At 53.8% G+C, this 57,671-nt stretch carries 46 protein-coding genes (1 of these 46 running past the window's edge); 19 read left to right on the forward strand and 27 right to left on the reverse strand.

Translation table 11 applies throughout. The annotated features are described in order from the left end of the window. From M2305_RS00005 to M2305_RS00055, 11 genes are all read right to left on the reverse strand, one after another. On the reverse strand, positions 1-1,059 hold a 1,059-nt coding region (locus M2305_RS00005), incomplete at its 3' end, for an AMP-binding protein (RefSeq protein ID WP_264648158.1). Continuing rightward, complete coding sequence (locus tag M2305_RS00010) at positions 1,056-7,409, reverse strand: type I polyketide synthase (protein ID WP_264648159.1); 6,354 nt, start codon at positions 7,407-7,409, stop codon at positions 1,056-1,058. The genes M2305_RS00005 and M2305_RS00010, both read right to left, overlap by 4 nt. A gap of 59 nt (positions 7,410-7,468) precedes the next feature. Continuing rightward, the gene (locus M2305_RS00015; RefSeq protein WP_264648160.1) at positions 7,469-8,920 is read right to left on the reverse strand and encodes an AMP-binding protein; all 1,452 of its coding nucleotides are present in this window, start codon (positions 8,918-8,920) and stop codon (positions 7,469-7,471) included. Between the two features lie 117 nt (positions 8,921-9,037). Further along, complete coding sequence (locus M2305_RS00020; protein WP_264648161.1) at positions 9,038-11,218, reverse strand: Hint domain-containing protein; 2,181 nt, start codon at positions 11,216-11,218, stop codon at positions 9,038-9,040. A gap of 562 nt (positions 11,219-11,780) precedes the next feature. Beyond that, positions 11,781-12,812: a ribosome small subunit-dependent GTPase A gene (rsgA, locus tag M2305_RS00025; protein ID WP_264648162.1), complete on the reverse strand. Its 1,032-nt coding sequence runs from the start codon at positions 12,810-12,812 to the stop codon at positions 11,781-11,783. A 183-nt stretch (positions 12,813-12,995) separates the two neighbouring features. Next, positions 12,996-13,808, reverse strand: coding sequence for an ABC transporter permease (locus tag M2305_RS00030; RefSeq protein ID WP_264648163.1), 813 nt, complete (start codon positions 13,806-13,808; stop codon positions 12,996-12,998). A gap of 24 nt (positions 13,809-13,832) precedes the next feature. Further along, the gene (locus M2305_RS00035; RefSeq protein ID WP_264648164.1) at positions 13,833-14,645 is read right to left on the reverse strand and encodes an ABC transporter ATP-binding protein; all 813 of its coding nucleotides are present in this window, start codon (positions 14,643-14,645) and stop codon (positions 13,833-13,835) included. 71 nt (positions 14,646-14,716) lie between these two features. Then, complete coding sequence (locus M2305_RS00040; protein WP_099212803.1) at positions 14,717-15,424, reverse strand: M24 family metallopeptidase; 708 nt, start codon at positions 15,422-15,424, stop codon at positions 14,717-14,719. Positions 15,425-15,427: 3 nt separating this feature from the next. Further along, positions 15,428-16,426 (reverse strand): ABC transporter substrate-binding protein, encoded by a 999-nt coding sequence (locus M2305_RS00045; RefSeq protein ID WP_264648165.1) that lies wholly within the window; start codon positions 16,424-16,426, stop codon positions 15,428-15,430. A 20-nt stretch (positions 16,427-16,446) separates the two neighbouring features. Beyond that, positions 16,447-17,169, reverse strand: a complete 723-nt coding sequence (locus M2305_RS00050; protein ID WP_264648166.1) for a phosphoribosyltransferase — start codon at positions 17,167-17,169, stop codon at positions 16,447-16,449. Further along, positions 17,166-17,738 (reverse strand): type I phosphoribosyltransferase, encoded by a 573-nt coding sequence (locus M2305_RS00055; RefSeq protein WP_264648167.1) that lies wholly within the window; start codon positions 17,736-17,738, stop codon positions 17,166-17,168. Before M2305_RS00055 ends, M2305_RS00050 begins: the two co-directional genes overlap by 4 nt. Positions 17,739-18,111: 373 nt before the next feature. Between M2305_RS00055 and M2305_RS00060 the strand changes: the two genes are divergently transcribed. After that, positions 18,112-19,137, forward strand: a complete 1,026-nt coding sequence (locus M2305_RS00060; protein ID WP_264648168.1) for a LacI family DNA-binding transcriptional regulator — start codon at positions 18,112-18,114, stop codon at positions 19,135-19,137. A gap of 358 nt (positions 19,138-19,495) precedes the next feature. Here M2305_RS00060 and M2305_RS00065 read toward each other — a convergent pair whose 3' ends face one another. Beyond that, positions 19,496-20,575 (reverse strand): IS5 family transposase, encoded by a 1,080-nt coding sequence (locus M2305_RS00065; protein ID WP_015075063.1) that lies wholly within the window; start codon positions 20,573-20,575, stop codon positions 19,496-19,498. Between the two features lie 395 nt (positions 20,576-20,970). Between M2305_RS00065 and M2305_RS00070 the strand changes: the two genes are divergently transcribed. Next, positions 20,971-23,079 (forward strand): TonB-dependent receptor, encoded by a 2,109-nt coding sequence (locus M2305_RS00070; RefSeq protein ID WP_264648169.1) that lies wholly within the window; start codon positions 20,971-20,973, stop codon positions 23,077-23,079. A 245-nt stretch (positions 23,080-23,324) separates the two neighbouring features. Further along, entirely contained in the window at positions 23,325-25,028 is a 1,704-nt protein-coding gene (locus M2305_RS00075) for a Na+/H+ antiporter (protein ID WP_211496163.1), read from the forward strand. A gap of 94 nt (positions 25,029-25,122) precedes the next feature. Here M2305_RS00075 and M2305_RS00085 read toward each other — a convergent pair whose 3' ends face one another. From M2305_RS00085 to M2305_RS00095, 3 genes are all read right to left on the reverse strand, one after another. Further along, complete coding sequence (locus tag M2305_RS00085) at positions 25,123-26,187, reverse strand: bifunctional transcriptional activator/DNA repair enzyme AdaA (RefSeq protein WP_276556443.1); 1,065 nt, start codon at positions 26,185-26,187, stop codon at positions 25,123-25,125. A gap of 161 nt (positions 26,188-26,348) precedes the next feature. Continuing rightward, positions 26,349-27,470 (reverse strand): metallophosphoesterase, encoded by a 1,122-nt coding sequence (locus M2305_RS00090; RefSeq protein WP_264648170.1) that lies wholly within the window; start codon positions 27,468-27,470, stop codon positions 26,349-26,351. A 130-nt stretch (positions 27,471-27,600) separates the two neighbouring features. After that, a complete protein-coding gene (locus M2305_RS00095; RefSeq protein WP_264648171.1) occupies positions 27,601-28,581 on the reverse strand; it encodes an SDR family NAD(P)-dependent oxidoreductase in 981 nt (326 codons plus the stop codon). A 104-nt stretch (positions 28,582-28,685) separates the two neighbouring features. Between M2305_RS00095 and M2305_RS00100 the strand changes: the two genes are divergently transcribed. After that, positions 28,686-29,261 carry a TetR/AcrR family transcriptional regulator gene (locus M2305_RS00100; protein WP_264648172.1) on the forward strand — a complete coding sequence of 192 codons (576 nt, stop codon included), beginning with the start codon at positions 28,686-28,688 and terminating at the stop codon, positions 29,259-29,261. Positions 29,262-29,449: 188 nt separating this feature from the next. Here M2305_RS00100 and M2305_RS00105 read toward each other — a convergent pair whose 3' ends face one another. After that, a complete protein-coding gene (locus M2305_RS00105; protein ID WP_264648173.1) occupies positions 29,450-31,870 on the reverse strand; it encodes a membrane-bound PQQ-dependent dehydrogenase, glucose/quinate/shikimate family in 2,421 nt (806 codons plus the stop codon). Positions 31,871-32,541: 671 nt separating this feature from the next. Beyond that, positions 32,542-33,423: a LysR family transcriptional regulator gene (locus M2305_RS00110; RefSeq protein WP_264648174.1), complete on the reverse strand. Its 882-nt coding sequence runs from the start codon at positions 33,421-33,423 to the stop codon at positions 32,542-32,544. A 122-nt stretch (positions 33,424-33,545) separates the two neighbouring features. On the opposite strand from M2305_RS00110, the gene M2305_RS00115 reads away from it, so the two are divergent. From M2305_RS00115 to M2305_RS00155, 9 genes are all read left to right on the forward strand, one after another. After that, complete coding sequence (locus M2305_RS00115; protein ID WP_211500924.1) at positions 33,546-34,397, forward strand: transporter substrate-binding domain-containing protein; 852 nt, start codon at positions 33,546-33,548, stop codon at positions 34,395-34,397. Continuing rightward, positions 34,390-34,785 (forward strand): (2Fe-2S)-binding protein, encoded by a 396-nt coding sequence (locus M2305_RS00120; protein ID WP_338085664.1) that lies wholly within the window; start codon positions 34,390-34,392, stop codon positions 34,783-34,785. The genes M2305_RS00115 and M2305_RS00120 overlap by 8 nt, the downstream gene beginning before the upstream one ends. Further along, on the forward strand, positions 34,782-36,293 hold the full coding sequence (locus M2305_RS00125; RefSeq protein ID WP_264648175.1) for an FAD/NAD(P)-dependent oxidoreductase: 1,512 nt from the start codon (positions 34,782-34,784) through the stop codon (positions 36,291-36,293). Before M2305_RS00120 ends, M2305_RS00125 begins: the two co-directional genes overlap by 4 nt. Next, a complete protein-coding gene (locus M2305_RS00130; protein WP_264648176.1) occupies positions 36,277-37,422 on the forward strand; it encodes an NAD(P)/FAD-dependent oxidoreductase in 1,146 nt (381 codons plus the stop codon). Before M2305_RS00125 ends, M2305_RS00130 begins: the two co-directional genes overlap by 17 nt. Beyond that, a complete protein-coding gene (locus M2305_RS00135; RefSeq protein WP_264648177.1) occupies positions 37,419-38,132 on the forward strand; it encodes an ABC transporter permease in 714 nt (237 codons plus the stop codon). Before M2305_RS00130 ends, M2305_RS00135 begins: the two co-directional genes overlap by 4 nt. 1 nt (position 38,133) lies before the next feature. After that, entirely contained in the window at positions 38,134-38,817 is a 684-nt protein-coding gene (locus tag M2305_RS00140; protein ID WP_264648178.1) for an ABC transporter permease, read from the forward strand. A 30-nt stretch (positions 38,818-38,847) separates the two neighbouring features. Continuing rightward, positions 38,848-39,654, forward strand: coding sequence for an ATP-binding cassette domain-containing protein (locus M2305_RS00145; protein ID WP_264648179.1), 807 nt, complete (start codon positions 38,848-38,850; stop codon positions 39,652-39,654). Between the two features lie 63 nt (positions 39,655-39,717). Further along, positions 39,718-40,641, forward strand: a complete 924-nt coding sequence (rocF, locus tag M2305_RS00150) for an arginase (protein WP_264648180.1) — start codon at positions 39,718-39,720, stop codon at positions 40,639-40,641. A 1-nt stretch (position 40,642) separates the two neighbouring features. Continuing rightward, positions 40,643-41,713, forward strand: coding sequence for an ornithine cyclodeaminase (locus tag M2305_RS00155; RefSeq protein ID WP_099212784.1), 1,071 nt, complete (start codon positions 40,643-40,645; stop codon positions 41,711-41,713). Between the two features lie 42 nt (positions 41,714-41,755). On the opposite strand, the gene ureG is transcribed toward M2305_RS00155, so the two are convergent. The 10 genes from ureG to M2305_RS00205 form a co-directional block, all read right to left on the reverse strand. After that, positions 41,756-42,370: an urease accessory protein UreG gene (gene ureG / locus M2305_RS00160; protein ID WP_264648181.1), complete on the reverse strand. Its 615-nt coding sequence runs from the start codon at positions 42,368-42,370 to the stop codon at positions 41,756-41,758. Further along, on the reverse strand, positions 42,367-43,053 hold the full coding sequence (locus tag M2305_RS00165; RefSeq protein ID WP_264649908.1) for an urease accessory protein UreF: 687 nt from the start codon (positions 43,051-43,053) through the stop codon (positions 42,367-42,369). The genes ureG and M2305_RS00165 overlap by 4 nt, the downstream gene beginning before the upstream one ends. Continuing rightward, complete coding sequence (locus tag M2305_RS00170; protein WP_264648182.1) at positions 43,046-43,540, reverse strand: urease accessory protein UreE; 495 nt, start codon at positions 43,538-43,540, stop codon at positions 43,046-43,048. The genes M2305_RS00165 and M2305_RS00170 overlap by 8 nt, the downstream gene beginning before the upstream one ends. After that, a complete protein-coding gene (ureC, locus tag M2305_RS00175) occupies positions 43,540-45,246 on the reverse strand; it encodes an urease subunit alpha (protein ID WP_264648183.1) in 1,707 nt (568 codons plus the stop codon). Before ureC ends, M2305_RS00170 begins: the two co-directional genes overlap by 1 nt. After that, positions 45,243-45,587 carry an urease subunit beta gene (locus M2305_RS00180; RefSeq protein WP_211510436.1) on the reverse strand — a complete coding sequence of 115 codons (345 nt, stop codon included), beginning with the start codon at positions 45,585-45,587 and terminating at the stop codon, positions 45,243-45,245. Before M2305_RS00180 ends, ureC begins: the two co-directional genes overlap by 4 nt. Beyond that, positions 45,571-45,873, reverse strand: coding sequence for an urease subunit gamma (locus tag M2305_RS00185; protein ID WP_211510435.1), 303 nt, complete (start codon positions 45,871-45,873; stop codon positions 45,571-45,573). The genes M2305_RS00180 and M2305_RS00185 overlap by 17 nt, the downstream gene beginning before the upstream one ends. A 25-nt stretch (positions 45,874-45,898) precedes the next feature. Continuing rightward, positions 45,899-46,726: an urease accessory protein UreD gene (locus tag M2305_RS00190; protein ID WP_211500936.1), complete on the reverse strand. Its 828-nt coding sequence runs from the start codon at positions 46,724-46,726 to the stop codon at positions 45,899-45,901. 51 nt (positions 46,727-46,777) lie between these two features. Then, entirely contained in the window at positions 46,778-47,707 is a 930-nt protein-coding gene (locus tag M2305_RS00195; protein WP_264648184.1) for a HoxN/HupN/NixA family nickel/cobalt transporter, read from the reverse strand. Positions 47,708-47,878: 171 nt separating this feature from the next. Continuing rightward, positions 47,879-50,314, reverse strand: coding sequence for a TonB-dependent receptor plug domain-containing protein (locus M2305_RS00200; RefSeq protein ID WP_264648185.1), 2,436 nt, complete (start codon positions 50,312-50,314; stop codon positions 47,879-47,881). Positions 50,315-50,667: 353 nt separating this feature from the next. After that, positions 50,668-53,262, reverse strand: a complete 2,595-nt coding sequence (locus tag M2305_RS00205; RefSeq protein WP_264648186.1) for a TonB-dependent receptor plug domain-containing protein — start codon at positions 53,260-53,262, stop codon at positions 50,668-50,670. A 193-nt stretch (positions 53,263-53,455) separates the two neighbouring features. On the opposite strand from M2305_RS00205, the gene M2305_RS00210 reads away from it, so the two are divergent. The 6 genes from M2305_RS00210 to M2305_RS00235 form a co-directional block, all read left to right on the forward strand. Next, positions 53,456-54,571: a pyridoxal phosphate-dependent aminotransferase gene (locus M2305_RS00210; protein ID WP_264648187.1), complete on the forward strand. Its 1,116-nt coding sequence runs from the start codon at positions 53,456-53,458 to the stop codon at positions 54,569-54,571. Positions 54,572-54,882: 311 nt separating this feature from the next. Continuing rightward, a complete protein-coding gene (locus M2305_RS00215; protein WP_215766337.1) occupies positions 54,883-55,458 on the forward strand; it encodes a TetR/AcrR family transcriptional regulator in 576 nt (191 codons plus the stop codon). 1 nt (position 55,459) lies between these two features. After that, complete coding sequence (locus M2305_RS00220) at positions 55,460-55,786, forward strand: DMT family transporter (RefSeq protein WP_211496137.1); 327 nt, start codon at positions 55,460-55,462, stop codon at positions 55,784-55,786. 308 nt (positions 55,787-56,094) lie between these two features. Next, positions 56,095-56,430 (forward strand): hypothetical protein, encoded by a 336-nt coding sequence (locus M2305_RS00225; RefSeq protein WP_456306132.1) that lies wholly within the window; start codon positions 56,095-56,097, stop codon positions 56,428-56,430. Positions 56,431-56,574: 144 nt separating this feature from the next. Next, entirely contained in the window at positions 56,575-56,907 is a 333-nt protein-coding gene (locus M2305_RS00230; protein WP_264648188.1) for an efflux RND transporter periplasmic adaptor subunit, read from the forward strand. After that, on the forward strand, positions 56,907-57,671 hold the start of the coding sequence (locus M2305_RS00235; RefSeq protein ID WP_264648189.1) for an efflux RND transporter permease subunit. The gene runs 2,277 nt beyond the window's last position; the window shows 765 of its 3,042 coding nt (coding positions 1-765); its start codon is at positions 56,907-56,909; the stop codon falls past the right edge of the window. Before M2305_RS00230 ends, M2305_RS00235 begins: the two co-directional genes overlap by 1 nt.

The following is a 57,671-nucleotide window of genomic DNA, read 5'->3' on the forward strand; positions in this document are numbered from 1 at the left end:
TTGCCCACGCTCACTGGCCGTGACCAGCAAGGTCGCTTCTGCAAGGCCATAACATGCAAAGAACGCACGTTCATCAAAGCCGGATGACGCAAAACGTTCTGTAAATGACTGCATTGTCTCTGCGCGGATATATTCTGCCCCGTTGAACGCTACTTCCCAGCAGGACAGATCCAGCGATGCAACGTCTTCAGGGGCGATAGACCGCACACACATTCCGTATGCGAAATTCGGGCCGCCGGAGAGCGTCGCCCTGTAACGACTGATAGCCCGCAACCACCGTATTGGTTTTTCAGCAACAACTTCTGGCGGCAACAAAATACAACGCCCTCCAGTTGCCAGTGTCATGAGGGCGCCCCCGATCATTCCCATGTCATGAGAGAGAGGAAGCCAGTTAACGCCGCAATCGCCCTGCCGATACCCAAAGGCCTCTGCCTGACGGAACAGATTATGCGCGATATTGCGATGCGTGAGCAGAACACCGCGTGGTGTCCGTGTGGAGCCCGACGTGTACTGAATAAGCGCAAAATCCGTTGGTAAAGGATGTGCCACACTCTCGTGCTTTGCAGACGGGCGGATCTTGTCTGTCGGGATCCACAGAAACCGCGAACCATCGACCTTGTCGGGGCAAACTTTCTGAAATTCGGTGAGAATGCTGCGATTGCCGATAACCGCCGCAGCCTCAACGTCATCTCTCAGCGCGACAAACCGGTCCCGCGCGCCAAACGCTTTGGGATACACGCCTGAAACCGGTACCAGCCCCGCGCACAGACACCCAAGAAGCCCCCGAATATAATCAAGGCTGCTTTCATACAGCAAAAGCACTCGAGCACCGGGCTCAAGCATTCGCTTCAGCCATACAGCCAATGCCGTAGCCTGCGCAGCAAGCTCAGACGCCGTTACAGTATCCGTTTCGTTTTCGCCGTCTCCGAGCAGAGTATAGACTTTGAGGTCCGGCGTTCTGGCGGCATGGAAGAACAGCGCATCAACGATCGTGCTCCGCTGCCAATCCAGAATTTCCTGTCCATCAGCGGCAAGAACCGTGGCAAAGGACTGTGTCATGGGAGTTGCGCCGTCTGGCCGATCTTGACCCTGTTCAAAAGAAACTGGGACATTTTCCGGATACTTTCATCACGCGCGAGAACAAGGATGGAGACTTCGACACCAAATTCTACCCGCAGAGCCGTTTGAAGTTCAACGCCAGCCAAAGAGTCGATCCCAAGTTCGGACAAGCGTGCGCGGTCATCAATGCTTGTCGGCTCCAGATGCAATGTCTGGGCAATCAGAACCTTCACCTGCTCTACAACATAAGGAAGACGTTCATCTTCCGGCAATGCCGAGAGCGTGGCGAGCCGCTCACTGGTCGCTCCATTACTGGCATCCGCCAGACGAACAAGTGAAAAGCGGGCCAGCGCCTTTGCGCCGGGAACAATCTGCGTCCATTTCTTCCAGTCAATCTCAACACAGGCAACTTCCGGCAACTCTAGCGCAAGCATTTCCGGCAAGTGGTCCAACGCATCATGAGCTGTCATTCCCTTAAGACCGGCGGCCTCTAAAGCCCGGGCTGCAGTCTCGTTGCGGCTTAGCATGCCCACATCTGCAATCGCTCCCCAATCAACCGCGAGAGCTGCCTCTCCATCCTTCCAGCGATTAGCCGCTACCGCACCCAGAACGGCATTGGCGGCGATATAAGCACTCTGGCCGACGTTCCCCAGCACCGTAGTGACAGACGAAAACAGCACGAAATAATCCAGGTCCATCCCTTGAACCAAACGGTCAAGGATGATTGCGCCCTGGGCTTTTGCCTCAAGAACCCGGCCAATCCGCTCTTCGTCCAGATTTTGGACAAGCGCGTCGTCCAAAATTCCAGCACAATGAAAAATGCCAAGAATTGGTGGGAGATTACTCGTAAAGGCAATTTCCTCGAAGACATCCTGCATAGCCTCTTCGTGCGAGACATCGACCTGGATGGTATGAATGTGCACGCCTGCGGCACGCCGGATTGCCAATTGCTCGCTCACCCCGGTTTCCTCCGGTGTTCTGCGACCCAGCAGAACCAAGTTACGAGCGCCCTGTTCAATCAGCCATTCAGCGGTTGCCCAGCCAAAGCCACTCAGGCCGCCTGTAATAAGATATGTTTTTCCATCCGACACCTGCGGCTGCGGCCTCGGCAAGGGCGAGGCTTTAAGGTCGTCCAGATCGGAGTAATCAATAACAACCTTGCCCATATGCTTGGCAGACGCCAGCAGGCGGAACGCTCCGGCAGCATCACGCGCAGGAAAGCTTTCCAACGGCAAGGGCTGCACGTCTCCGCTTTTGGATAGCGCGGCCACATCTGACAGGAGGGACCGCATCAGCGCGGGCCGCTCCAGCATCATCCGATCAAGGTCGAGTGAGAAGAAAGACAGGTTTTCATTGAACGGAGCGAGGGGCAATCCGCGTTTTTCAATGATGTCCTTTTTTCCGATTTCGACAAATCGGCCATAGGGAGCCACGATGGACAAGCTGTGCGTCTGCCCCTCTCCGGGCAAGGAGTTCAGAACGACATCAACACCGCGCCCCTGCGTGACGTCTCGGATCCCTTCTGCAAATTCCAGCGAACGGGAATCCCAAACTCCCTCGCATCCGAGTTCTTTAAGATACTGCCGTTTTTCCGGGCTTCCCGCAGTTGCAAAAATCCGGGCTCCCACCCGTTTCGCCAACTGGATCGCCGCCAGACCAACGCCCCCAGTCCCGGAATGGATCAGGACTGTTTCACCTTTTTCGAGATGAGCGAGACGGCACAGACCATAATACGCCGTGATGAACGCCACAGGCAGCGTGGCGGCCTCAAGTGGGGACCCAAGTCCTTCAATGGGAAGCGCAAAAATGCTTTCTGCGTCAGCAGTAAAATGAGACGCAAAACACCCCGGCCAGGAGACGAGATATCGTTCGCCCGGCGCAAAATCCGTTACGCCCTCGCCGATAGCAATCACCTCCGCAGAGGCTTCCATGCCAAGGCTTTCGCCATGGAACGTATCATCCACAACAATTTGCGGAATAAGGCCGGTCGCTTTCAGGATATCCTTGAAGTTCAGTGCTGCGGCGAGCGTTCGAAACAGAACCTGACCTGGTTGCAGAGGATCTGCGACAAACCGCTCATGATGCAGCCGATCCAGCGAACCATTCGACGCACTCACAAGACGGACCCCGACAAGCCGTCCATCCGCCGTTTCGTTGGGATGATAAAGCGTCGGAACAGGTTCTGGCTTCGTTTCCGACGGGGTTAGACGCCCGACAGCCCGCAGACCAGGGCGCAGAACGATATCGTCCTCCGCATCCTGCTGAACAATTTCCGCACAGAGCTGCTGTAACGTGGCTTCGTCAACCATTCGACCGATATCGACGATGCGAAGCGCAAGATCCGGCCGCTCTGATGCGACCCCTCGTGCAAAACCCCGGATAGCGGCCTGCCCTGTATCCAGATCATCACTTTGAAGCGCTTCCGCAGAAACTGCCCCGCGCGTGACGATCAGGCATTTCGGCGCAGCTTCACCGTCTTCCGAAACCCTGATCGCCCTGACGAGACGCAAGATCTCTGCAATGCCCTGTTTTCCGGTTGCGTCTTCGATAGGTGAGCACAGATAAAGGATTGCATCATTCGTTTGAGCCAGCGCCTCTGCCAGGGCCGCCTGATCCACATCATCAATCTTCAGGGTATCAACCATAATCCCCTGGCCAGCAGAAACCTGACTGAACTGCTCCAGTAGAGGTCCATCACGCCCCAGAACTAGTGCTGTTAGAGGCTCCGCAAAATGCGGAAGCAACTCCGTCTGAACCCACGCCGGGCGATAGAAACGACGGACATTATCCGACCCCATACCTGCAGCGACCAGCTTTCGAATAGCCCGCGCCTTGAAGCCGAGGATTTCCGCAACAGGTTCACCCGCTTCTGTAAAGAGCCGGATATCGCCCTCAATGCCGGTTTCGGAACGACGTGTTAGAGCCGCATGAGCCAGAAGGACTTTATGGTGTCCTCCACGATAGACGACCTGCCGCGCGCCTGTCGGAACGAAAACTCGTTCTTCCGCAGCGCTGTATCCGGCACCGATCAATGCCTGGAAAGCACCATCAAGCAGTGCCGGATGAAGAAAATACTTTGCGATGCTCTCAGCATCTGCGAACTCCAGACGCGCGAAGGCAATACCTTCACCGGCCTTCAGCTCTTTGATCGTCTGAAAAGCCGGGCCATACGAGAAGCCATGCTCTGCAAGTCTCGCGTAGAACGTTTCTGGCAGAATTTCGTGTTTGAGATCGGCTTGTAAGCTCTCAGGAGCCACCGGGTCTGCTGCCCATGGCACACTTGCCAAAACACGGAGCTTAGCGTGCTGAATCCACTCTTCTTCACCATCGTCGCCGTGAGACGATGATACCGTCAGAACGCGCGTTTCTTCATCAAATGCCCATTCGACAACAGGCGGCGTGAGGCTATCCAGAAGGAGGGCCTGACCGATTTCCAGATCTTCAAGAATTGCGGCATCAGAGCGTTCGATCTGGCGATGTATAGCCAGACCGCCTTCAATATAGCCCGCAGCAGGAAACAGGCAAATCCCGTCCACTTTATGATCGGGCAACCACGGCATGTAGTTGCGATTGATATCCGCAAGCCAACCCGGCCGGGATGCGCTGACTGGAATACCGAGAACCGGATGAACGGTTCCGTCCAGCCGATCCTTGCGCGAAACTTCAGTCTCAGACCAGAACCGGCTGCGAGACCACGCATAATGAGGAAGGTCCGTCCGATGCCCTCCCGTCAGCAGAGACCAATCCAACGGCACGGCAGCCATGTAGAGTTTGGCGATACTGCGCGCTATGGCTGTATCTTCCGCGTCTTTGCGGCTCAGGCTGGCAATGACGGCAACGTCCCCATCAACCTGCTGCGCTGTTTCCCTTATCAAACCACCGAGCACCGGGTGTGCACCAATCTCAAGGAAAACCCGGTGCCCGTCGCCCATTAAGTTCTGAATAGCATCATGGAACAGGACGGGCTGCCGTGCATTTCCGTACCAGTATTCCGCATCATGAAGAGCATCGTCAGCCCAGCGCGTACCCGTTACTGTTGAATAGAGCGGAATGTTCGGGTTTTTCGGAGCGAGCGCGGCAAGCGGGTTTAGAAGATCATCTCGGATCTCTTCCATCAGGATACTGTGATAGGGGACTTCAACTCTGAGAAGGCGATTGAACGTGCCATCCTGATCACATCGCGCAGCAAGCTCTTTAAGTGCGGCCTCTTCACCCGCAAGCGTCGCAGACTTCGCGCTATTAAGAGCGGCGACTGATACCCGGTCTTCATAGCCTGGAAGTAGTTTTTCGGCAGCCTGTCTGCCAGACATCCCAATCGCGAGCATCGCGCCGCGTCCGGCCAGACGCGCCTGTTGCTGGCTCCGATGAAAGATAACAGTTACAGCGTCTTCAAGAGACAGGGCGCCAGCGATGTAACTCGCGGCGACCTCACCCACGCTATGGCCAATGATCGCCGCGGGTACCACGCCATGAAAACGGAAGAGCTCGGCAAGAACAACCTGAACCATAAAGATGGCCGGCTGGGCGACAACCGTTTCATCAATGCGGGAATGTTCCGCAGGCTTCAAGATTTCATCCAGAATGGACCATCCTGCAAGTGCAGAAAACAGGTTATCGATCTGCTGAATAGTGCTGGAAACAGGTTCAGGGGCCTGCCTGAGAATATGCTGCCCCATACCCTTCCACTGGGAGCCCATTCCTGAGAACACAAAGACGGGGTGCTGCATCTCACCATTTCGACGCCGCCCCACCGTGACCGCTGGTGAAGATTGCCCTTCAGAAAGCGCTTTCAAGCCTGCAATCAGCTCTTCCCGATCCCGGCCGGACACGACGGCCTGCATTGGGAGGCGCGTCCGGTAGGTTGCTGCAGAAAAACAGACATTGGCTACGGACGGAGCCGCAGAAGATGCCAGAAGACTTGCATACGATCGCGCAAGTGTTTTCAAAGATGCGTCTACGAGCGCATTCACAGGCAGCAGGAAACACCCAGATGGCATCCTAACGATCTCTGCCAGCCTTTTCTGAGGCTGGTCAGCTTCCGTCGGTGCCCTGAGAAGCGCAACTGCGTTTGTTCCGCCATACCCAAACGAATTGACGCCTGCATAGACCATTCCGGCCTCAGCCTTCAGCGGGGTGAGAGTGTCTTGAGCGACTTTCAAATGCAGATCCGCGAACGGGATTGCAGGATTAACCTGTGTGAGGTTCGCCTGCGGCGGGATAGCGCCATGTTTCAGGCAAAGGAGCGCCTTTATAAGCCCGGTAACACCGGCCGCGGCTTCCAGATGTCCTAGATTGGCTTTGATGGACCCAACAATTAGGGGACTGTCTGAGGCACGCTTGTGACCAATTGCCGTTCCCAACGCACGCGCTTCAATAGGGTCGCCAACTGGTGTGCCGGTACCATGTGCTTCTACATATCCAATCGTGGCGAGATCGATGTGCGCCTTTTGAGCCACCTCTTCGATAAGCGTACGTTGAGCATCTTCACTGGGCATCGTTAATGACAGTGTACGACCGTCCTGATTGACGCCCGTTCCGGCGATCACACCGTGAATAACGTCTCCATCCCGCTTTGCATCCGCAAGTCGCTTGAGCAGGACAATGCCAGCACCTTCCCCGCGGCCATAGCCATCCGCATCAGCAGAGAAGCTTTTGCAGCGCCCATCAGCCGCCAGAAAGTGCCCTTTGGACATGGTGATGGAAGCTGGTGGAGCAACCATGATGTTGACGCCACCGGCCACGACGACATCAGTTTCCCCATTCAGCAGGCTGATACGGGCCTGATGAATGGCCACCAATGATGATGAGCATGCCGTATCGATAGACATGCATGGTCCCTGAAGACCAAGGTTATGCGAAATACGTGCGGCAAGCATCGTGGCTGACGCTGCGGTTGCGGCAAAATGATCCGTGATCAGGGGCCGGTTAAGAGGAGAACCGCAAGCAACGAGCCAATCCAGAGAAAACGTGCCGATGAAGACACCGGTGCGAGTTCCTGCCAGAGTGGCAGGAAGAATTCCGGCATTTTCCATCGCCTCCCAGACGACTTCCAAAAGAAGCCGCTGCTGAGGATCCATGAGGGTGGCTTCACGCGGCGAAATACCGAAAAACAACGGGTCCATTTCATCGATCTTCTGATCAATGAATGAGCCACGTCGCATATAGGTCTTGTTGGGGGTTTCGTATTCGGGATCGTAAAAACGCTTGATACCCCACCGATCGGCCGGAACATCGGATGTGGCGTCGCCTTGTTCACACAGAAAGCGCCAGAGGGCCTCGGTTGTCTCTATTCTCCCGGGAAGGCGACATCCGATCCCGACAACTGCCACTTCATGTCCGTAATCGATCATTTAAAACCCGCTTTTTGTCTTCTAATCTGTATGGAACGGAGCATATGAAATATTATTGTTCAGGAGGGTTTGACTGCCTTTTGTAAAGCCACTCTGTCAGGCTGGCCGTTCTCGGTCCGGGGAAGAGCATCAATCCACACAGCCGCCGCATCCGGCAGATTGGGAAAGTCCTGCCGCATCCATTTTGAAAGCAGCTCCAGGTTAAAATCATCTTCTGTAATGAGAGCGACCCATGGCGTTGGAAGTCCCTGATCATCAGGGACAACAAACATCGCACCATCCTTGACACCGGCACATGCCAGAAGGCGCGCGTCCAACCTCTCCAGATCGAACTTATCCCCGCCAAAACTGATTAGATCGTCGGCGCGGCCCCGCAGGTGCAATGTTCCATTGGCGTCCACAAAACCGGTATCACCAGGGTAGAACCATCCGTCCCGAAATTGTACTGCAGTCGCAACCGGGTCCAGATCGTATCCGCCGATAACCCCGGTGCCGCTGACACGAATGCGCCCCACCTCACCAGCAGAAACACGGTGATGATTTTCGTCCACGATCTCCAGTCCAACCCAGGGAAGTGGCTTTCCGACCTCATCATCGCTGGACTGAGCGTCCGTCGAAACAATGGTAATCACTCCACATTCATCAGCGCCGTAAACAACCTGAACGTTCGGGGTGAGCTTTTGCCGGATGGAGGCACAAAGCGCTCTTGGTAACTTCCCTCCCGCAACCGTCAGAAACAGATTGTCCAAGGGACTCATGCCGGGTGGTAGCTGAGAGAGTATGCCCTCCACATGACGAGGAGAAACAACGGCAACTGTCGGAATATCCTGGCTGAAGACGAGCCCTAACTCGGACCCCGTCATCATTTGCAAACGCGTCCCGGCTACCAGGGCAGAGAGAATGATGAGAAAGCCGCTAGAAGTCTCCGCCCCCAGCGTCGGTAAGACGCGCAGGTTTTCAGGACGATGGGTGTGGGACAACACATCCTGAAACAGCAGGTGATAAACCGCAGTTTCCACATATCGCGATGTCAGGGCGATACGACGCGCATCCTGGCTTGTCCCGCCGGCTACAGAGAAACGCACGACGTCGTCAGGCTGAACTGTGATGGTTTCAGCACATTCTGCCCCTGTCTGAGAGACATGCTCAAACCAGGCGTCGTTCAGTACCAGAACCTGTTGCTCGAGACCTTCCACAGGCTCATCAAGCAATATGATGTCCGGAGACAGAATTTTCACAGAGCGGTGGAAGTTCGCATCCACATATCCCGGCAACGAGGCCGAGGGTATTCCGAGCCGGGCCAAAGCAAGAATGAAAACCCAGTGTCTGTATGGATGTACACATCCAATGGCCACAACTGACGGGAGAAGATCCCGAAGTTGAAAAAGTGCGTTGGCAACTCGGCTGACATCGTGGGAAAGCTGATCGAAGCTTGCCTCTCCCTCAAACCAGCTCATCGCAATTGAGGCCGGATGTCCGGCTGCATATTTCAGGGCCAGACGTTCAAACATATTGCGTCAACCTATTCCTCGGAACTCTATGAAAATCCTGCAAATAGAAAGAAGGAAGTAACATGCGTTCCTGAAACGCACGTTACTTCCATTTCGTTCAACTTTCTAAGCAGTTTTTCAGGATGCGATGACAGCTACGTTGTCAGTCTCATCTTCAAGCAGGTATGGCCCTGCATTCTTCACTTCAATTGTCAGAACAGCGATCGAAAGATCCTGACGCGCAGGAAGCTTCAGAACAGCGTTGCCATTCGTCCACCGAACGCCGCCCTCTTCGCGGTTGTTCCAACCCGACAGTTCGTCCTCCGTGATGTGTGCAGTCAGGCTCTTCTGACCGTTACCTGCCCAGAGGCTGATACCCCCAACCAGAACACCAAGGTAACGACGGTCATCAACTACCGGACCAAAGACATCGGCCGGACGAGATGCACGGGACATGATACGGACTTCGTCAACGCCAGCAGGAAGCATGAAAACAAAGTCGCCGTTTTCTGCACGACGTGCCGCGTTAATCCGATGACCCGCAGGCGTCACAAGATGCAGGTTGGCATCTTCGGTTAGAACAACGGGCTTCCGCTGGTCTGGAATGGACATTTCTACAGCGCGCTCTTCAAGTGCAAGGTAGATTGGCTCAACCAGATCACGCGTCACTGCCAGCGGTGCCGCTGCATCAACACTCCACTCACGAACCGGACCGCTGACAAGACGGACAACACCACCCTGCTGGCCAAATTCACGACGGTTTCCAGTATCCAGATAGCTTTCGCTAAGGGCACCGTTGGACCACAGAATGGAATGATTTTCCGTCTCGACGTGGAAGTACTCGTAGTTCGTCATTGTCAGATCGTAGAAAACGCTACGACCGTTAACGAGCATACGTGCCGGGACGAAGCGCCCTTCGAAATACAGGCAATGTTCGGGTGTAACCACGAGGTCCTGATGAGGCACGCCAGAAGAGATGGCATCCTTGAGGATACGGACAGGATATCCAGCCTGATCAACCGGCAGATCCGTACGAACCTGCGCCGTACGATGACCAACCCAAGTGATAGGCTCGATGACTTCACGACCAGCCACATATGTGATGGCGCGGTCACCAATCTGAAGGTCCTCGACGCGCTTTTCGCCATCTTCTGTAAGGATCAGCGTCCCGGCGCAGAAGCAAACGAACGTTGCAATCGTGCTGCCATCGGTGTCACGGCCAAGCACGAAATAGTCGGTGCTCTTGAATGTGCCACCAAACGTTGTCTGCCAGGTGGAACCACCTTCGGAAATCGTAAGGGTGTTACCGTCAAGCTTAACAGTGCCGCCCGAAGCGTAGGTCAGCGTATCGACATCGATAACGGCACCCTGAGCCACCTGTGTTCCAGACAGGACAGCGCCAGCAACAACTGTGAGCGAGCCGCCGGACGAGACTGTGACGTTGTAAGACGTTGCACCGGAAGCAACAGATTCCTTGCCGCCGCTGAGCACTGTGCCGCCAGAAATGACACCACCAGACAGCACGCTCTCCGTACCGCCAGACGATACAGTCACGCTGGATGCAGTTGCGCCACTTGAGACAGTAAGCTTGCCCCCGGCGCTCACGACCGCACCGCGAAGAATAGCGGCAGCATTCAACTGAACCACACCACCAGAAATGTTTGTCGCACTGATGGTAGCGCCACCGCTCGCAACCGTCGTACCACCAGAGGCAACAGTCGTCCCGCTGGTGATAGCACCACTATACAGGTTCTGAACGCCACCACTGTTGACGGTGTTGCTGATCGTGAGGCCACCAGCAGAAACATACTGACTGCCCTGGATCAGGGATCCCCGGTCAGTACCACCACTCGTGATGATTTCCTGTGCCCCAGCATGCAAGGTGCCAGCCGAGACAATGCCAGGCCCACTTAGATTTGTCAGTCCCTTGGACGTCAGGATCGCAGAAGCAGACGTGTTGAGCGACTGGTCGCCAACAAAAACTGCGCCACCTGCTGCTACATTATAATTCGTAACGGTTCCACCGTTAAAGGCCAGAACTGCGGCAGAGTTTCCAACCGTTGCGCCAGTAATGGTCCCGCCGGAAGCAAGCAGAGCGCCCGCGGACGTCGCAGAGAGATTTGTTCCGACGTCGCCAGTTTGAGCTATAATAGCTCCATACTGCGCCGCAGTAGAACCAGAAAGCGTATTGTTTATTAGAAAATAGGATTCATTAACGGTCACATCTCCAAAAATATCTGTCGATGTAGAGCCCGATATTGTCCCACCATTAGCAAGTGAGTACTGCCGAGTACTATTATACGTTGTTCCGCCAGCCATGCTTAATTCCTCCATCACTAGAAGCGTTAAGCATTTATTAACGAATTATAAATTGTTAATCCGTGCTCAGCGCCGGAATCGAACATAAGGTAGGACGTTAATTTTAATCAATAGGAATCATTGACGATGTTGATATAAAAAAAACCAAATAACTATCGATTAACGATATCGGTTATCGTTCCGCGAATTTCGGCGTAAATTAATCGTCATACGGTATGGGTCAAGATAAAATTCTCGGCATCATTCTCAATTTCTTCCACACTCATGCAGCATATTGATCAATATCAAATTAGCTGAGAATTCGACATCAGAGCCATTACAATGCGACATGCGCGCAGCCGCACAGCACGAGCCGATGCTGCGCGGCTTGCTCTTTATGATTGCTTTAAGGGTACTGTTGCGAAGTAGAGAGGCAAACTATAGGTCGTTTACCTATCGAGCAGATAGACGCACATCGCTTTAAAACGGCTTCAACGAGCATGCATCTCGTTTCACTCGTAAATTATTCGTAAATCTCTTCCAACGCTGGAAACTGTGGCGCTCTTATGTATACGCCCACAGTTCAGTCGTGACGCTTCGCTTTCCGGGCTTCTCTATTAAGACGCAACTGTTCTCGCCGCTCCGCTCTTCGTCCCGCTGGATTTTTCTGCTCCTGCAGCAGGATTTCATGCTTCATCTTGAGCCAGTTATTCCAGCGCCGCTCATCAAGCTTCCCATCTTCACGAGCCTTCCGGACCGCACAACCGGGCTCGGCTTCATGTTTGCAGTCCCGGAAACGGCATTGCTGAGCAATCTCCTCGACTTCAGCATTAAATTCCCCGAATGCGGCGGCGAGCCCCTCCGCGGCATTCACCATGCCTAGTTCACGCATTCCTGGCGTGTCGATCAGCAGGCCACCCGAAGGCAGGCTCACCATCTCCCTGTGGGTCGTCGTATGCCTGCCCTGCCCGTCATACTCGGAGACAGCCCCCGTTGCAGCATGGTCGGTTTTCATTAGGGCGTTGAGGAGGGTCGATTTTCCTGCCCCGGAACTTCCCACCATGACGCCAGTGCGATGCCCATCGAGATATGCCGAAATCTCACTCAGCCCCGTCCCCTCAAGAGAAGATACGATCCTGAGATCAACCCCAGGGGCGCAAGTCTGGGCAGCATTGGCGACTTGCTCAATATCCTCACACAGATCAGCCTTGGTCAGGACGATGACAGGCTTTGCGCCGCTTTCTCTTGTGAGCGCCAGATACCGTTCCAGACGGGACAGGTTGAAATCTGCCCCAGTTGTCATAACCAGGAATGCGACATCAATATTGGCTGCGATGACCTGCGATTGCGTCCGCTTCCCGACTTCTTTACGGACAAAACAGGTCGTGCGCGGCAGAACAGCCTGAATGGTGCCACGTCGTTCGTAAAACCTCGGATGGCACACCACCCAGTCCCCAATGGCTGGCCGATCCAATGGATCCGACGTATGCAGAAGCTTCCCTGCAGTATCAGCCTGAATCAGACCACTTTCAGTAATGACACCAAGAAGGCCTCGTTGCTGCGCAACGACACGCCCAGGAATCAGCTCGCTTCCGGAGTAAGGCTGGAAGGCCAACGCAGTTTCAGCGCTCCACCCATAAGATGTCAGTACGGTCAGGGATCTTGTCTTTCGTTCAGGCTTGGGTCTCTGCCTGCTTTATAAGCACTGTCCCAGCGTTTTGGTATGCTCCTTTATTGGGGCACTGGGTAGTCCTTTAAGCAGCAAGTCCTGTAGCCCCAACAAAAAGTACCCTGCCCCTCAAAGGTGTGGGGCACGCCGCCAAGGTGATGTCGCTCTGTGCCGCCATGGCATGGCGCCGTATTCCAGCAGCAGCAGCATTGCGAAAGAGCCAATGCCAATCAACGTCATCAGAAGCATGGCACCATAAACCCCGACAGAATTCATCTGCGCGTTCGCCGCCAGCAAGTATGTTCCCAGTCCCATTTTGGAAGATGCTGTCCACTCCCCGATCACCGCCCCCGTTACAGCGTAAGAAGCGCCGATCTTAAGGCCGGAAAAAAGCGGTCCCAGACAGGCTGGCAGGCGGATGTAGAGAAATGTACGAAGGGGCGTCGCGCCAAGCAAACGAGCGAGATTGATCTGGTCACGATCTATATGCGCCAGCCCGTCCATCATATTGACTACGACCGGAAAGAAGACGATCCAGGCCACAATAATAAGCTTTGGCGTCATACCGAAGCCGAAGATGATTACGAGCGGCGCTGCGATACCCACAATCGGAATGGCTTGGGATGTAACAAGTGCCGGATATAGCAAGCGCCCCAGCCCCGGCAACTGTGACATCACGACGGCCAGGAGCACACCAACTGCTGCGCCGACAAGATAGCCTGCCAGCGTTTCCTTGAAAGTCTGCCACAACAGTCCGCGTATCATGACTTCATTCTGGAACAAGGCACTTATCGTGGCGACGGGAGACGGAATGACAAAAGCAGGCACATGGAACACGGAAACAACGGCCTGCCACAGCCCCAAAAGCATGAGCATGGCCACAGACCAAAAACCCATGGATTTGACCACAGGATGAATAAAAATCGACCGGATCAGGCTCATTCCAAAATTCATTTCTGATAAGGCTCAACGATAAAGGAGATCAAGCGCTTCCGCTTTTAGCGACATGAATGTGCTGGACGTCATGCATGAAACATCTCGAGGGCGCTCCAGATCAACGTTGAGAATACGACCGATCCGTCCCGGCCGTGGCAGCAACACGACGATCCGATCTGCGAGGAAGATCGCCTCATCCACATCATGAGTGACAAACATGATTGTACGTCCTGTTTCAGCCCAGACCTGTAGCAACCATTGCTGCATACTCAGTCGCGTCTGACTGTCCAGTGCGCCAAATGGCTCATCCAGCAACATAAGATCCCGGCCAGCCGTAATGGTCCGCATAAGTGCAATACGCTGGCGCATCCCTCCTGAGAGGGTCGCGGGATAATTGTTCAGATCGCTACCAAGACCATAATGCGTGGCAAGCGCCGTAGCCCGAAGCCGGTCATCCTGAGTGGCACCGCGGGTCAGAGATGCCCCAAGAACAATGTTATCCAGCGCTGTCAGCCACGGAAGGAGCAGGTCCTTCTGCAGCATATAACCCACATTACCCGGCTTTCCGACGATATCTTCTCCATCAAGCCTGATGCTGCCCTTAGTGATAGGCAACAAGCCGGACACCGCATTAAACAGCGTGCTTTTTCCGCAGCCAGATGCTCCCAGAACGCATACAAACTCTCCCGGTGCGATATCGAGGCTGACATTGTCCAGCACGAGATTATCATCGAATGCATGCGACACCCCATCAATAGAAAGCTTGACGGCACGACCTGGAGTATTCCCGTTCGTACCGGTATGCGCCTGCGAAAAGAGTGCTTCGGAGGTATTGGGCATCATGAGGTCTTTCTGTTGAAGGCGCATCCAATGCGTGCCTCAGTCAAGCCCGGCACGGTGATCGTGTATGACCGTCAGACCATTTTAACTAAGCCATGATCGAAGTAATAAATTTCCTCATATTTTACGGCCAGAGAGCTACCAACCTTCGCGATATGAGGCTCGAATGTGAAATAGTTCACATCCCCAAGAAGGCGTTCATTTCTCTTCTCCATAATAATGAAATCATCGGTAGAAGCAGCGATGCTGTGACCATACGCATCGAGCAAATCGAGGTTTTCATACCCGTTTTCAGAAACCAATGCCGACATCTTCTGATGTACATCCCCGAATGTCATGTCTGGCTGAACAGTCTTTATGAAGACGCCATGAAGATAGGCTTCAAAATCCATGGCCTCCCCCTCTTCCTCGCCGGCTTCAGCGGCGGACACGATAATCCCGTTACGTAGGAAATAGGTTCGTGCGCTATCTCCGAAGTAATCATCAATGCGAGGGCCCACATCAATCGTAATGGTTTCGTTTTCGCCAAACAGCTTCGGAGACGGAACATAACTGCTATCAAAAACAGACAGCCGAAGCCGCTCTCCCGCCAATACAAAAGCGGGCGTATTGCCCCAAAAATCGGTTGCTCCGTGTGCAAGCATGAGGTCATGGCATGCCTTGTGCACACTCACCTCAGATGCACCGGGCACGATATGGGCTGTAATATCGGTCAACACTGCACGAGCAATGTCCTGTGCAGCAGTATAGTGACTCAGATCTGAGGGAAGTGATGCAGTCATGATCTACCTCGGCAGAAAATCGTTGGTGTAGTAAGTGGCCAGCGGACGAACTTTTGAAATCAGACCAATGCGATGCATTTCACTCGCAAGCTCTGACCAGGACTGCGATGCCTGGCTCAAAGCAGTGTCACCATTTCCAAAATAAGGGACAGCCGCCGCCCAGCCAGCTTTATCGTAGAGCGGACTATCCACTTCCGGATAAATTTTGCTGAAGAGGGCTGCCGCCTCGGTCGGGTGAGCGGTCGCCCAGAGAAGACCTTCACGCGTCGCAGCCAGCCAGGCTTTGGCATCCCCACCATGCAGTTTCAGCCACTGAGGCGTTGCCGTGAAGGACCAGATGGGAATGTCTGGCACCCCTGTGACATTCGGACATGCCAGACTAGGCATTTGTCCGTCTTGCGCTGTGGACGCCGCGATCGCAAAGGACGCCGCATTGGTGGCAAGATCCAGACGGCCAGAAAGTAGTAATGGCAGGTCTTCAAACTGTGTAATGATCTGCTGGACATTCTCCGTATTTTTCACACCACTTTTCTCAAACAGCAGATGCATCATCACCGCCGTCCATGAGTCGGTAAAAATTCCTATTTTCTTACCTTCAAGGGTGCGGAGATCTATGGGCTCGCCCGGTCTGCCGACAACGCACCAGCTATTATGCTGATCGTAATTGGCAATGGAGACCAGCGGCAGTGAAACCTCTGCCGCAAAAACCACATCCGTCCGCGCTTCCATGCCGATTTCGGCCTGCTCTGTTGCGAGCATACGCGCCGTAGTCTGAGCATCTGGAGGCAAAACAATGGATACATCCAGTCCATATCGTCGATAAATGCCCTGCTCCTGAGCAACGACGATAGGAATTAGAAGAAAGCCCTGTACCGGCCAAAAATAAACCAAGCGGACATGATGCAGACTATCTGAAGCACGCGCTTTGTGGGGCAAGCACGCCAGCAAGAAACATGCTGAGACACCAGCAGCAGCCCACTTGCGCCAGAGCCGCCCGTTCACAGAACTTGCCTTATTCTGTGTCATCCGTTCAGGGAAGAAGGACGGTCATTTGTACACGTCCCTTCGATAGGGGTCCAACCGTGCCCCGCCAGACGAAACATGGGGATATGCCCTATCGCCTGAACCAGCGCGGGAAGATCCGGCCCGATTTCGCTCAAAGCCCTGTACCAGGCCCATCCTTCGGTCAGAGGCGCCACAACGCCAACTATATCTGCTCCCGCCTTGCGTAGAAGCCTGATGGCCGCCCCTGCGGTCTGACCCGTGTTAATGACGTCATCCACAATAACAACACGCCGCCCTTGCACGCGTTCTACAAGCGCGGGGTCAAGATAAAGCCGCTTGTTGTGAAGTGGGCTGGTTGAAGAAACCAGTGGCTCAGAAAGTTCTTCATCGTACCAGAACTTGCACGAATGCCCGAGTGCCACATAATCGTCCAAGCCAATATTCTGAGCTACAGGACGCGCATAAGCCAGTCCCATCGTCGGCACCCCTACGATGACTTCAGGGGCAAGATCATGAACCAGATCAGTCAGCAGGCGAATGATCTCATGCTCGACAGTAAAGCTTGTCTGATTAGACATAAGGAGCGCAATTGCCATTTCTCCACCTGGAAGCGCTCGCAGGGGCAGCTGAAGCACCGAACCGTCCCTTAGCGGAACAGAGTAGCTCTCGGAATATATCGTCGCTTCCTCTAAAGATGACCTGGGGAACCAGCGAGCGTGATAGGGCTTCACTTGCGTCATGAGTGTGCCCCTGAATGGCTTTCGGCACCACTTCCAATGCGACAAAAGCCAGGTGGAAAATGCTGCGAGACCTGAGCAAAACAGGCTTCGTCAAGCATTCCAAGATTGACGTGCATGACGCGCGAGCGAACGCCCCGCCCATCATCATGCAGATCCGTCGCCAAAAGCGTTTTAACCTTCAGCCCCGTATGCTGCGCAATGAAATCCCGGCCTTTGTTCTCAGTCTTTTCGCCGATCGTAAAAATTTCAAGGACCTCGGCCCCGGTGGTGGTGATGGCCTGAATGAGCGAAACCAGTGTTCCTCCAGTACTAATCAGGTCGTCGATCAGAATAATACGGTCCGTGGCGCGAACACCGTTCAGGTACAGATCCGTTGACCCTTCTGCGAGATACTCGTTACTCAATGGGACTTTAACTTCCCCAGGAGCACCTGAAGGCGTCCAGCGTGCAAGGGTGCGCGGGAGACGATACTGCCGCAGAATATCCGCAGTGATCATAGCGCCTCTATCTTCCTCCCCCACACCCAGCGTCGCATCGTCTGCGTGCGCTATATGGAGACGAGAAAGCAAACAGATAGCATCCGCCAGCTCAGGCGAAAGCGGAGGAATATTATCCGTTACAGAGGTTGGGAAAAAAGAAAAAGTCTTTCCTCCCTTCCCCGATACAACATTGGTACCCCGGTCATGAAAATCTTCCACCACCAACCGAATGGCATCCACAACCGCACTACTCTTAATTGGAGCGCCAGGGATGTGGGCGGTGAAAGCCATATATGACACGGGACCTCACTTTGTCAGTAAACCGGTTTACAATAACTAACTTTCGGATCATATCATTGTCAATAAGCAACATAACGATTCCGATCTGGAGTTGCATACCCTCATTTCCTTGAGATGCAGCTCTAAATCGTACCAACCCCATGCCTGACAAGTTGAGCTTCAGATGAGTAAAGGCCCTACAATCAGTGACGTCGCCACTTTAGCTAGCCTCTCGAAAGGCGCCGTTTCTCGCTATCTGAACAACAAACTCGTGCTGCCTGCCGAAACTGCGGCGCGACTGGAGGCAGCCATTCAAACCCTTGGCTTCCGTAGAAACCACTTTGCGCAACGCTTAAGCCAAGGGAAAAGCGAAACAATCGGGCTAGTTGTGCCTGAAATTTCAGATCAGTTTTTTGCCGAACTTGCCGAAGGTGCTGAACTCGAAGCCGCATCAGCCAACTATGGCCTGATTCTGGGAATTGGCCGCAATGACGTATTGCGCGAGATTGATTTTCTTCGATGGCTCGACACTCACATGGTTGATGGTCTGCTCTTCGTTTCAAACCGACCGGATGACGGGCAACTCCGAGATCACCTTAATCGCTACCGGAATATTGTTATTCTGGATGAAGATATTCCCGGCAGCCATGCAAGCAAGGTCTTCTGTGACAACGTGCAGGGCGCACTCTACGGCGTCAGACATCTTATCAGCACAGGGCATCGACTTATTGCTCACGTGAGCGGCCCATCTGCTTTGATGAGCGCGGGTGAACGCCTTTCGGGTTACAGGCAGGCTCTAGAGGAAGCAAACCTCTCATTTGACCCTGCTCTTGTCCTGAATGGCCTTTATAGCCGTGATTATGGTCGCCAGGCGGCGGTAGCGTTATCTGCCATGCACCCCAGGCCTGATGCAGTCTTTGCTGGCAGTGACTATATTGCGATTGGCCTGATCGAAGGATTTCTTGACCTAGGCCTTACCGTTCCTGGTGATCTGTCCATTCTTGGATTTGATGATATCGCTCCGGCTGACATGGTCACACCGCGCCTGACGACTATTCGACAGAATGCACAGACCATGGGACGCGAAGGTGTACGCCAATTGCTGGCAACCATGGGTAACCCAGCACGTCCCGCCATGGAAATCAGAACACCGATCGCACTGGTGCGGCGTGGCTCCGTCAGACACAGGGGGAGAAATCCACCTATATAAGTAAATATTACTGAATATAAAAATTCCACAATAAGATAAATTACTAATTGTTAGTATTTTATTTCTAACTGCAACATTCAAGAACATAATTTGAAATTTCAAATTTAAAAATACCGTTTTATTTTAAAAACCAATTTAGGTTACGTTTCCGTTATGGATTAAACCCGCATTATCGCTCGGTCGAAATCCATAATGATAAGAAACAAAAGCAACTTGGTTCCACATGGAGGGATCGAAGAACCGTTGGTTGATGCGCCTGGCTCGTGATTTCAGGCTTTTGGCGATTTGATTGACGGTTTTTGGGGGAGCTTTTGATCTGCGTTTTGAGCAGATCGGGGACTGCTCTCCCGCTGGATGACTATGCGCTCGCGTTCAATCTTTCGAGGAAGAGGAAGCGGCGCATGTTGTAGACGATATTGGCCAGCCCGATCCTCATGGTGGCCCGGGTGATACCGACAGTTCGGATGAACAATCCCGTCTGTGATTTCTGGTCGGCAAAGACGTGCTCGACGCGCGATCGGATCACGGACTTTCCAGCATTCGATTTCTGGATATGTCGGGGCATAGGCTTGAGATGCGGCTTTTTTCTGTGAACCTTTGAGACAAAACCCTCTTTGTCCATGAAGTCCTCATTCGCTTTCGAGCGATAAGCTGTATCAGCCCAAACGCTTGAGGCCGTATTGGTTTTATCTAACAGCCCCTCTCTCAATCGCGCACCATCACTGGCGGCGGCATCCGTCGTCTTCCATTTTCGGATGAACCGAAACTTCCGGTCGATGGAGACGTGGGATTTGTAGCCAAAGAACGGGATGGCGAGATCGCTCGACGGTATGGTTCCATCGTCCTGCCGCTTCGCCTTCGTGAACTTAAGTGTCCATCGTGCATGACGATCCTTATGCGACATCTTTGCGGGCTTGTCCTGCCAGTCTTCTGGAATACGTCCTGCCCGGAGATCCGCTTTCTCAGCCTTCGTATTGCGCTGCTTTGGAGCAGCCACCAGTGTTGCATCCAGGATCTGGCCGGACATCGGGAGATAACCGGCGTTCCGCAGGGTCGCGTCAAATCGGTCAAACAGCCTTTCAATGGCACCCGCCTGTGTCAAACGCTCACGAAACAGCCAGACCGTTTTGGCATCCGGCACGCGGTCCGACAGCCCCAATCCCAGAAAGCGCATGAACGACAGGCGGTCGTTGATCAGATACTCTGTCCGTTCATCAGACAAAGTGTTCAACGTCTGGATGACCAGAATTTTGAACATCAGCACCGGATCAAACGGCGGACGTCCGCCTTTACTTCCGTCTGAATAGGCCAGAGCCAGCTCCAGATCAGGGCGGAACACCTCAAAATCCACAGTCCGGGAAAAGGCCTCCAGCTGATCGCCAAGCCCGCTCAGCCGAGCAAGGCGCTCTTCAACATCAAAGAAACCAGGCTGCTTCATCTTCCACCATCCCCAATCAACGCCGAAGAAATGGAATCACACAGAACAGCTCAGAGCCAAGGGTTTTTCGAACCCTCCACATGAAAGGAAGCCATGTGATGCGTTCTCGTGCTCCGAAAATTCGTTCGTTAAATCGGCGCCTCCTCGTCATGACTTGCCTGGGAACCAGCCTACCAGCCGGAATCATTGACGCCACATCCTTCTCGGAAGCACAGGCCGCTGCGACCGAACAGGAGGCGGAAAAATCTACTCCTCATCGGGAGGCCCGCTCACGTCGTCACGACATTCCCAGTGTGTCAGAACATCCGAAACCCCGACATGCGCGTACGGAAATTAATTCCACGGCAGATGAAACTGTTCACGTGTCCAGCATACAGCGGAGCCGAGGCGGCGGGATGATGCGTGTTGAAACTGCCCCATACGCAGTACAGACTATTACAAAATCGTTTATTGATATGCGGAGCCCCACAAGTACTGCCCTCGAACTCGTTCGAAATCTTCCAAGCGTTAACATTGCAGTCACCGATACGTCTGGCTTGCAAGGTGGGCGCATTCAAAGCCGAAGCCTGACAGATGCTGATATGGCACTCATGATTGATGGTGGCCCTGCAGCCAGCGCGGCGTATATGGCAGAAAACGTTGAATCCGAAGACGTCGACAGCGTCAGCATGATGCCGGGCTCGTCTCCAATTGATCTTCCCGTAACATCAGCAGCCGCTGGCGTTTTAAATCAGGCCACTCACGATCCCTCACACAAATTTGGGGGAACGATGGATTTTTCATACGGCACAAACAATCTGGCACGCCAGTTCATTCGACTGGAATCAGGAGACGTTGGAAACACGGGAAGCAGAGGGTTTGTCTCGTTCGCCCATACCCAGGCACGCTCATGGTTTGGCGGAGGCCGCAACGAGAAGATTCACGTGGATGTTGGCGTGCGGAAAGACTGGGCCAATGGCTCATATGCCCGCGCATTCATGGGATGGAACCTCGAAGACTTCGTTGTCGACAGATATGGCACCGCCAATCAGTTTTATGATTTCAAACGGACGGGAAATAGCTACGGACGGAAAGCTGAATTCGATGCGGCCAGTAACGATTACTGGAAAAACAACATCAACCACTGGATGCAGCTTTTCCTGACCGCGCCAATGCATGTTGTCCTCACACGACACCTGCATTTTGATCTCCGCCCCTACTACAACTGGGGACGCGGATGGAGCGGAAGCGCGGGCGCTTTTTCAGGCGCAACGAGCGGCAATACTTATAAATCCGGAGTGCCGGTTGCCACCGGAACTCCCGTAACCAGCTTTTTCTTGCAGGATGGCGCATTCAGCGTCGGCCTAACAGCAATTCTTGGATACGATATCGATAAGCACAATCACTTTGAACTTGGCTATTGGTACCAAAATCAGGATTACACCCAGCATTTTCCAAGCAGCGTGACGACTGCCGAAGGCGCTAATCCAAGCCCCAATAATTCTACTTATCAGATCTATCGAAACGGCAGCCGCGTTTACCCAGGCAACACGGCAGGCTTTGAAATTCATTCGTTATTTTTCCAAGACACTGCCAAATACTTCCACGACCACCTTTTGGTTAATGCTGGCTTCAAATATGTCATGTCGAATGTTTGGTATATCGTTTATCCAAGCAAGCAAAAGCTTGGACAGAACCTGACTGCCCCATTGCCGCATGTGTCAATTAGCTATCACTTCAATGAGCACCATCAACTCTACATGAATGCAGAAGGTGACTTCAGACAGCCCGCATCCTCTGCGGTAGCAAATACGAATATTGATGGAACATTGCCTAAAAATCAGTATTCGATCAGAGAAGAGCTCGGCTATCGTTATAACGATAAATACCTCATCGTCGATCTTGATCTGTTCAATTACAATATCACAAATCGCCTCCTTTCCACTTATGTCGGGAACAACCAGACTGGCGTCGTAAATGCTGGGAATCAAACCGCTCGCGGCGTGGACTTGATGGTATCAACACAGCCTATTCACGGGCTCAGCCCTTATTTTTCTATAGAATACCTCAACGCCACAACTGATACCAATATTGCTGCTTCAGATATTAACGGAAGTCTTACGGCCTTTGCGAGTAAAGGAAAGCAGGCCCCGTTAGCTCCACATTTCATGGCAAACTTTGGCCTGACGTATACCTATAAAGGCATTTTTGCTAACGGTGCCCTTCACTATACTGGCCCGCAATCCACAACGCTTGCGGGGGACCAGCGGATGCCAGGTTATTTCACAAATACGCTTTCACTTGGTTATCACTTCAAGCCTCTCTGGCATGCAAAGTCACCAACAATCCGACTGAACTTTACCAATCTTACCGGTGCCATCCTGCGAACAGGAGTTGTTGGCGTCGGCACAAATGCCAGCCAGGTCCGCCTTATGAACGGAAATCTCTCTAATACGGGTTCTGGTGCACAGTTTATTCTGGAACCCAGATTTACAGTTACAGGCACGGTCTCAACAGCTTTTTAAAAGTTGTGATAGATCTTTCACGAGGAACTTAAAGAAGACGGGAAATTCATATTCCAATGTAATTTCCCGCCTTTGAAAAGGAGTTTTTAGAACAAAATCTATTACTTAGGATGAGGAAATATATGATGCGCCGATAAGGTCCCAACATGCCTGGAGCGCCAATAATTATAATGAAGCGACATCCTCAGAAATTTCAAATTCACGAAACATTTGCCTGCTTCTAAAAATTGGCCGAAAGACTATGTATGTCGGAAGCAGAAACCACTCTCGTCCTCCTCGCCATGATCGTTGTAAGCAGTCTGGCCGTTAAGGCGCTTTCCAATCGTGTCCCTGCCCCTTTGGTTCAGATCCTGCTCGGTATTATTGCGTCTCTTCTCGGATTGCATATTGGACTGAAGCCAAGCCTGTTCATGCTGGTTTTCCTGCCCCCACTCCTTTTCACAGACGCTTTTCGTATGCCGTTGCGTGAGTTCTCAGAACTCCGTAGCGTAATTCTGTTTCTGGCATTCGGCCTTGTTGTGATTTCGACAGTCCTTTGCGGCTACGCAATTCACTGGATGATCCCGGCCGTTAGTCTCGCGGTATGCTTTACACTCGCTGCCGCCCTCTCTCCCACAGATACCGTTGCCGTCTCCAGCCTTATTGCAGGGCGCCGGGTGTCTGAGCGGCTGATCCATATCCTGAACGGCGAGGCTCTGTTCAATGACGCGTCGGGCCTTGTCTGCTTTCATTTTGCAATGATTGCCGCAATGACGGGAGAATTTTCGTACCGTCATGCTTTCAGTTCGTTCCTGCTGGTCTCGTTCGGAGGATTAGCCATCGGAGCTGGACTGGCATGGATTGCTGTACGCGCTGAGCGCATCCTGCTTCGCCGCGGATTTGACGATCCTCTCATGCAGGTTTTGATGATCGTGCTTCTGCCATTCGGTATCTATCTCGCAGCCGAGACAGCACATGCTTCAGGCATCTTGGCAGCTGTCGCCGGATGCATGGTTATCAAACTGACAGGAGTATCAGACGAAGCTGCAACCTCGACCCGACTGCAGGCGAGCACAGTTCTCGACACTGTCAGTTATGTGTTTAATGCCTTGATCTTCCTCCTTCTAGGGCTGCAACTCCCCTGGCTGCTTGATGCTGGGGTCGAGTTGGCTCACGAGCATAGCGCGCATTTCTGGCAACTCTCGTTACTGGTTGCGAGTGTTTATGCCATTATGTTCATTATCCGCTTTTGTGGAATTTGGGTTTCCATCATTCGCAGATGGGCAACTGCCCGGATGTCACACCGCACCTTCGCGTTCCCACATATCCTCGAGGTTGTGTTGCTCGCCTTCTCCGGTGTCCGTGGAGCCGTCACGCTGGCAGCAGTGCTTTCACTGCCGGCTATCGGGATTGACCCGGAAGCGTTTCCTGAACGCAGCTTTGTAATTACTGTCGCAACTGGGGTCATTGTTCTTTCCCTCGTTATGGCAGCGATCGCTATTCCGCTGTGTATCCGATATCTGCCACGCGATATGGCAGACAAGCACGCTCAGGAAGAAAGTCTTGCCCGCCAGCGCCTGCTTCAAGCGACTTTGCAGCTTCTGCACCGTGAACAAAGCCGCACAGAGAAAGACCGGAGTGAAGCCCTTGACCAGGCAGACAGTGATCATAGCAACGAAGATATGAGGCTAGAGGTTCTCGGACGCCTGCTACAGACCTATGAAAACCGCCTCAGCCAAATTGATGGCCCAACCCAGTCCCCAGTTTTGACGCGGACGACGGCGCTGCGCCGTGAACGGATCGAACTGGCATTGCGCCTGATTGTCCTGAGGCTGCAGCGACAAACACTTCATGCGCTGGTGGACGCACGCGACATCAATGATCAGACGGAATGGGACATTCAGCGTGAACTCGACTACGAGGAGCAGGTAATCCGCAGTCGCGTTCAGAGATTGCCGCAAGATATTTAAAATTAATAAATGAAATACATTTTATATAAAGTAACTAACTGAAAATATTTTTCTTTTTTCTGTAAAATTATAGAATATTAGATCTCAAAAACTCCTATCCTATTTTCGATTTTTTAAGCTCGCGTTCGATCTCAATAAGTCTGTGTTTCCGCCAGAGACCACCACCATATCCCGTCAAGGAGCCATCCGCGCCAATAACGCGGTGACATGGGATCATCAGCGCTATCTGGTTAGCTCCATTAGCGCGCGCAACAGCTCTCACTGCGGAGGGACGGCCGATTTGCCGTGCAATATCAGAATAGCTTCTGGTTTCACCAGCAGGAATTGTTCGCAAAGCCTCCCACACCTTTTGTGTAAAGGCGCTTCCGCTCACAGCAAGAGGGGTATGAAAACTGTCTGATCGCGCAGAAAAATAGGCCGCGAGTTCGGCCTCAGCCTGCTCCGATGGAGGCATGTGGCCGATACCAATTCCCCCCGGCGAGACCTTGTTAAGTTTCTTGAGCTCTGCGGGCAGCGCTTTTCGATCTACGAACTCTAAAAGATGCAGATGACTGTGACTGCTGACAGCCATCATATCGCCCAAAGGTGTCGGTATCCACGTCGCCTGTAAAAGCTTATTGGGACGCAATTCTCCCGGTGTACATCCCAGCAGACGAGAAAAAGCCGCCCGAAACGCACTTGCCGACTCAAAGCTGGCCTCATGTTGAGCCGTAATGACCTTGCCACCCTCGGCCAACGCTTCGAACCCTTCTCTCAGACGCCTCTGCCGCGCCATTTCCAAAAATGTCATTCCAAACTGTCGCTTGAAGCTACGGCGGATTGTAGAAGGGTCGTAACCCAATCTGATAATACAGTCTTCGGACCACCGCACATCAGGACGTGTATCCAAAGCTTGCAAAAGAGCCAAAATTGCGGGGTCGGCAAGCGCTGCAGCCTGAAGCGGATGACAACGCTTGCATGGACGAAAACCCGCTTCAATACAGTCCCCAATCGTCGGGTAAAACGTACAATGCTCGCGCTTCGGTTTTCTGGCCGGACAGGTCAGGCGACAAAACACCCCGGTTGACGACACACAAACGAATGCCTGTCCGTCGAAATATTCGTTCCGGGCAAGCAGAGCGGCATAGAGAGTGTCTGGGTCAGGAAGATCGAATAGCATTCATAAAACCTATAGCCACCAACTCTCAAATGTCGCCGGTTTTCAGGCGTTGATTTTTTATTTTCGGCGTAGCCTCTTCCTTGGCACCCCAATCCCCGCCAAGGGACGGGTATCGTTTTCTAAGGTTCGCTCGTCTAACGCCTCTATGAAAGACGCAGATTTCAATTTTCTTCAGTCCGCAGATGAAAACACGTGATCTCGGATGGTCTGCCAAGCCGCAGTGCAAAACCTGGCCACAACCCGGTCCCATTACTGACGTAGAGCGTCATATTACCCACATTGTAGCGCCCGGAGACGAAACCGTTATTACCGCGTGCCACCAAACGATCTAACCCCAAAATCATTCCGCCGTGCGTGTGCCCTGATAACTGCAGGGCAACGCCATATTCAGCTGAGACACGCGCATCCCCAGGTTGATGATCGAGCAATATGACCGGCGCTCCGTCCGGGCTCCCTTTAAGGGCTTCCTCTAAATCTGGGCCAGGCTGCCCATGGCCGGGCGCTGACCTGTCTGTCACGCCGGCAACTACCAACTGATCTTGCCCCTTGGTAACCACTGCATGGTCGTTCAACAGCATATGGAAGCCTAATCCCGACAGATGCTGCATCCAGTCGGAATAATTGAAAAAATATTCATGATTCCCGGGAATTGCCAGTACACCATCACGCGCCTGCAAGCGGCCGAGTGGCGCGACATCAGCACGACGCATCTCCACAGATCCGTCGATAAAATCTCCCGTCACAACGATCATGTCTGCGTCTGCCGCATTGGCACGCTCGACCATTGCCGCAGCCCATTTGGCCGGAAACAGCCGACTGATGTGCATGTCACTCAACTGGAGCAGCCTGTATCCATCAAACACCTTGGGCAGACCACGAATGGTGATCGTTACATCTTTGACGGGCGGTACGCGCAAAGCGTTCGCAACACTCACAGCAGCCAGAACTCCCGCAAGGGCGCCAATAGCCTCTCGCGCACCAGCGGAGATATGGACTGGCTGCCATTCCGCGAGAGCGAAGACCAGTGCACCAACATCGATCGCAATCTGGAACAGCGTGAGAAACAGGATTGCCCCAAAACCCCAGTTGAATAGGACGACGAAAGGTCGAGGAAATTCCGGAGCGAAAACGGAGCCCGATGAGAGCCTGGACCAGTAATGATAAAGCGCTGCGACGATCACCAGAACGCTTCCGAGCATTTTCGCAGCGAGAGGCAACGGAAGCGGCCAGAGCCAGTTCAGGATCACGACAAGGAGGGGCAAACCGAAAACAACAAGACGCACGGCAATCAGCCTCCTTGCATGAAAGCACCAAGAGACGACCATCGCCTCTTAGCCTTAGAAATATTCACTGCGTCCATGTGCTGGACGTCAAAACTACGCATGATCTCAAGACATGGGACATGCTTACATTTCAGGAAAAGCTCTCTCCAACCATCTCTTCGCTCTTCTTCCAAAGAGCCTCGGCATGAGCCAGATCGAGCGCATAAGACCGCACGCCCTCATCCCCCAGACCAAGCGACTGATCATCAGAGACGATTGGGCTCACGTGGCAGTCTTCACAGTAGCGACCACCTATAGCATCTGCATCCGCCACGATCCCCGCCCAAATTGATGTAGCGGCGCCTTCCGGGATGGTCTTGAACTGGAATGGCGGCTTTCCCTCCTTGGCCGCCTGTTCATTGATGCCTGTGACCATAGCCTCGATTGCTCCTGCAGGCATGTGACGAGGGAGTTCAGTCAAGATACCGCCAGGATGAACGGCTGTAGCCCGCACTCCACGAGCACGATGACGCGCGTCGAACGCGACGGCAAAGAGGATATTGGCGGTTTTGGAGCGCCCGTAAGCAACAAATGGCTCATAGGACGTGTGGTCAAAATTCGGATCTTCCAGATCGACATCTGAAAAGCGATGACCTGCGGACGATAAGTTCACCAGTCGGGCGCCATTGTTCATAAGCCCCGCTATCCGGTTAATGAGAACGAAGTGACCAAGATGATTGGTTCCGAACTGTGTCTCGAACCCGTTCTTCGTATGCCCGAACGGGGTAGCCATGACGCCAGCATTGGCAATGACCAGATCAAAAGATAGACCAATACTGTTCAACTGGTCCGCACACGCCCGGACACTGCCGAGATCTGCAAGATCCAGCGCAATCAGCTCAAATTGTCCTCCCCCAGATTCGGCGTCTGCACGAACCTGAGCAGTCGCATTTTCAGCCTTATCCAGATTGCGCACTGCCCCCACAACATGTGCACCATGAGCAGCAAGAGCACGTGCAGTTTCGATGCCCAGGCCCGCAGAAACGCCTGTTACGAGAATGCGTTTTCCCTTGAGGGACAGACCAGAGAGAACATCACCGGTTGTTGATCTTGCGCCAAAAATCTTCGTCATTCGTGAAACTCCTGGGCGTGGTGAAACCACACGCGAGATGATATATGGAGCATTGCTCCGTTTTACATATGCGGAGGCATCCTCCGTTTAACAAGAGGGAGCCAATGGCTGAGGACAAAAAACTTCGACGCAGACCGCGCAGCGATGGTCAGCGCAACAGAGAGCACTTGCTGAACGTGGCGAAAACCGCATTCACGGCAGGGGAGATCGACATTCCCCTGGATGAAGTTGCACGCCGTGCAGGCGTCGGGATCGGCACGCTTTATCGGCACTTTTCCAACCGCGATGCTCTCATTGAGGCTGTTTACCGTATTGAACTCGACCGCCTCGCAGACGCAGCCCCTGTCCTAGCCACGCAGCATCCACCAGTCGAAGCACTTCGTGCATGGATGCGCCTGTTCGTAGATTACATTGCCGCAAAGCAGGTCATTGCACCCGCACTTAACGGGCTGGTTGGCGGAACAAGCGCGCTCTATGCTCAGTCCGGAATTGTGCTTCAAAGAGCAATTGACACACTCGTAGCAGCAGCTGTTGCAAATGGAGATCTCAACGCTGAGATCGAGCCACTCGACCTGCTCCGAGCGTTGGCTGGCGTGTCGAACTTTTCAGCCGGTCCCGGGTGGGAAACAAGTGCAAAGCGCCTCGTCGACATTCTTATTGCCGGATCAAGGGCATCCTGATTGTAAACGAAAAAGGACGACTGATATTCAGCCTCCCTACTCTATCTAAAATGCTGTATGACTGCGCCGCGTTAGGGAACCTCCCTTGATACGTCCATAGAGCATTACTTGATCTGTTTTCACGAAAATAACGAAGCTTCATGATGATAGTCGGGTTTCCATAATAGAAACCCGACCTAAAAAACAGATCAGTGAGCCTGAGACGTCTGCCCATCATCAAGAGCGTAGGCGAGAATATAATCGCCTGTTCGTGTTCCCATGCCGGCGTGGCCTCCAGCGGCAATAACAATGTATTGCTTGCCATTGATCATGTAGGACATCGGGTTTGCCTGCCCACCCGCTGGCAGACGTGCTTTCCAGACAACCTTGCCGGTGCTTTCATCAACAGCCCGCAGGTAATCGTCTGCCGTCGCACCGAGGAAGACCAGTCCGCCTCCCGTCACCATCGTACCGCCGATGTTGAACATACCGGTTGGTAATGGAAGATTGGTGTGGGTTCCAAACGGCCCCGTATCACGGGTCGTACCAATCGGGTGCTGCCAGACGATTTTCCGGCTTACAAGATCGATTGCCGTCAACGTACCCCAAGGCGGCGCGTCACAAGGAACCATAAGCGGATTGAGCCATGGATGAACGTACCCGACATAGGGCGTACCATATTGTGGGCCATATACTCCGCCCTTTACATGAGGCTCGTTGCCGCTCCCGTCCCATGTCGGCACAAAACCCGCCTTTTCAACTGGTCCACGCGGTGCCATGCGCAACATGAAAGGAATGTAGTTGGCTGTGGAAATGACAAGTTTGTTGACCGGATCGACCGACGCGCCATTCCAGTCCACAACACCATCAAACGCCGGATAAACGATCGTTTCCTTTAGCTGCGGCGGCGTAAACTGGCCCTGATACGCGGCCTTACGGAATTCGATCCGGCATAGCATCTCATCAATCGGCGTAGCGCCCCATAGATGCTTTTCTGTCAGATCCTTGGGGGCAACAGAGGGAAGCCCAACCGAATACGGCTGTGTAGGTGTTGTCCAGTCGCCCGGAACAGCCCCTTGTGGCGTCTTTTTCTCCTGAACTTCCGCCACGGGTTTTCCAGTCTCGCGGTTGAGCATGAAGAACTCGCCACGCTTGGTAGTTTGTACGAGCGCTGGAATCGTTGATCCGTCAGGACCCGGCAAATCAATCAAAGATGGACCAACCGGGACATCCATGTCCCAGACGTCATGATGAACGGTTTGGAAATGCCAGCGCAATTCACCGGTTTTTGCATCCAACGCAATGATGGAACTACTAAACTTGTCGTCGAATGGACGTCGGTGACCACCAAAATAGTCCGGTGGTGCGTTGCCAGTGGGCAGATAGACAAGACCAAGTTTCGGGTCCGCCGTATAAACGCCCCACGCATTCGGCGTATCACGGGTGAGCTCGTCATTAGGCCCAGGAGTCCAGGTTTGCGGATTATGGCCCACGTCCCATGCCCATACGATCTTGCCTGTCACTGGGTCGAACGCGCGAACTGCACCGGATGGTTCAAACGTCGCCTGATTGTCGAAAATCCATCCTCCCGTAATGACCCGATCACTAATGATCATCGGGGGCGACGTCACAAAATGAAACCCGTCAGGAACGTGCCCCAGGTACTGCGTTAATGAAATGAAACCGTGATCACCAAAGTCTTCACAAGGCTTACCTGTCTTGGCATTAAGAGCCATCAACCGGGCATCAAGAACCGGAGCGATGATCCGTTCCGGGCATTCGCTACTCGCCCCTTCAGGCGCCTTGTAATAAGCGACACCGCGGCATGCGAGATATACGTCTGGTCCGGTGTTGGCCTTGGGATCATATTTCCATTTAATCTTTCCCGTCGCAGCATCAATCGCTTCAACCCAGCTATGACCGGTGCAGACGTAGAGAGTGTCGTCCACCTTGATGGGCGTATTCTCAAAATTGAATTCATGGCCACCATCCGTGCCGCCTTGATCTTCACCAGCATGCATGGTGTCACCGGTGTGCATACTCCATGCCAGCTTTAGGTCTTTGATATTGCTGGCATTAATCTGTTTCAAAGGAGAAAAACGGTCCTGCCCTTGCGTTCGGCCATAATATCGCCAGTCCTGATCAGGAACAGACGTATCAGAACCCTCTGTTCCATTAGACGCCAACTGCGCACTGCCAGAAATCCCGTTAGGCTGAAGCGCAGCAATTACAAGAGTTAAAAATGCGGCGGCTGTAACCCCTCCGACTGAATATGTCGCGACACGTGATATCGGTGAAAGCCGACCTCTAAACCATGGGAGCAGCGTCAAAAGGCCTAAGATAATGAACGCAACAAGCCGTGGCTCAAGCTCCCAGAAAGACAGGTGAACTTCTGCGATCGACCAGATCAAGGTGCCTAATATGGTAAGCGCTATAATCCATAAAGCGAGACCACGTCTGGCCCAAGCCAGAACTGCGCTCGCAGCCAATGCTAAACCACTAACTAGATAGTACGGACTTCCTCCCAAGAAAATAAGCTCTGTTCCCCCGATAACCAGGGTTAAACTCACCACGAAAATCAGACCACTTATCACCCATGGTCTTGATTTTTCCTGAACATCGCTCGACATTTTACCTCCAATGTGAACGCTATGCATCAAATTTGATAATTTTATTTTCTGGCTTTTGGATTTTTGCTTCAGTTACTTTTGCTCCTTTATTTATTATTCATAAATATCAGACAGATAATTTTTCTAATTATTAAAATAAAAAATTACCCACCGCATAAAGAAAAAGTAATATTTCCTTCAATATGAATAATTCGTATTTTCAGATATATTAATGAAACACGCATATCATATATTATTGACTCCATATTTATTTCACATCATTTCCTTTAAGGGAAAATTTTCATTTTTCTCATCAATCGACCGTGAATATCTTTTTTGTGATACTATGAAGAAATTGGATAATGAAAATGGAATCTTTGGCTCTAAATTAAATTTCCCAATATCGATCAATAATTCTTCTGGATAAGAAACGGATATTTTAATTTGAGATCGACCCAACTAAAAACTCCAATCGATAGTCATCTGAAAATCCATTGTAGATGACAACGGATTCAGATTATTACCAACACAGGAAGCAGTCTTCGGACAGATCTCGGGATCAACGGCCGTCCAATATTCAGAATACCCGCGAGCACCAAAAATAAAGGCATTGTTTTCAGAGCCTGACAGTATGCCTCAATTGCCTTCTTCGCAAACAATCGCCGTCAACTTGGTGTGACGGCCCCTCACCGTCAGGTAGGATTGCTGTACTTTCGGAGCTCTTCAAAAAGCGTGCGAATGACAGGTCGTACGCCGTGACCAGAAAACTGCTCGATATAATAATTTCCCAACCCAGGGATCGCAGGTAAAGCGCTGCACACAGCCAACCCGAGAGCCTCAACCAGATTTTGGGACGCCGGCCAGGGAACAAGAGCCAGAGAAGAACGCTCCTTGACCATCATGAGGGCAAGAGGCGTTGTGTCCACAGATTCAATCGTTAAAGACGTTTCTTCAAAAACACCGGGATAACGAGCCAAGAGTGTGTTCCATCCGACCGCATGTGACCTCACATCAAGGAGCTTGAAATCTGCCACCGCGTCTGCAGTCGTAATACGATCTACGTCTTCCGGCTGGCCGACCACCACATGGCTTATTCCCATTAACCAGCCAGGATGCTCACGCGTGGACATGGCATAATCAAAACGGATGACAAGGTCCGGCTCCCGGTGCCTCTGGGCATCTTCGATGATCAAATCCACCCGCACGGATGGATGCTTTTTCTCAAAGGCACATAGGCGCCGCGGTAACCAGCTCAGAGCCATAAGCTGACTTGCGACAAGCGAAACACGCTCAAGCTCACGCCGAGGAAACAAAGACGCAGATTTCGCCTCGATAGCCCTAAGAGAAACCTGCACGGTCGGCAGGAACTCATTTCCTTCCAGCGTAAGCCGAACCTTGTTGGCACTTCTCAGGAACAATGGCTTCTTGAGATAGGTTTCCAGCGCTAGGATCTGCTGGCTGACAGCGGCGGCAGACATGTTTAGCTCACGCCCTGCAGAGGCAAAACTCTGATGTCGCGCTGCGGCATCGAAAACGCGAAGCCAGTTCAAGGAAGGGATACGGTACGACTGCATCCTTAAAGCGTAAGCTCAGCTTATGCTTTCTGCCAAGAAGAAATATATTCCGATATCGCATTTAAAATTCTAAATCGATCCAGTGAGCCTTTCCTGACACGCCTTTAGCGGAAACTTCATGAATGCCAGTTCGTGCGACATGTCTCCTTATTCCGTTCCTGCTTCTGGCATGTCCGCCATCTGTCGTCGCAGAAGATTACCCTCGCCACATCACAGTCGCTACGGAGGGGACCTATCCACCATGGGCGTTTGCAAAGCCGGATGGCTCATACGCTGGCTATGAAATGGATCTCGTGAAGGCTCTCTGTCACCGGATGAATGCAACCTGTAAAATCGTTACGCAGGATTGGAACGGCCTTATTCCCGGGCTGCGCGTTGGGCAATACGACGCAATCATTGCCTCCATGGGCATTACAGATGAGCGCAGTAAAATTGTCTCATTTTCGCACCCCTACACCCATGCTCCGAATGGATTTCTTACCTCTGGCAAGAGCGCCCTCACCCATCTGCCCAGAGCTGGCATTCCTCTGGATCTGACCCGCTCCCCCCAAGATGCCAAAGCTGCACTGGAAGAGCTGAACCTTGCGTTCGCAGGGAAAGTGCTTGGCGTTCAAACAGGCTCGACCGCCGCAGGATTTGCCGAGGCTTATCTGCCGGGTTTGAAAGTCATGGAGTACTCTTCCGTCGACCAGTTAGGTCTTGAGTTAATGGCCGGCCGCATCGACATTGCCATCGCCAACGTCACGACCTTCAAGACAATGATCGAAGCGGCTCCCAAAGGCGCACTCGTGTTGACCGGACCTACATTTTCCGGAGGCGTACTGGGATCAGACACAACCAATATCGCGTTCCGACCAGATGATGACAGCCTGCGCAGCGCCTTCAACGCAGCTCTAACATCCGTCAACAGCGATGGAACCAATCAGGCGCTCTCTGAAAAATGGTTCGGCACGGATATTTCGATTCATGAATGACATCAAAACCCATGTCTCGCCGCCCGAGACATCTGCTCCGGATACGGCTGAGCAATCTTTTTCTGCTGATACAGGTTTCAAGCTGTTCGCCGCACTCGGCCCGGTCCCAGACGCCATCACTCTATTTCTGGATGGCCAACCGATCATTGCTTGCCCCGGAGATACTGTAGCCGTCTGCATGCTCCGGGCAGGCATCCCGTATAACCGTCTGAGCCCTGTCTCCGGTGCCCCGCGTTTGCCGTACTGCATGATCGGACACTGCTTCGAATGTCTTGTGGAGATTGACGGCATTGCCAATCAACAGGCGTGCCTGACGGTCGTACGTGACGGCATGAAAATCCGCCGTCAGTTGGGTGCGCCTCTGGCTTTGAAACACCCTGAAGTATGACACAAGACAACATTCCTCCGTACGACGCAGACGTTATCATCGTTGGGTGCGGCCCTGCCGGAATGACGGCGGCTGTCGAGCTCGTTCAGGCGGGCTGCTCCGTCATTGTTCTGGACATGCAGCCGACCCCAGGCGGCCAGATTTTCCGTAACCTTGAGGCTAATCTGCGCAACAATAACCCATCAGGGCAAACGCTTCTGGTCGCCCTTGGACCAGCCTATAAAGCGGGCGCTGAGCTGATCCAGCGCTTCCGGACATTCCGTGGGATTGACTATCGCCCCCAGACAACCGTGTGGGAAGTGCGGCCTGACGGAACCGTCGGCTGGTTACAGGGCATGAATGCTGGCTATGTGCGGGGACGTCAGGTTCTTCTGGCTCACGGCGCAATGGAGCGGCCCGTCCCATTCCCGGGATGGACGCTGCCCGGCGTCATGACCGCGGGGGCCGTCCAGACACTTCTGAAGGCAGGACACCTCAAACCTACCAGCAACGTTGTCCTTGCTGGCACAGGCCCTTTGTTGTTGTTATTGGCAAATCAGTTGCATCAACTGGGCATCAAACCAGCATTGATCGGCCGTACTGATCGCTTTGCTGATGCGCTTTTCGGCGTGAGCCATCTGCGTCCGGGTAGTTTACTTCCCCTCATAAAGGGGCTCGGATGGGTTGCGCGTCTCAGAGTTGCGGGTGTGAAGTCTGTGACAGGACTCAAGGATCTTGCCGCACATGGACACCAGAAAGTCGAAGCAATCAGTTTTACTGTGAACGGCAGACACCAAACGCAAGCCTGCGACCTGCTGATCGTCCATGACGGCATTGTGCCATCCATCGATATCCCCAATAGCGCGGGACTTCGCCTTCAGTGGGACGATGCAAATGCAAGCTGGCGCCCGGATACAACCTTTGACGGCCAGACAGCCTCGTCTCTCCCGCCAGAACTGTATGCCGGACGTTGCGTCATTCGCGTCACGGGGGATGCCCGAAGGATCGGAGGGGCAGATGCCGCAATGGCGCACGGCAGACTGGCAGCCCAATCTATCCTGGCTGATCTGGGTCGGGGAACAGGACCATGCAGCAAGGCTGTTCGTTCCGTCAGAAAGTCCCTCTCAGTACGACCATTTCTGGATGCTGTGTTTCCACCCGGTCTGTCTCGTGCCCTTCCAGAGAACGACACGATTGTCTGCCGTTGCGAGGAACTGACAGCTGGAAATCTACGGGAGAAGATACGCTCCGGTTTCAGAAACATGGATGCGCTACGCGGTGAAACGCGCTGTGGTATGGGTCCATGTCAGGGACGCAGTTGCATGGTGACAGCCGCCCGCCTGCTCCAGGAACACACTCCCGCTACCGCGTGTGTGCCTACGTTCAGAGGACGCCCCCCAATCCGTCCCATACCGCTAGGTGCGATAGCGAACCTGTCTGGCCTTGACCCCAGAGCCACCATACGCCTGACACTCGAAGACAAGCCCGAACATGGCGTAGAGGAGACGGTTGATGTTCCGGCAGAATGAAACCGCGCTTATAATTGGCGCCGGACTTCAGGGCTGTTCGATTGCGCTGTTTCTGGCAAGAGCGGGCTGGAACGTGACGCTACTCGATAAGAATGTCGCAGGGCGCCATGCGTCCAGCGTCAATGCCGGGGGCTTGCGGACTTTGATGCGCGACTGGCGGGAATACCCTCTTTCCGAACTCGCGATGCACCATTGGAAACATCTTGACCAGCTCGTCGGACAAGACGCCGCAGCGTCCTGTGAAATCCGCCTTGGAGTTGGTCAAATTGCCGTCGCACTTGATGAGGCCGAGCTCTCCTGGACGTATAACCGCGCTCAGGACATGAAAGAGCGTGGATTAGGCGCAGAAGAACTCCTGTCAGCAAAAGACGTCCGACAAATGCTGCCTGGCCTTACAGACAAAGCCATGGGGGGCCTCATATCGAGGGACGACGGACATGCAAATCCGGCGGCAAGTACCCGTGTCTTCAGAGAGGCAGCTATCGCCGCAGGTGCACAGATTGTCGAAAACTGCCGTGTTCTGGGGCTGGATCGGGTGCCCGGCGGCGGATGGGCTGTTGAAACCTCATCAGGTGCGTATGAAACTGGCGTTCTCATTAACTGCGCCGGGGCTTGGGGAGCACAGATCGCAGCCATGGATGGACAGACACTCCCCCTGAAAGTCGTTGCCCCCTCCATGATGGTTACGGCGCGGACGAAACCCTTTCTGGAACCCGTTGTGATCGGGATTGACCGTCCGCTATCGTTCAAGCAGAGCGCCGTCGGATCGCTGGTGATCGGAGGAGGAATTCTTGGAAAGCCCTGCGCGGACCATGATACCTCCTTCACCGTGATGGACCGGATGACGCAGGGTGCCGCGGCTACTCTGGAAGCCTTTCCCGGGCTGGGACATGTACCAGTCCTGCGCACATGGACCGGGCTCGAAGGCTCCACACCTGATGGAATTCCCTTCATAGGGCCAGGCAAAAACACGTCAGATTTCTGGAATGTCTTCGGGTTCTGCGGTCATGGCTTCCAGCTTGCCCCAGCCGTTGGCCATGTCGTGAGCCGATCGCTTGTCAGCGGAAAGGTTGATCCGCTTCTGACGCCGTTTTCCTGTGCTCGCTTTAATACGGGAGCCACAGGATGAACACACAAAGTCTGGCTCTCGTCGGGTTTGGCCCAGACGGTTGGGGGAAACTTCTGCTGTTAGCTGCGGTTCTGACACTGGCAGCAGCAGTGTGCAGCTTTGCGCTCGGCAGCCTTCTCGGCACCGCCGGCGCAGCTCTGAAACTTTCCCCAAACCATGCTCTGCGTTGGATAGGGACATTCTACACAACCCTGTTCCGCGGTATTCCGGAAATTCTGGTCGTCTACCTTTTCTATTTTGGGGGATCACTTGCCCTGACGCATCTAATGCATCTGGCAGGCTTCCCCGGTTTCTTTTCGCTCCCTTCGTTCGTCATTGGTGTTGTTGCCATCGCTCTGGTTTCCGGCGCCTATCAGACGGAAGCTTTTCGCAGTGCGTACTGTCGTCTGGAACGTGGGCAAATCGAAGCAGGCAAGGCCTGTGGGATGTCGTCTAATGTCTTACTGTGGCGCATCATAGCTCCCCAGACACTCCGATTTGCGCTCCCGGCTCTTGGCAATATCTGGCAGTCCGTCCTGAAGGAAACAGCTCTTCTGTCCATCATCGGACTTGTAGAACTTCTCCGACAGTCGACGATCGCATCCGGCGCAACACGGCAGCCTTTATTGTTTTATGGGGTGGCGGCCCTCGTCTATCTCATCATGGGGCAGACGACGGCTCTCGGCATCAGGGCCGTCGAAAAGCACTTTTCCCGCTGCTGGGGCCGATAAGATGGATTGGTCCTTCCTTTTCGAAACACTCAAAACGCTTCTCACGGGCGTTCCGCTTACGTTGCAACTGGCGGCAACGGCACTTTGCACCGGATTTGTTTTAGCCGCTTGCATAGCGACATTAGGAGAAAGCTCCTTTGCTCCCGCGCGCTGGTTTTCACGCCTTTATGTCATGCTCTTTCAAGGAACGCCCCTACTGGTGCAGATCTTTGTCATTTATTACGGGTTCGGACAGATAAATTTTCTTCGCTCTTCCTTTGCATGGCCTTTTCTGGCGCAAGCTTACTGGTGTGCCATTCTGGCCCTGTCGCTAAACACATCAGCTTATGGGGCAGAAATTATCCGTGGAGCTATTGCAGCCGTTCCTGAACGTGAAATCGAAGCCGGACGTGCGATCGGGATGGCAGGGCTTCTTCTGCGCCGCAGAGTTATCTGGCCGCAAGCTCTGCGATATGGACTGACCAATTACGGGAACGAAGCCATCCTGCTGCTCAAGGCTACATCGCTGGCCAGCGTGATCACGCTGATGGACGTCACCGGTCTCGCCTACAGACTGGTTTCAAAGACCTACCGTTCGGAAGAAATCTTCACTGTTGCGGGCCTGATCTACCTTGCGATGACCTTTGTGATCGCCACCTGCGTCCATATGCTTGAACGCCATCTTAACCCCAGTCGCCGGGTCTGACCCAGACAAGCCGTCTTTTCCGGAGTTTTTATGGAACCGTTCACGCAAGAAACAGCCCCGCTGCCCGGCGCATCCGTTATCAAAGCCCTCGGACTAACGAAGCGCTATGGCGTTTTGGACGTCCTTCAAGGAATTGATCTGGAAGCCCATGAAGGGGAGGTCATTTCCATTCTGGGGGCGTCTGGTTCAGGGAAATCGACTTTCCTTCGTTGTCTGAACCTGCTGGAGGTTCCCTCGGGCGGCGCTCTTAATATTCTGGGTGAGGATATTCGTTTCCGGCTCAAACAAGGCGAGCAGCACATTGCTGACGCGCGGCAGATCAATCGCCTGCGATCGCAGGTGGGTATGGTTTTCCAGAATTTTTGCCTGTGGAGCCACCGAACGGTTTTACAGAATGTTATGGAAGGCCCGGTCCACGTTCAGGGGCGAAACCGCCACGAAGTCCGTGATGAAGCCGAAAAAGCATTGGCCCGCGTCGGGATGCTGAACAGGGCAGAGTATTACCCGTCCCAGCTTTCTGGCGGCCAGCAGCAGCGTGTAGCGATTGCGCGCGCCATTGTTATGCGCCCGCGTGTCCTGCTGTTCGACGAACCGACGTCTGCGCTGGACCCGGAACTGGTGGGTGAAGTCCTGAAAGTCATGCGGGATCTGGCATCGGAGGGCCGAACCATGCTCATTGTGACGCACGAAATGGCCTTTGCACGGGATGTTTCAAGCCGGATCGTTTTCCTGGAAAAAGGCACCGTCCGAGCCCAGGGAAACCCGCAAGACTTGTTCAAAGGCGGAATGGATGAGAGCTTTGACAGATTTATCAGCCATTTTTCCCGGCCGGGCTGATGCCCTGTAACAGAATACAGCACATCATGCGGTTAGTAGACCGTGTGTCGGAAAGGAGTTGAGATGAAGACGTGTCAGATCCTGGGTGTTCCCACACAAAGTGGAACATCCGAAAGAGGATGCATCATGGGCCCGACAGCCTTCCGCATAGCTGGTCTTCCAGAGATCCTGCAGGACCTTGGATGGACGGTGACGGATGTGGGAGATGCCGTGCCTACAGAAATGCCAGACGTAAGCCATTCCAACCCCGCTGTGCGCAATCTGGATGCGATCATCGCCTGGACCAAAAGTGTGGGCGAGCGGGCCTATGAAATGGCCAAAGCCTGCGACTTTCCAATTTTCCTCGGTGGCGATCACTCCATGTCAGCCGGAACAGTCTCCGGTGTTACCCGCCACTCACAGGATCTGGATCAGCCGCAGTTTGTCCTATGGCTGGACGCACATACAGATCTGCACACCCTCCACACGACGACCAGCGGTAATCTGCACGGCACACCTGTCGCTTACTTCACAGGTCAGTCGGGTTTCGAGGGGTTCCCAGCTCCTGCCGCCCCCGTTGATCCCCGCAACATGTGCATGATGGGCATCCGTTCGGTCGATCAGGCTGAAAAACGCCATGTCGCTGAAATCGGGATTACGGTTTTCGACATGCGCGCGATCGACGAGCAGGGAATTGTCGCTCCGCTTAACAGCTTTCTGGACCGCGTCCGGGCTGCCAACGGGCGCCTGCATGTGAGCCTTGATGTCGATTTCCTTGATCCGGACATTGCCCCTGCCGTTGGCACGACGGTGTGCGGCGGGGCAACATTCCGCGAAGCGCACCTCATCATGGAAATTCTTCATGACAGTGGCCTTGTGACGTCGCTGGATCTGGCGGAACTCAACCCCTTCCTGGATGTCCGCGCAAAAACCGCCCTGCTCATGACCGATCTGGCCGCCAGCCTCTTCGGCCGCCGTGTTCTCGAACGTAAAACAAGGACCTATTGAGATGCCTTTTTCTGCTCCCGCCCCTTCACATCTCGCCTTTGTGCCGTTCGTGTCGGTCCAGAACATGATGGCGCTCGTCCATACGATCGGGATTGAGACCTTTCTGCGCGAACTTGGAGAATATCTGGAGGCTGACTTCAAGCGCTGGCCTGAATTCGACAAAACCCCGCGTGTAGCCGCTCACTCCGCCGAAGGCGTCATCGAACTGATGCCCACGAGCGACAGCAGCCTATACGGCTTCAAATATGTCAACGGCCATCCGAAGAACATGAAGGAAGGTCTTCAGACCGTAACGGCCTTTGGCATGCTGGCGGATGTCGCATCTGGCTACCCGGTGCTGCTGTCTGAAATGACGCTGCTGACCGCACTTCGCACGGCCGCAACATCCGCCATGGCAGCAAAATATCTGGCTCCGGCAAACGCCAAGACAATGGCCATCATCGGAAACGGCGCACAGTCTGAATTCCAGGCCATGGCCTTTCGCGAAATTGTCGGCATTCAAGCGCTACGTCTGTATGATCTCGACCGGGCAGCTTCGGAAAAATGTGCCCGTAACCTGAGCGGACAGGGCTTTGACATTACAATCTGCAAGACCAGTGAGGAGGCCGTAGAAGGCGCCGACATCATCACGACCGTCACAGCGGACAAGCAATGCGCAACAATTTTGTCCGACAATATGGTCGGTGCTGGCATTCATATTAACGCCGTTGGCGGTGACTGCCCGGGCAAGACAGAACTTCAGCGCGATATTCTGCTGCGTTCCACGATTTTTGCGGAATATCCGCCTCAGACGCGCATTGAAGGTGAAATCCAGCAGCTTCCGGAAGACCATCCCGTCACGGAGCTGTGGCAGGTCATTAACGGTGAGGCCAAAGGCCGCGCCAGTGACAGCCAGATCACACTGTTTGATTCCGTAGGTTTCGCAATCGAGGACTTCTCCGCCCTGCGCTATGTTCGCGACAAGCTGGAAGCAACCGGTCTGTACGAAAAGCTCGACATGGTGGCCGATCCTGATGATCCGCGCGATCTATTCGGGATGCTTCAGCGCTCCAAGGGCACGGATACGCCTTGAAACAGTATTCTGGCTGCCACCACGAGGCAGCCAGATCAGGCCTTAGAGGCCGCCCTGCTCGACGATGAAACGGGCGATTTCGGGCACGCCCTCGCCAGCGCGGATATTGGCGAATACAAAGGGCCGCACACCACGCATCTTTTTGCTGTCGCGGTCCATCACGCCTAAATCGGCACCGACATACGGCGCAAGATCGATCTTGTTGATAACCAACAGGTCGCTTCGAGTAATACCAGGCCCACCCTTACGAGGGATTTTGTCCCCAGCCGAGACGTCGATCACATAGATCGTCAGGTCAGCCAGTTCCGGGCTAAAGGTCGCAGCCAGATTGTCGCCACCGCTTTCCACCAGGACCAGATCCAGCCCTTCGAAGCGCTCCGTCAGTTCAGCGATGCCCGCCAGATTGATGCTGGCATCCTCACGGATAGCCGTATGGGGGCAGCCGCCCGTTTCGATCCCCTTGATCCGTTCCGGCGGGAGGGAGCCCGCGCGGGTCAGGAATTTGGCGTCTTCACGCGTGTAGATATCGTTCGTGATGGCGGCGATGTTGTAGTCATCACGAAAGGTACGACACAGCGCATCCATCAGGGCTGTCTTGCCTGTCCCCACTGGTCCGCCGATGCCGACCCGCAGCGGGCCGTGTTTTGCTTTCGTCATGTTCTGAACAACCTCGTTGTCTGGGTTTCGTGATGCATGGCCGCGAGGTCGGAGCGGAAGCACGCGCCCCCGACATCGTCCAAGGTCCGATGTTCCGTAACATTCACGGCGCGTGAGAGACGCGATTCAAGCTGGGCCAGAGCGTGCAGGCCGTCCGTCTGCCCGAGCGGGACCAGACGCACCGCCGCAGAGACGAGGGCGGCGATGGTGGCGTATCCACCCGACAGCAGCGCCTGCTCCCGCGTGATGCCACCGCGGCGGAAGACCAGCCCCTGCGCAACCGGAAGCGGCCAGCGCGTGCCGCGCAGTTCGGACGGATCGGGCGTAACCGGCCAGACGGACGCGGCCTTGAGGAAAGCCTCGCCCTGATAGACTGTTTCCTCATGGCGCTCCCGCGATGAGGCGCAGGCGCAGGCAAATTCCGCCAGCTCGCGCAGGCGGGGCATGTCGTGCGCGGCGCCCCAAGCCTCTTGAAGGATAATCAGGTCGCTGCCCGGCGCACCGTGTTCCAGCAGGCAGCCGACCCAGGCGCAGAGGGTTGCGACATCCGTGACGTCTCCGCTTTCCACCGCCCATTCCAGACCGTGGCTGTAGGCGTATCCGCCCGTTGGAAAGGCTGGCGACACCCATGACAGGAGGCGCAGGAAGGCGGCGCCTGTCTGCGGGAGCAGGGTTTCAGTCATGCGTGTGGTGATGGTGCCCGTCCCCGTGGTGGTGCGACTCATGGCCGCCCGCGCGGGGGGCGTAGGCCCCGCTTTCCGGATCGAACGGGGCTTCCACCCGTTTCACATGGCCACCCAGACCGTGGATCATGTCGGCGATGACATGATCGTAGCGCACGAGGATGCGATGTTCGGAAATCGCAGCGGGCAGGTGACGGTTGCCGAGATGCCATGCGAGTTGAAGCAGTTGCAGGGGGCTGTGAGCCGTGACTTCCATCAGCTCTTCGGGCAGGGCTTCCACGCGGATGATACGGCCATCCTCCAGGCGCAGCCCCTCCCCGGCCTGAAGCAAACGGGCATGTTCCAGCTCCAGCCGGATTTTCTCACCGTTTTGCAGGGTCAGCATCATCCGGCGACGGTGCCGCCCTTCATAATCGGCGGCGAAGGTGCCGCTGGCCTCGGTTTCGGGCCAGCTTCCGGCGGGAAGGATATCCAGGATTTGGGTCATCAGAACAGAAAATACCTCTGGGCCATGGGCAGGACCTCGGCGGGTTCGCAGATCAGGAGCACGCCATCGGCCCGCACTTCATAGGTTTCGGGATCGACTTCGATATGGGGCATGGCGTCGTTATGGATCATGCTGCGCTTGCCGATCCCGCCGCGCACGTTCGAGACAGCCGAGAGCGGTCGGCGCAGACCCAGCTTTTTGCCGATATCGTCTTCGAGCGCGGCCTGTGACACGAAGGTCAGGCTGGTATGGGTCAGCGCGCCGCCATAACCGCCGAACATCATGCGGCCATGCACGGGCTGTGGCGTGGGGATCGAGGCGTTGGGATCGCCCATCATCGCATACACGATGGCCCCGCCCTTGATGACCAGATCGGGTTTGACGCCGAAGAAAGCGGGTTCCCACAGCACCAGATCCGCCAGCTTGCCGACTTCGATTGATCCGACTTCATGGGACAGGCCATGCGAAATGGCGGGGTTGATGGTGTATTTGGCGATATAGCGCTTCACGCGGGCATTATCCGCCGCACCATCCCCGGCCAGAGAGCCGCGCTGGATTTTCATTTTATGGGCCGTCTGCCATGTGCGCAGCGGGACTTCGCCAACACGGCCCATGGCCTGACTGTCCGACGACATCATCGAGAGCACGCCCATGTCATGGAAGATGTCTTCGGCGGCGATCGTTTCGCGGCGGATGCGGCTTTCGGCGAAGGCGATGTCTTCCGGCACGCGCTGGTCCAGATGATGGCAGACCATCAGCATGTCCAGATGTTCGTCCAGCGTGTTGACAGTGAACGGGCGCGTGGGGTTGGTCGAGGACGGCAGGACGTTGGGCAGGCCTGCCACGCGGATGATGTCCGGCGCATGGCCTCCGCCCGCGCCTTCCGTATGGAAGGCGTGGATCGTACGGCCCTGAAAGGCGGCGATCGTATCCTCGACGAAGCCGCTTTCGTTCAGCGTATCGGTATGGATCATGACCTGCACGTCCATGCGGTCCGCAACGCTCAGGCAGCAGTCGATGGCCGCAGGGGTTGAGCCCCAGTCTTCATGCAGTTTGAGGCAGCAGGCCCCGGCGCGCACCATTTCCTCCAGCCCGTCCGGGCGGGAGGCGTTGCCCTTGCCCGCGAACGCCAGATTGACCGGGAAGGCTTCCGCCGCCTGAAGCATCCGCGCCAGATGCCATGGGCCGGGTGTGCAGGTCGTGGCAGCCGTGCCGGTGGCAGGGCCGGTGCCGCCGCCAAGCATGGTCGTAATGCCCGATGCCAGTGCTTCCTCGATCTGCTGCGGGCAGATGAAATGGATGTGGCTGTCGATCCCGCCGGCGGTCAGGATCTTGCCCTCGCCCGCGATGATTTCCGTGCCCGGGCCGATGATGATGTCCACGCCCGGCTGGATGTCGGGGTTGCCTGCCTTGCCGATGGCCGCGATCCGTCCCTCGCGGATCGAAACGTCGGCCTTGACGATACCCCAATGGTCGATAATCACCGCATTGGTAATGACCGTATCTGCCGCGCCCTCGGCCCGTGTGACCTGCGACTGGCCCATACCGTCGCGGATGGTTTTGCCCCCGCCGAAACGGACTTCCTCGCCATAAATCGTGTAGTCGCGCTCGATTTCCACGAGCAGCGCGGTATCGGCGAGACGCAGCCTGTCCCCGACCGTGGGGCCGAATTGTCCGGCATAGTCGTGCCTGGAAAGACGCATCACTGATCCACACTCCCCATGACATCCCCACGGAATCCGACAACGCGCCGCAGTCCTCGTAAAGGAACAAGCGTGACTTCCCGGTCCTGCCCCGGTTCAAAACGGATGGCCCCGCCCGACGCGACGTCCAGACGCCAGCCTGCGGCCTGCGCCCGGTCGAATTTCAGAGCCGGATTGACCTCGGCAAAATGATAATGGCTGCCGACCTGCACCGGACGGTCGCCTGTATTGGTCACCAGAAGCGTCTGACGCGGCTGGCCTTCGTTGAGCACGATTTCGCCTTCGGCGGGCAGGATTTCGCCGGGGATGGCGCCGGCTGTGAGGGATTCAGCGTATCGGGTCATGAACGGTCACCAGCTTTGTGCCATCGGGAAAGGTCGCTTCCACCTGCACGTCATGAATCATTTCGGCCACGCCCTGCATGACCTGTTTACGCGTCAGAACGCGGCCGCCACTGGCCATGAGTTCAGCAACGCTCCGGCCGTCCCGCGCGCCTTCGACGACGTGGTCGGTGATGAGGGCCACGGCTTCCGGATAATTGAGCACGACACCGCGTTCCAGCCGGCGGCGCGCGACGTTTGCCGCCATTGCCACCAGCAGCTTGTCCTTTTCCCGGGGGGTAAGTTTCATGTCCTGCTCCGTTCCGAACTCTGTGTCATGACCGCCATGTGGCCGGCATGGGGCGCCTGTCCCGCAGGACCGGCAGGATCTGCCTGATTGTCTTTTCCAGCAACCAGCCGCTGGATGCTACTCCGCGAATGATCAGCATGCCATTCCATGCTGATGCGGCAAACTCATGCGGCCCGACAGCCTCCAGCTTTTCCCTGACAGGCACAAGAAGCCCTTCTGCGGCGGGTGACACCAGCACCAGTGTGGCCACCGCAAACTGATCGTTGGCTATCGCTTTTTGTGCCAGGAGGGTCGCCACATCTGAACCTTCCAGACGCAGAAGATCTTCCAAAACTAGACGGCCATCCCGGCGCACCGTCAACCGGTCACGAAGATTTAGCACCTGCATGACCTCTCCTGAGCCGATCCGCCCAAACATACGGCTTTCCAGAAAAAGAAAGGTGGAGGAAGCCTCCATCTCAACCGTCATATGACGTCGCAACTGGCTACCATCAAAAAAGATCGTTCCGTGAGGTATCCAGTCCAGACGTGCCTGCGTGGCTATATGGCAAGAGGTGAGAATTTCTGAGGGCTTGTCTGCTGTGCGGGCTCGATAAACGCGCTCTGCAGCTTGGGATGTGACCAGTAGTTCCGTGTCTGGCCCACAGATAATGCGTCCTTCGATCCGATCTCCGCCTGCGATACCACCGGAAATATTGACCGTGACCGCCTCCAGAGCGCCCTTATCCACGCGCGGAAACAAGAGACGGCAACATCCTCCCTGCTCCAGATCACCGCATACTGTTGCTCCGTCTCGCAGTTTCGCAGTCAGGCTAAACCACCCTCTGGCACGCTGAAGAACAGCAGCAGTCATGCGAACTTCCCGCATTTTCCTGGTCGACAAAAAGACGTGTCAATCTGCATTTCAGATATTCCCACGCATGTCTTCCAGTCTTGTCTCACGTTCTGGCTTCAGCCAGATCCATCCAATAACAGACGCACCGAAAACAAACGCGCCAATCATTTCAAAATGCGCTGACACGAAGCCCGCGAAATCTGTGAGCATGCTCAGGCCATGCAGCTTATCCGCAAAAAGGTTAGTTATTTCAATGAGCGCAATCACAAACGCCAGCATAACGGATGCCAGGGTTAAGGCGAGATTGCAGGCGGTCCCACGCTCGGATCTTTCGTAAAGACCGTGCATCAGCATACTGTCCGCAGTGTCCAGCAACGCCATCCCGGCTGTAAAAAGCAGTGGGAACATCATGATTTCCCACACCGGCAGTCCATGCTCACCCTGGACGATGGAAATGCCGAGCAAGCTGATTTCGGAAGCCGTATCAAAGCCTAGCCCAAACAGAAACCCGACTGGATAGAGATGCCAGCTGACGGACACCTGTCGCAGTACAGGCTCCAGCATACGAGACAGCCCTCTTGGAGCATTATTAACCCTGCCGCTCTGTCTGCGCCAAAGATCGCGGAAGGTCAGTGCGTTCATGAGCGCCACCATGCAGAGGAACAGCGCCGAAACCCATGTTCCGAACAGGCCGCCGTGTACTGCGAATGCGTCTATCTGCGTATGATAACGCTGGCCGGCCAGAACAACGATGAGGGTCGCCAGACAGACAATCGTGGAGTGCCCTAGCGAGAAGAAAAGACCTGCGGCGCGTGCCTCTCTCTTCTCCCGCAAAGCCGCTCTCGTCACATTGTCGATAACGGCAATATGGTCTGCATCGAGAGCGTGCCGTAGCCCCAGTCCATAGGAGAGACCCGCTGCACCCAGCAGGAGCGAATTTTTATGAAAGAAAATGAAGGCCAGTAGCCATACCAGGCCATTGATCAATGCAAGACCCACAATCAAAAAACGCCTCTGCGGACATGGGCGGACACTGTTATCTGTCAGAGAGCCTCTCCCATTGTCTGACATGCGCTTTTGTCGCTTCACAAGACGAACATTGCTTCCCAAGGACAATGTCGCATCATGCATTTTTCCACAATGGCAACATCATCCGGGTGGGATTTATTCTCAGAAGTTCAGATTGGCCTGTAGATAATAATATCCGCCGTTATAGCCAAGTTGTTCGATCTGATAGTCATACTGGAATGCTCCAAGATAACGGAACTCCTTTGGGATGCGACGTTGCTTTGCATTGCCGACATTATTTCCCCCAAGCGTCAGCCCGAGTTGCGGCAAGACCTGATAGGAGACGGCAAGATTGGTCTCGAACCGCGCCTTATTCACATATCGCATGAAATCACTGTTCGAGTAGGCCAGTGGCCCTTCGTAATAGGTCAGCGACGATGTGGCATGTCCGTAGCGGACTTCATGCACAGAGACACCGAGCTTCTTGTATTGCCACGTTCCACCAAAAATCAGCTTGTTCTTCGGGGTGTAGCTTGTGATGTAGGCCGCCTGCTGGGAGTTGAGAAGGCTATTGCCGTTCCCGTCTTTGCCGACATGTGTCAGGTCGGTTTCGTTAAGATTGAGCGCTACGTCCCAGTCAATCTTTCCCCAGTGCTGTAGCCGCGTCTGATAACGCGCTGTGACGTCCAGCCCTCGTGTCCGAGTATTGGCTGCATTCGCATAATAGGATGCTGTCACAGCATTGGATTCAAGTGTGGATGGGACTGAGAAGCCATTCAGACGCAGGGCTTCAATTGCATTGGCTCCGTTATAGACACCGGCTGCCAGAATTCGATTTTTGATAGCAATCTGATACGCATCAACCGTGATGTGCAGTCTCGGCAGAGGATCCAGCGTAAACCCGGCGCTGTAGCTCATCGTATGCTCAGGATGGAGTGGCTTCGCCCCGATTAAACGTGCACCCGCGGAGTTAACGGGTAAATAGCCTGTCGCATAAGTCGGTGCCACAGACAGGTTGGACCAATGCTCCTGCAAAAGCGACGGCGCACTGAAGCCGTTGGAAATGGTACCCCTCAGAGCGAAATATTTGTTGAAGTCATAGCGGGTAGAGACTTTACCCGTCTTGGTGTCTCCAGCATCCGTGTAATATTCATACCGGCCCGCAAAGTCGACCTGCCAGTTTTTAAGCGGCCTTGTAGAGAGTTCGACATAGCCTGCCGTCACATCACGGTTGCTCTCACTCGCATTCTGGGGGCTCAGGCCGTGCAGACCCTGCGGTCCCGTGCCATAATATGAGTTGGCATCACCCGCCCTAATATCGAATTCGTCATATCGATACTGCGCGCCCATCGCGAGATTGATCGGACCAGCAAAAAGAGGCGTGTGGAAACTGCGATGAATTCCGAAATCGTTTGTCCATTGCGTGTTTGTAAACGCCATTTCATGGAACCGAGACGGTGACGCACCTGTCGCAGCATAAAGCGACGGATTGACGGTGTTAAAGAGATCCATGGACGTATGATCACTGCCATACGTCGTACTGAGATCCCAGTTCCAGCCGAATTTTTCTCCTTTTAGGCCCAACGTTACGCTGTAATCATCTTCGGTAACGTTCTCCTTTGGGCTGAAGCCATTGGTATACATGGGCCAATCCGTGGAGGCGACGCGCGCGTCCTGGTAACTCTCGCCGTAGCGATGCCCATACGTTGAAAAGGAATACAGAGACAGATCAGGAAGAAAGTCATACTGCATATTGTAGGACAGAGTTCCCCGATGCTGCCGCGGGTCTCCCTCATCTTTAAAATCGTATTTTCCGGTACGACTGTCCGGCGAATTCCGGATCGTATGGTCTTGGTATTTGTATTCTGCACTCAGATCGAAAAACCCATGCCCCATCAGGTCAAAACCGGCATTGATCGACTCACCTGATTGAAAGCCATCCCCTGCATAACGACCACCATTCGTGGACTGCATCGTGATGCCAGACTTGCGATGCTTGAGAATGATATTGATGACACCTGCGACAGCGTCCGAACCATAAAGTGCCGCAGCACCATCCTGAAGGATTTCCACATGGTCGATTGCCGAAATCGGGATCATATCGATATCGACGCCGTTTGATCCTTGCTGCGGCCCGGAATTGTTCGAAAGGACCGAAGTGGAATGCCGGCGCTTCCCGTCAACAAGAATAAGGGTATGGTTTGGCGATAAGCCACGCAGGCGAAGCACATCCACCATGTTGGCATTCCCGATCAGCAGCGGAGCACGTGTCAGAGACGGTGTCAGCTGTGTGAGGGCGTCGCGAAGGTCGGACTGACCGGTTCTGGAAATTTCTGCAGACGTCACAACCTGAATAGGGCTGGCGCTTTTTCGGACAGTCTGGTGAGGGTCACGCGTTCCTGTAACAATCAGCGTCTCGTCTTCTCTAGGGCGAGAGACATTTTTCTTCTTGGAGGTAATATGAGCGCTCGCTTTCCTAGGAGACTGAGCATCTGCACCATGCAGCTTCATATCGGCTGCATAAGCATGCATAGCGACCAACTGACTCGCCGCACATGTGAGCAACATCACACCAAGAGGAATTGAGAGTTTCTTCATCGCTGATGTTCTTCCCGTCCATCTGCCCCCTGCCCGTCGCCCAATTCAGACATCAGAGAGTTCAGAGCATTTCTCCAGTGATCCTCCGCATTTCGCTGATCACTCTGGAAGAAAACTTAACGGACTTTGAAACGATAACGGAATGTATGTTTTTTTCCGCCCCAGCGTAAGCTGATCTTATCCTTACTAAGGTGCATCGATATGGAAATTTCAGGCATGATTTCGTGGTCCTGACGATAATAAGTAACCACAAGTAAAAATACTGAAATTTACGAGAAGAGTATGCCATTTAGACGTAAACATAAGAATGGAGGGTAGGTTTAATTCCTCCCGTCCTCTATTTTTGATGAACCTTAAAAGTGAGCGTCAATTCGGCCGAAGTAATATCCGCCAGTCATTGGAACTTGAGCGGAGTTAGCATCATAAATTCTCGCTCCATAATTATTGTTTAGGTCGTTAACCCGACGAGGGCGAATATTGAAAATATTATTGGCTCCCACAGTGAGATGCCAGTGCGAATTAACACGGTATCCGACTTCAAGATCGGTAAGCCACCGTGGCGTATTTTTGAACTGTGCAAAGCACTTATTGGAATACCGTAAGGCACTAGCAACACCGTTGCTGACACACTGGGCACTGCTCGGGGTCCAGTCCTGATACGCCAGCATCGCCGTTGTTTCACCATACCGGGTCTGCCGCAGGTTGATATCCCAGTTATCAACCGTCCAGTAAGCATTCAGGATAAGCTTGCTGCGGGGATAAGACGTCGTGATGTAGCTGGCACTGGCAGCCGTCAAAAGAGGTGTCGTCACGCCATTGACGGTTGTAGTTCCTACATGGCTCAGGCGCGTCCGGTTTAGATCAAGAGAAGCAGAGAGCGCCAGATTTCCGTAGTTATGCAGATGCAGAAGATAATCAGCTTTTACGTCAAGACCCTGCGTTCGCGTACTGGCCCCGTTCGCAAAATAGTACGTACTGACAGCATTGGGGTCGAGGCCAGACGGCAGCACAAAACCTAACTGTTGAACGGCATTAATAGCCGTCTGCCCATTGGTCGAACCGCCCGCAATGATACGATCTCGAACATTGATCTGGTACGCATCAACTTCGACATGAAAGTCTTTCAGAGGCTGCAGAACAAAGCCTCCACTGGCATTTGTGGACCTTTCAGGTTTAAGAGCGGCGGCACCAAGAGTACGGGCAGATTCAGAACTGACGGGTAGAAGACCTGACACACTGGTTGCACCAACATTAATGGCACTAAAATGCTGTTCAGCCAGCGTTGGCGCGCGAAACCCGTTACTGATAGTCGCCCGAACGGCAATGCGCGGCGTGATATCATAACGCGTCGAAATTTTTCCGTTTTCGGTATTTCCGACGTCCGTATAATGCTCAAAACGACCTGCGAAATCCAGGTCCCAGTTTTTTGTCGGATGAAAGTCACCATCCAGATATCCCGCCCAGATATCGCGGCTCCAGTTTCCCGCATTCTGCGGTTGAAGGCCTACATATCCTGCCATTCCGCCAGCTTCGTAAGAGGGTGGCGTCCCCTCTTCGATTTTGTAGGTCTCAAGGCGATGTTCTGCGCCAAAAGCGACAGTGACCGGAACTCGGGAAGCAATGTTGAAGTTTCTCTTGAAATCGAGATTGTTCGTCCATTGCGCCATACGGTACGTTTCAGCGCGCGTTGTCGTGGGAGACCATCCACAGCCATCAGTCGAAAGATAGGGACTTGTGCTCCCAAGGTTTGCGGAACGCACGAGGCAATTGCTGCTCAACATGCCGGCGTTAATACTGTTTTTATCGCCTATATCGTTCTCGTCTGCGCCGTATGTGGTGCTGAGATCCCATGAAAAGCCGAGAAAATTATTCCCTTTCAGACCGAGAGTTGCCGCGTAATCATTTTCTTCAATCGTTTCGAGCGGAGAAAAACCATAAGGGTAGACAGATGGGAGTGTACTGGGAACGCGATAGTTCTGATAAGATTCAGCATGCCGATGTGCATATGTGATCAAACCATAACCTTCGATACCCTCCGTCAGCTTCTTCCCGAAATCTATACTCAGGTTCTGTCGGGTTTCCTCTGGCGTGCTTGTAACCTTATTTGAATCTTTGGGCACCGAGACTGAGCCGGTATACATTGAGGTTCCCGCACCTGCGGGCTTGTAATTCAACAGGCGATGATCTTCAGTATACGGCACCATATGATCCGTATGATACAACTGACCGCTGATGTGCAGGTATCCATCACGCCCCAAAGACAAGCCACCGTCGACACTGGCCTGATACTGCCACCCATCGCCGTTGTAAGCATTGGCGCCGGTCTGAAAACTGGTGTTCAGGCCGTGATTTGTCTTCTTGGTAATGATGTTCACCACACCTGCGATGGCATCAGATCCATAGAGCGCCGCCGCACCATCCTCCAGAACCTCGATATGGTCGATCGCGGCCGCCGGAATCATGTTGAGGTCTACCGGCGTCGCCCCGAAGGCAGGACCCGCATCTGCATAGATATTCGCCGTCGTATGACGTCTCTTGCCATCTACCAGAACAAGAACCTGGTTGGGATTCAGCCCTCGCATCCGAAAGGCTGATGTCAGAGCTCCCGCATCATTTCCCATGTTGCTGACGTTAATGGAAGAATATGTGCGTGTAATGGCTTGAGCGAGGTTCATTTCTCCGGAACGACGCAACACCTCGGCCGAGATAACGGAAATTGGCGTTGTGCTCTGCCTGGCTTTACGATTTGTGGCGTGTGTTCCCGTGACAATCAGCGTCTCATTGCTGCCAGCCTCAGCAGAATGACCTGGCTTCGTTTTTGCGGAATGCTGCTTTACGGGCGCAGACTTAGCTTTCGAGGAGCCCACAGCATCTTCTGAGTAGGCGCTTGCACCCAAAAGCGACGAAAACAGGCACGAAGTTACAAAGAGGGATTTTCTGATTTTCATGAAGACGTTTTCCAGGCAGGAACCAGCGGTCAGTGAACCAGGCTCTCCTACAGCCAACCTGCTGCGAAAAGGATGAAATAAATATGAAACCGCAGGTTATATTATATAATATTTCTTGATTAATTATCGATTTATATTTCTAAATTAATCCTGATGCTTGCATTTAGCTAGAGAAATACCGGGAGCTCCAACTTTGTCACATTGCAATCGCCGCACTCTACTGCAGACTGCCAGCCTCGTCCTTCCTGCTATCGCCACGATCGGAGCGCGATCGGTTGCACATGCCGCAGAGCTGAAACATGCGCGGCTTAATGTTACAGAAAATCCCTTTGGCCCCTCTCCTGCCGCAAAACGCGCCATTGCACAGAGCATTTCGCAAGCCGCTTACTACGTGGAAGACGAACATGCTCTGCGAGACATTATTGGAAAGCGGGAAAATCTACCGCGTGAGAAAGTCGCGCTTTCCAACGGCTCACTGGATGCTCTCTCTCTTCTTTGCACCGATATCGGCCTGAAAGGTCATATCATTGCCCCTCAACCCGGATATTCCACTCATTTGTCATACGCTGCGCGTCGCGGCGTTGAGACTCGTTTTGTTCCACTAAAAAACCATCAGGTCGATTTGGCGGCCATGAAAAATGCCATCAACGCAGAAACGGCCCTAGTCTATTTATGCAACCCCAATAACCCGACAGGTCAGATGATCCCACACGATCAGTTGACAGCTTTCTGCCGCGAAGTTGCAAAAAACATTCCAGTCATCATTGATGAAGCTTACTTTGAACTGCTTCCCGCCGCGATGCAGCAGACAATGGCGTCACTCGTTCAATCTGATCTGGATATCATCGTGACGCGGACATTTTCAAAAGTCTACGGAATGGCCGGCCTCAGAATTGGATATGTTCTGGCGCAACCAGCGCGCGTCCGTAAGCTCTACGGTCTCACAACAACATCTCGCAATCAGCCTGGATACGCCGCGGCAATGGCGTGCCTTGGTGATGAACACTACTTAGCCGGTGCGATTGAATACCTCAAAACCTGCCGAAACATGCTTTACAAGATTTGTGACGAGAACAAACTTTCGTACCTCGAAAGCCAAGGAACGTTTGTTTATATCGACACCGAAAGATCCGCCTCGGCAGTAAAAGAAGCGCTTGCACAACGGGGCGTAGATATCCGGACGTTCGATGCTCCGGGTTATGAAACATGGATCCGCGTGGGAACGGCAACGCCAGACGAACTCAAATTTTTCCAGAAGACGTTACCTGCCGTTTTGGCGGCTGTCTCTCGAAGTCCCAGGCACGGATAATATAGACAGGCTTCCGAGAAAGCTTAGAGCATATAGGCATTAAAGCTCTATCCTGCCGTGTAATCAGGCCTGCTTTAGCTCTTTGCAGAAACAGGTCTGAAGTGATCATGATCAACGGGGTATATAAGCTTATTTTTTAATTCGAAATGCCTTATCCCGATTATGAACTCCGAAATGAGCTCTGATAACAGGGCTTTCACCCGCATTCTGAGCAATAAAAGACGACCCCCTCTCAACCAATAAATCTCGTCGCTACAAAATTTTTGCTGAACGCCTTGAAAACATACCGTCCGGACGGTATTTGAAAATCTATGGCAAACCTTTCCAAACGCACCAACCGTCCGGAAGCCGTGAAAAGCGACCTTCTGAATGCTGCCGCGCAGATCCTGACAACACGTGGGATTCAGGCCTTCACACTTGAGTTGGTGGCGAAGGAAGCGGGCGTGAGCAAAGGAGGTCTTCTGCATCATTTCAGCAATAAGAAGGCTCTCCTCGATGGTCTTTTCATCCGGGAGATGGAGGCCTTTCGACAGCACATTCTTGCAACGATGCAAAATGACCCCGTCAAAGTCGGCCGTGCTGCACGTGCCTACATTGGCATCGGACAAGCCCCTACATCCGCACCACCAGGCATTATTCGTCATCTTCTGGCTGCCATGCTGATTGATCCACAAATCAGTCAGGAATGGACACACCATTATTGGCAAACCATCAAATCCATTGGACTTTTCGAGAACATCACTACACCCCAGCTTCTAGCGTGCTTAGCGATGGATGGCTTGTCTCTGTGGGATATTCTTGAAACCGATCTCCTAAGCCAGAAGAGCCGCGACGATCTGGAGAAATTCATGATCGAACTTACAGGAAAATCAGAGAAAAATTCCTGAAATGCTTGGGTATCTCTATATTTTCATCACGGTCCTTTCTGAAGTCGCTGCGACCACAGCTCAAAAAGAAACGGATGACTTCACCAAGATAATTCCTACGGCCATTATGGTTGTAGGATACGTTTCGTCATTTACATTTCTCTCACTCTCTCTTCGACTTGTCCCTATGGGAACAGTTTACGCAGGATCAGCCGGGCTTGCTATTGTCATGGCAAATCTCGCTGGCTGGATCTACTTCCGTGAAGGACTGGATTCATCCCAAATTATTGGCATTGTTCTTATTTTACTGGGAATTTCAGTAATAGCACGTGCGCGGGTAGCAGGATGACCCACCTTTCTCTCTTGGAAAATACGCTGCTTGCTCGTTGTCGTTTTCCTCGCATCGCTCGGGTGATAGCAACAATACCAGCTCTCTGGCTTGCAGGGTGCAAACCGGCAAATACATCAGCGCCCCCATCAACGTCTCCTTCCGTGCAGACGATGCGAGTACAGAGTGCCGATTTGGAAGCTCAGTCCTTCATTGGCACGTACCAAACAAGGCGCACGATCCCATTGGGCCCGAGCCAAGCGGGCCGGATAGCGACGATAAAAGTTGTTAACGGCCAGTATGTGCACCAGGGAGAGGTACTGGTTGGTTTGGAAAATAGGCTCTTACTGGAAGCGGTAGCGCAGGCCCAAGGCGAAGTCGACGCGTCGCGTGCAGACGCCAAGCAAGCTGTGTCCACGCTCAGAAGAAGCCAGGGATTAGATGTTGCGGGGGGAATTTCAAGCGGAACTTTGGAAGAACGTGCCGCTTTAGCTGAGGCTGCTCAAGGAAAATACAGAGCCTCCATCGCCGCGTTGCATCAAGCTCAAATCCAGCTGGCCGAAGCAGATATACGCGCACCGGAAGATGGGTGGGTCATTAGCGTTTCAGGCGTAGCCGGACGTCTTGAAGATGCAGGAACAGAAGTCTTACGCCTAGCAGCCTGAGAGCCCGATATTCACGTCAAGGTGCCTGCCCGGTCTCACTTTAAGGTTGGTGATGCGGCTGAAGTTACCGATCAATCAGATCAACACGCTCAATTTGTGCATGCAAGCGTCAGAGAACTTGGCCCTGTCGATGAGACCTCCCAAATGCAGGACGTCTACATCCGGCCGGATCATTCTCTTCCCGTGCCCTTAGGCAGTCTCGTCACTGTTGCGTTGGCTCCTCCCGTTCAGCCACACGCAGTTCGCGTTCCTCTCACAGCACTTATCTCGGATGATCAGGACCATGCGCATCTTTGGAGCCTCACAGAAGACAAAGCCCCGCAGCTTGTTCAGACATCTGTCATCATCGTTGGACTAAGAGGGGCAGATGCCCTTGTTGACGGCCCAAAGCCACAAACACGGATTGTCACCAGCGGCGTAGACTCACTCCAAGCAGGAGAACGCGTTCATATCTCCAGCATTACAAGTGAACGCTAATGATGGACCGTTTCAACGTCTCCCGGTGGGCTGTTGGCCATCCAGCTTTGATCATTTTCATGATGGTCGGCCTTTTCCTGGCTGGTGGCTACGGCTTTCTGAACCTAGGGCGCGCGGAAGACCCAGCGTTCACCCTTAAAAACATGATTGTTTCGGCACAGTGGCCAGGCGCGAGCGCTGAAAAAATGCAGCGACACGTTGCAGAACCGCTGGAACAGAGCCTGCGAAACATTGAAGCCATCGATATTCTGAGCACCTATTGCGTATCATCAGCCTGTGTCACGCAAGTTTATCTGAGAGACGATGAGCACAAAGAAAAGGTTCCAGCAATTTGGCAACAAATTCGCAACAGACTGACGGACCTCACACCCGACCTTCCAGAGAATGTCACACTAGCGGCTAATGATGACTACGCAGATGTCTACGGGTATGTTTTTGCCCTGACCGGCGCAGAGAATGCGGCACTTATTAGAACGGCAGAAACATTGAAGAGAGCATTTCAACGCGTCCACGGCGTTGGAAAAGTTCAGATCAGTGGCGAAGTCCCCCAGCAGATCAATGTTGACCTTGATCTGCAAAAAATTGCTGCCCGAGGACTGGTTCTTGAGGATATCGCACGGTCGCTCCGGCAACGATCAGTTTTAGGGGCCGCCGGGTCAGTAGACTTTACAACGACCGTTCCACTGAGTATTTCCGGGAACCTGGAAAGCCTGAAATCTGTCGAAGATACGCCCATAGCTGGCCAGGCTGGCTCGTTACGGGTC

This window comes from Gluconobacter cerinus (assembly GCF_025961355.1).
Taxonomy (GTDB): domain Bacteria; phylum Pseudomonadota; class Alphaproteobacteria; order Acetobacterales; family Acetobacteraceae; genus Gluconobacter; species Gluconobacter cerinus.

What these genes read in the sequence shown, in the direction of transcription:
- M2305_RS00130 (WP_264648176.1), top strand. Translation starts at nt 36,277, where the DNA reads ATGTTCCGGCAGAATGAAACCGCGCTTATAATTGGCGCCGGACTTCAG.
- M2305_RS00180 (WP_211510436.1), bottom strand. Translation starts at nt 45,587, where the DNA reads ATGACCCGATACGCTGAATCCCTCACAGCCGGCGCCATCCCCGGCGAA.
- M2305_RS00060 (WP_264648168.1), top strand. Translation starts at nt 18,112, where the DNA reads ATGAGTAAAGGCCCTACAATCAGTGACGTCGCCACTTTAGCTAGCCTC.
- M2305_RS00165 (WP_264649908.1), bottom strand. Translation starts at nt 43,053, where the DNA reads ATGACTGAAACCCTGCTCCCGCAGACAGGCGCCGCCTTCCTGCGCCTC.
- M2305_RS00065 (WP_015075063.1), bottom strand. Translation starts at nt 20,575, where the DNA reads ATGAAGCAGCCTGGTTTCTTTGATGTTGAAGAGCGCCTTGCTCGGCTG.
- M2305_RS00075 (WP_211496163.1), top strand. Translation starts at nt 23,325, where the DNA reads ATGTCGGAAGCAGAAACCACTCTCGTCCTCCTCGCCATGATCGTTGTA.
- M2305_RS00105 (WP_264648173.1), bottom strand. Translation starts at nt 31,870, where the DNA reads ATGTCGAGCGATGTTCAGGAAAAATCAAGACCATGGGTGATAAGTGGT.
- M2305_RS00015 (WP_264648160.1), bottom strand. Translation starts at nt 8,920, where the DNA reads ATGTTTGAACGTCTGGCCCTGAAATATGCAGCCGGACATCCGGCCTCA.
- rocF (WP_264648180.1), top strand. Translation starts at nt 39,718, where the DNA reads ATGAAGACGTGTCAGATCCTGGGTGTTCCCACACAAAGTGGAACATCC.
- M2305_RS00010 (WP_264648159.1), bottom strand. Translation starts at nt 7,409, where the DNA reads ATGATCGATTACGGACATGAAGTGGCAGTTGTCGGGATCGGATGTCGC.
- M2305_RS00185 (WP_211510435.1), bottom strand. Translation starts at nt 45,873, where the DNA reads ATGAAACTTACCCCCCGGGAAAAGGACAAGCTGCTGGTGGCAATGGCG.
- M2305_RS00030 (WP_264648163.1), bottom strand. Translation starts at nt 13,808, where the DNA reads ATGAGCCTGATCCGGTCGATTTTTATTCATCCTGTGGTCAAATCCATG.
- M2305_RS00190 (WP_211500936.1), bottom strand. Translation starts at nt 46,726, where the DNA reads ATGACTGCTGCTGTTCTTCAGCGTGCCAGAGGGTGGTTTAGCCTGACT.
- M2305_RS00095 (WP_264648171.1), bottom strand. Translation starts at nt 28,581, where the DNA reads ATGACGAAGATTTTTGGCGCAAGATCAACAACCGGTGATGTTCTCTCT.
- M2305_RS00120 (WP_338085664.1), top strand. Translation starts at nt 34,390, where the DNA reads ATGAATGACATCAAAACCCATGTCTCGCCGCCCGAGACATCTGCTCCG.
- M2305_RS00115 (WP_211500924.1), top strand. Translation starts at nt 33,546, where the DNA reads ATGCCAGTTCGTGCGACATGTCTCCTTATTCCGTTCCTGCTTCTGGCA.
- M2305_RS00200 (WP_264648185.1), bottom strand. Translation starts at nt 50,314, where the DNA reads ATGAAGAAACTCTCAATTCCTCTTGGTGTGATGTTGCTCACATGTGCG.
- M2305_RS00170 (WP_264648182.1), bottom strand. Translation starts at nt 43,540, where the DNA reads ATGACCCAAATCCTGGATATCCTTCCCGCCGGAAGCTGGCCCGAAACC.
- M2305_RS00085 (WP_276556443.1), bottom strand. Translation starts at nt 26,187, where the DNA reads ATGCTATTCGATCTTCCTGACCCAGACACTCTCTATGCCGCTCTGCTT.
- M2305_RS00100 (WP_264648172.1), top strand. Translation starts at nt 28,686, where the DNA reads ATGGCTGAGGACAAAAAACTTCGACGCAGACCGCGCAGCGATGGTCAG.
- M2305_RS00050 (WP_264648166.1), bottom strand. Translation starts at nt 17,169, where the DNA reads ATGACGCAAGTGAAGCCCTATCACGCTCGCTGGTTCCCCAGGTCATCT.
- ureG (WP_264648181.1), bottom strand. Translation starts at nt 42,370, where the DNA reads ATGACGAAAGCAAAACACGGCCCGCTGCGGGTCGGCATCGGCGGACCA.
- M2305_RS00230 (WP_264648188.1), top strand. Translation starts at nt 56,575, where the DNA reads ATGCAGGACGTCTACATCCGGCCGGATCATTCTCTTCCCGTGCCCTTA.
- M2305_RS00070 (WP_264648169.1), top strand. Translation starts at nt 20,971, where the DNA reads ATGATGCGTGTTGAAACTGCCCCATACGCAGTACAGACTATTACAAAA.
- M2305_RS00035 (WP_264648164.1), bottom strand. Translation starts at nt 14,645, where the DNA reads ATGATGCCCAATACCTCCGAAGCACTCTTTTCGCAGGCGCATACCGGT.
- M2305_RS00155 (WP_099212784.1), top strand. Translation starts at nt 40,643, where the DNA reads ATGCCTTTTTCTGCTCCCGCCCCTTCACATCTCGCCTTTGTGCCGTTC.
- M2305_RS00125 (WP_264648175.1), top strand. Translation starts at nt 34,782, where the DNA reads ATGACACAAGACAACATTCCTCCGTACGACGCAGACGTTATCATCGTT.
- M2305_RS00140 (WP_264648178.1), top strand. Translation starts at nt 38,134, where the DNA reads ATGGATTGGTCCTTCCTTTTCGAAACACTCAAAACGCTTCTCACGGGC.
- M2305_RS00110 (WP_264648174.1), bottom strand. Translation starts at nt 33,423, where the DNA reads ATGCAGTCGTACCGTATCCCTTCCTTGAACTGGCTTCGCGTTTTCGAT.
- M2305_RS00040 (WP_099212803.1), bottom strand. Translation starts at nt 15,424, where the DNA reads ATGACTGCATCACTTCCCTCAGATCTGAGTCACTATACTGCTGCACAG.
- M2305_RS00020 (WP_264648161.1), bottom strand. Translation starts at nt 11,218, where the DNA reads ATGGCTGGCGGAACAACGTATAATAGTACTCGGCAGTACTCACTTGCT.
- M2305_RS00220 (WP_211496137.1), top strand. Translation starts at nt 55,460, where the DNA reads ATGCTTGGGTATCTCTATATTTTCATCACGGTCCTTTCTGAAGTCGCT.
- M2305_RS00145 (WP_264648179.1), top strand. Translation starts at nt 38,848, where the DNA reads ATGGAACCGTTCACGCAAGAAACAGCCCCGCTGCCCGGCGCATCCGTT.
- M2305_RS00135 (WP_264648177.1), top strand. Translation starts at nt 37,419, where the DNA reads ATGAACACACAAAGTCTGGCTCTCGTCGGGTTTGGCCCAGACGGTTGG.
- M2305_RS00215 (WP_215766337.1), top strand. Translation starts at nt 54,883, where the DNA reads ATGGCAAACCTTTCCAAACGCACCAACCGTCCGGAAGCCGTGAAAAGC.
- M2305_RS00205 (WP_264648186.1), bottom strand. Translation starts at nt 53,262, where the DNA reads ATGAAAATCAGAAAATCCCTCTTTGTAACTTCGTGCCTGTTTTCGTCG.